Source organism: Kitasatospora sp. GAS1066B (assembly GCF_041262605.1).
GTDB lineage: Bacteria > Actinomycetota > Actinomycetes > Streptomycetales > Streptomycetaceae > Kitasatospora.
In genome coordinates, this window is sequence record NZ_JBGCCO010000039.1 from 1 (window position 1) to 56010 (window position 56010).

52 protein-coding genes, 1 tRNA gene and 1 pseudogene (1 of these 54 only partly in view) are annotated in these 56010 nt (G+C 71.5%); 38 read left to right on the forward strand and 16 right to left on the reverse strand.

What is annotated here, in order from left to right:
• Together ABH937_RS32390 and ABH937_RS32395 are read right to left on the reverse strand one after the other, a co-directional pair.
• Positions 1–283, reverse strand: a 283-nt coding sequence (locus ABH937_RS32390) for a hypothetical protein (protein WP_370220261.1), incomplete at its 3' end; no start/stop codon positions are given.
• A complete protein-coding gene (locus tag ABH937_RS32395; protein WP_370220262.1) occupies positions 280–513 on the reverse strand; it encodes a hypothetical protein in 234 nt (77 codons plus the stop codon). The genes ABH937_RS32395 and ABH937_RS32390, both read right to left, overlap by 4 nt.
• 76 nt (positions 514–589) lie before the next feature.
• Here ABH937_RS32395 and ABH937_RS32400 point away from each other — a divergent pair.
• Positions 590–1684: pseudogene (locus ABH937_RS32400) on the forward strand (integrase core domain-containing protein).
• 135 nt (positions 1685–1819) lie between these two features.
• On the opposite strand, the gene ABH937_RS32405 reads toward ABH937_RS32400, so the two are convergent.
• Positions 1820–1904 (reverse strand) — tRNA-Leu (locus ABH937_RS32405).
• 508 nt (positions 1905–2412) lie between these two features.
• On the opposite strand from ABH937_RS32405, the gene ABH937_RS32410 reads away from it, so the two are divergent.
• A complete protein-coding gene (locus ABH937_RS32410) occupies positions 2413–2892 on the forward strand; it encodes an ATP-binding protein (protein WP_370220297.1) in 480 nt (159 codons plus the stop codon).
• Positions 2893–2919: 27 nt separating this feature from the next.
• Here the strand turns inward: ABH937_RS32410 and idi are convergent, their stop codons facing one another.
• Positions 2920–3570 (reverse strand): isopentenyl-diphosphate Delta-isomerase, encoded by a 651-nt coding sequence (gene idi, locus ABH937_RS32415; RefSeq protein WP_370146571.1) that lies wholly within the window; start codon positions 3568–3570, stop codon positions 2920–2922.
• Between the two features lie 610 nt (positions 3571–4180).
• Here idi and ABH937_RS32420 point away from each other — a divergent pair.
• From ABH937_RS32420 to ABH937_RS32495, 16 genes are all read left to right on the forward strand, one after another.
• Positions 4181–4936, forward strand: a complete 756-nt coding sequence (locus tag ABH937_RS32420) for a phosphocholine cytidylyltransferase family protein (RefSeq protein WP_280691884.1) — start codon at positions 4181–4183, stop codon at positions 4934–4936.
• Positions 4924–5985, forward strand: a complete 1062-nt coding sequence (locus tag ABH937_RS32425) for an iron-containing alcohol dehydrogenase family protein (RefSeq protein WP_280691885.1) — start codon at positions 4924–4926, stop codon at positions 5983–5985. Before ABH937_RS32420 ends, ABH937_RS32425 begins: the two co-directional genes overlap by 13 nt.
• 106 nt (positions 5986–6091) lie before the next feature.
• On the forward strand, positions 6092–6823 hold the full coding sequence (locus ABH937_RS32430; RefSeq protein WP_280691943.1) for a CDP-alcohol phosphatidyltransferase family protein: 732 nt from the start codon (positions 6092–6094) through the stop codon (positions 6821–6823).
• Between the two features lie 104 nt (positions 6824–6927).
• Positions 6928–7773: a glycosyltransferase family 2 protein gene (locus ABH937_RS32435; RefSeq protein ID WP_280691944.1), complete on the forward strand. Its 846-nt coding sequence runs from the start codon at positions 6928–6930 to the stop codon at positions 7771–7773.
• Positions 7774–7918: 145 nt separating this feature from the next.
• A complete protein-coding gene (locus ABH937_RS32440) occupies positions 7919–8857 on the forward strand; it encodes an ABC transporter permease (protein WP_370146573.1) in 939 nt (312 codons plus the stop codon).
• 7 nt (positions 8858–8864) lie between these two features.
• Positions 8865–9677, forward strand: coding sequence for an ABC transporter ATP-binding protein (locus ABH937_RS32445; protein WP_280691945.1), 813 nt, complete (start codon positions 8865–8867; stop codon positions 9675–9677).
• Between the two features lie 398 nt (positions 9678–10075).
• Positions 10076–10975: a squalene synthase HpnC gene (gene hpnC, locus ABH937_RS32450; protein WP_370220298.1), complete on the forward strand. Its 900-nt coding sequence runs from the start codon at positions 10076–10078 to the stop codon at positions 10973–10975.
• 41 nt (positions 10976–11016) lie between these two features.
• Complete coding sequence (gene hpnD, locus ABH937_RS32455; protein ID WP_280691947.1) at positions 11017–11874, forward strand: presqualene diphosphate synthase HpnD; 858 nt, start codon at positions 11017–11019, stop codon at positions 11872–11874.
• A gap of 139 nt (positions 11875–12013) precedes the next feature.
• Positions 12014–13450 (forward strand): hydroxysqualene dehydroxylase HpnE, encoded by a 1437-nt coding sequence (gene hpnE, locus ABH937_RS32460; protein ID WP_370220263.1) that lies wholly within the window; start codon positions 12014–12016, stop codon positions 13448–13450.
• Between the two features lie 98 nt (positions 13451–13548).
• On the forward strand, positions 13549–14652 hold the full coding sequence (locus tag ABH937_RS32465; protein WP_370146574.1) for a polyprenyl synthetase family protein: 1104 nt from the start codon (positions 13549–13551) through the stop codon (positions 14650–14652).
• 130 nt (positions 14653–14782) lie between these two features.
• Positions 14783–16741 (forward strand): squalene--hopene cyclase, encoded by a 1959-nt coding sequence (gene shc / locus ABH937_RS32470; protein ID WP_370220299.1) that lies wholly within the window; start codon positions 14783–14785, stop codon positions 16739–16741.
• Entirely contained in the window at positions 16738–17442 is a 705-nt protein-coding gene (locus ABH937_RS32475; protein ID WP_370220264.1) for a 1-hydroxy-2-methyl-2-butenyl 4-diphosphate reductase, read from the forward strand. Before shc ends, ABH937_RS32475 begins: the two co-directional genes overlap by 4 nt.
• A gap of 2 nt (positions 17443–17444) precedes the next feature.
• The gene (gene hpnH, locus ABH937_RS32480; RefSeq protein WP_370220265.1) at positions 17445–18467 is read left to right on the forward strand and encodes an adenosyl-hopene transferase HpnH; all 1023 of its coding nucleotides are present in this window, start codon (positions 17445–17447) and stop codon (positions 18465–18467) included.
• Positions 18468–18554: 87 nt separating this feature from the next.
• On the forward strand, positions 18555–19715 hold the full coding sequence (gene ispG / locus ABH937_RS32485; RefSeq protein WP_280691890.1) for a flavodoxin-dependent (E)-4-hydroxy-3-methylbut-2-enyl-diphosphate synthase: 1161 nt from the start codon (positions 18555–18557) through the stop codon (positions 19713–19715).
• Between the two features lie 76 nt (positions 19716–19791).
• The gene (gene dxs / locus ABH937_RS32490) at positions 19792–21714 is read left to right on the forward strand and encodes a 1-deoxy-D-xylulose-5-phosphate synthase (protein ID WP_370220266.1); all 1923 of its coding nucleotides are present in this window, start codon (positions 19792–19794) and stop codon (positions 21712–21714) included.
• A complete protein-coding gene (locus ABH937_RS32495; protein WP_370220267.1) occupies positions 21704–23119 on the forward strand; it encodes an aspartate aminotransferase family protein in 1416 nt (471 codons plus the stop codon). Before dxs ends, ABH937_RS32495 begins: the two co-directional genes overlap by 11 nt.
• A 24-nt stretch (positions 23120–23143) precedes the next feature.
• Here ABH937_RS32495 and ABH937_RS32500 read toward each other — a convergent pair whose 3' ends face one another.
• Positions 23144–23419, reverse strand: coding sequence for a DUF6343 family protein (locus tag ABH937_RS32500; RefSeq protein ID WP_370220268.1), 276 nt, complete (start codon positions 23417–23419; stop codon positions 23144–23146).
• A 118-nt stretch (positions 23420–23537) separates the two neighbouring features.
• Between ABH937_RS32500 and ABH937_RS32505 the strand changes: the two genes are divergently transcribed.
• The 3 genes from ABH937_RS32505 (at position 23538) to ABH937_RS32515 (ending at position 24492) form a co-directional block, all read left to right on the forward strand.
• Positions 23538–23786, forward strand: coding sequence for a hypothetical protein (locus ABH937_RS32505; protein ID WP_280691894.1), 249 nt, complete (start codon positions 23538–23540; stop codon positions 23784–23786).
• A 67-nt stretch (positions 23787–23853) separates the two neighbouring features.
• Positions 23854–24072 (forward strand): hypothetical protein, encoded by a 219-nt coding sequence (locus tag ABH937_RS32510; protein WP_280691895.1) that lies wholly within the window; start codon positions 23854–23856, stop codon positions 24070–24072.
• 255 nt (positions 24073–24327) lie between these two features.
• Positions 24328–24492 carry a hypothetical protein gene (locus tag ABH937_RS32515; protein WP_370220270.1) on the forward strand — a complete coding sequence of 55 codons (165 nt, stop codon included), beginning with the start codon at positions 24328–24330 and terminating at the stop codon, positions 24490–24492.
• A gap of 23 nt (positions 24493–24515) precedes the next feature.
• Here the strand turns inward: ABH937_RS32515 and fabG are convergent, their stop codons facing one another.
• Complete coding sequence (gene fabG / locus ABH937_RS32520) at positions 24516–25283, reverse strand: 3-oxoacyl-ACP reductase FabG (protein WP_280691897.1); 768 nt, start codon at positions 25281–25283, stop codon at positions 24516–24518.
• 483 nt (positions 25284–25766) lie between these two features.
• On the opposite strand from fabG, the gene ABH937_RS32525 reads away from it, so the two are divergent.
• Positions 25767–26552 carry a MarR family winged helix-turn-helix transcriptional regulator gene (locus ABH937_RS32525; RefSeq protein WP_280691898.1) on the forward strand — a complete coding sequence of 262 codons (786 nt, stop codon included), beginning with the start codon at positions 25767–25769 and terminating at the stop codon, positions 26550–26552.
• A gap of 110 nt (positions 26553–26662) precedes the next feature.
• Here the strand turns inward: ABH937_RS32525 and ABH937_RS32530 are convergent, their stop codons facing one another.
• A complete protein-coding gene (locus tag ABH937_RS32530; RefSeq protein WP_280691899.1) occupies positions 26663–27517 on the reverse strand; it encodes an aldo/keto reductase in 855 nt (284 codons plus the stop codon).
• Between the two features lie 197 nt (positions 27518–27714).
• Here ABH937_RS32530 and ABH937_RS32535 point away from each other — a divergent pair, with 197 nt between their 5' ends.
• Both ABH937_RS32535 and ABH937_RS32540 read left to right on the forward strand, forming a co-directional pair.
• Positions 27715–27972, forward strand: a complete 258-nt coding sequence (locus ABH937_RS32535; protein ID WP_280691900.1) for a LapA family protein — start codon at positions 27715–27717, stop codon at positions 27970–27972.
• Between the two features lie 104 nt (positions 27973–28076).
• Positions 28077–28982, forward strand: a complete 906-nt coding sequence (locus ABH937_RS32540; protein WP_370220271.1) for a LysR family transcriptional regulator — start codon at positions 28077–28079, stop codon at positions 28980–28982.
• A gap of 40 nt (positions 28983–29022) precedes the next feature.
• On the opposite strand, the gene ABH937_RS32545 is transcribed toward ABH937_RS32540, so the two are convergent.
• Both ABH937_RS32545 and ABH937_RS32550 read right to left on the reverse strand, forming a co-directional pair.
• Positions 29023–30927: a hypothetical protein gene (locus tag ABH937_RS32545; RefSeq protein WP_370220272.1), complete on the reverse strand. Its 1905-nt coding sequence runs from the start codon at positions 30925–30927 to the stop codon at positions 29023–29025.
• 102 nt (positions 30928–31029) lie between these two features.
• Positions 31030–31827, reverse strand: coding sequence for a TetR/AcrR family transcriptional regulator (locus tag ABH937_RS32550; RefSeq protein ID WP_370146576.1), 798 nt, complete (start codon positions 31825–31827; stop codon positions 31030–31032).
• A 167-nt stretch (positions 31828–31994) separates the two neighbouring features.
• Here ABH937_RS32550 and ABH937_RS32555 point away from each other — a divergent pair, with 167 nt between their 5' ends.
• The gene (locus tag ABH937_RS32555; protein WP_280691951.1) at positions 31995–32660 is read left to right on the forward strand and encodes a molybdopterin-dependent oxidoreductase; all 666 of its coding nucleotides are present in this window, start codon (positions 31995–31997) and stop codon (positions 32658–32660) included.
• Positions 32644–33303, forward strand: a complete 660-nt coding sequence (locus ABH937_RS32560; protein WP_370220273.1) for a cytochrome b/b6 domain-containing protein — start codon at positions 32644–32646, stop codon at positions 33301–33303. Before ABH937_RS32555 ends, ABH937_RS32560 begins: the two co-directional genes overlap by 17 nt.
• On the opposite strand, the gene ABH937_RS32565 is transcribed toward ABH937_RS32560, so the two are convergent.
• On the reverse strand, positions 33285–33794 hold the full coding sequence (locus tag ABH937_RS32565) for an NUDIX domain-containing protein (protein WP_280691904.1): 510 nt from the start codon (positions 33792–33794) through the stop codon (positions 33285–33287). The genes ABH937_RS32560 and ABH937_RS32565 overlap by 19 nt on opposite strands.
• 15 nt (positions 33795–33809) lie before the next feature.
• Here ABH937_RS32565 and ABH937_RS32570 point away from each other — a divergent pair, with 15 nt between their 5' ends.
• A complete protein-coding gene (locus ABH937_RS32570) occupies positions 33810–35072 on the forward strand; it encodes a serine hydrolase domain-containing protein (RefSeq protein WP_280691905.1) in 1263 nt (420 codons plus the stop codon).
• Here the strand turns inward: ABH937_RS32570 and ABH937_RS32575 are convergent.
• The 3 genes from ABH937_RS32575 to ABH937_RS32585 form a co-directional block, all read right to left on the reverse strand.
• The gene (locus ABH937_RS32575; RefSeq protein WP_370220274.1) at positions 35038–35466 is read right to left on the reverse strand and encodes a DUF779 domain-containing protein; all 429 of its coding nucleotides are present in this window, start codon (positions 35464–35466) and stop codon (positions 35038–35040) included. The two genes, ABH937_RS32570 and ABH937_RS32575, sit on opposite strands and share 35 nt — an antisense overlap.
• Positions 35466–36971, reverse strand: coding sequence for an aldehyde dehydrogenase family protein (locus ABH937_RS32580; RefSeq protein ID WP_370220275.1), 1506 nt, complete (start codon positions 36969–36971; stop codon positions 35466–35468). The genes ABH937_RS32575 and ABH937_RS32580 overlap by 1 nt, the downstream gene beginning before the upstream one ends.
• 105 nt (positions 36972–37076) lie before the next feature.
• Positions 37077–38027 (reverse strand): hypothetical protein, encoded by a 951-nt coding sequence (locus ABH937_RS32585; RefSeq protein ID WP_370220276.1) that lies wholly within the window; start codon positions 38025–38027, stop codon positions 37077–37079.
• A 247-nt stretch (positions 38028–38274) separates the two neighbouring features.
• Here ABH937_RS32585 and ABH937_RS32590 point away from each other — a divergent pair, with 247 nt between their 5' ends.
• The 6 genes from ABH937_RS32590 to ABH937_RS32615 all read left to right on the forward strand — a co-directional run bounded on the left by ABH937_RS32590 (position 38275) and on the right by ABH937_RS32615 (position 46252).
• Positions 38275–41214 (forward strand): AAA family ATPase, encoded by a 2940-nt coding sequence (locus ABH937_RS32590; RefSeq protein WP_370220277.1) that lies wholly within the window; start codon positions 38275–38277, stop codon positions 41212–41214.
• A 61-nt stretch (positions 41215–41275) separates the two neighbouring features.
• Positions 41276–42382 (forward strand): aldose epimerase family protein, encoded by a 1107-nt coding sequence (locus tag ABH937_RS32595; protein ID WP_370220278.1) that lies wholly within the window; start codon positions 41276–41278, stop codon positions 42380–42382.
• A gap of 37 nt (positions 42383–42419) precedes the next feature.
• Positions 42420–44885, forward strand: coding sequence for a nitrate- and nitrite sensing domain-containing protein (locus ABH937_RS32600; RefSeq protein WP_370220279.1), 2466 nt, complete (start codon positions 42420–42422; stop codon positions 44883–44885).
• Positions 44882–45286, forward strand: coding sequence for a roadblock/LC7 domain-containing protein (locus tag ABH937_RS32605; protein WP_280691911.1), 405 nt, complete (start codon positions 44882–44884; stop codon positions 45284–45286). Before ABH937_RS32600 ends, ABH937_RS32605 begins: the two co-directional genes overlap by 4 nt.
• 53 nt (positions 45287–45339) lie before the next feature.
• The gene (locus ABH937_RS32610; RefSeq protein WP_280691952.1) at positions 45340–45684 is read left to right on the forward strand and encodes a DUF742 domain-containing protein; all 345 of its coding nucleotides are present in this window, start codon (positions 45340–45342) and stop codon (positions 45682–45684) included.
• A 1-nt stretch (position 45685) separates the two neighbouring features.
• Entirely contained in the window at positions 45686–46252 is a 567-nt protein-coding gene (locus tag ABH937_RS32615; RefSeq protein ID WP_280691912.1) for an ATP/GTP-binding protein, read from the forward strand.
• A 66-nt stretch (positions 46253–46318) separates the two neighbouring features.
• Here the strand turns inward: ABH937_RS32615 and ABH937_RS32620 are convergent, their stop codons facing one another.
• The 3 genes from ABH937_RS32620 to ABH937_RS32630 form a co-directional block, all read right to left on the reverse strand.
• Positions 46319–47089: a G1 family glutamic endopeptidase gene (locus ABH937_RS32620; protein WP_370220280.1), complete on the reverse strand. Its 771-nt coding sequence runs from the start codon at positions 47087–47089 to the stop codon at positions 46319–46321.
• Positions 47090–47315: 226 nt separating this feature from the next.
• Complete coding sequence (gene fahA, locus ABH937_RS32625) at positions 47316–48533, reverse strand: fumarylacetoacetase (protein ID WP_370220281.1); 1218 nt, start codon at positions 48531–48533, stop codon at positions 47316–47318.
• Positions 48530–49762, reverse strand: coding sequence for a homogentisate 1,2-dioxygenase (locus ABH937_RS32630; RefSeq protein ID WP_280691915.1), 1233 nt, complete (start codon positions 49760–49762; stop codon positions 48530–48532). Before ABH937_RS32630 ends, fahA begins: the two co-directional genes overlap by 4 nt.
• Before the next feature lie 350 nt (positions 49763–50112).
• On the opposite strand from ABH937_RS32630, the gene ABH937_RS32635 reads away from it, so the two are divergent.
• The 5 genes from ABH937_RS32635 to ABH937_RS32655 all read left to right on the forward strand — a co-directional run.
• The gene (locus tag ABH937_RS32635; RefSeq protein ID WP_280691916.1) at positions 50113–51396 is read left to right on the forward strand and encodes an extracellular solute-binding protein; all 1284 of its coding nucleotides are present in this window, start codon (positions 50113–50115) and stop codon (positions 51394–51396) included.
• Positions 51397–51501: 105 nt separating this feature from the next.
• Positions 51502–52449, forward strand: a complete 948-nt coding sequence (locus tag ABH937_RS32640; protein WP_280691917.1) for a sugar ABC transporter permease — start codon at positions 51502–51504, stop codon at positions 52447–52449.
• A gap of 76 nt (positions 52450–52525) precedes the next feature.
• Complete coding sequence (locus ABH937_RS32645; protein WP_370220282.1) at positions 52526–53443, forward strand: sugar ABC transporter permease; 918 nt, start codon at positions 52526–52528, stop codon at positions 53441–53443.
• A gap of 102 nt (positions 53444–53545) precedes the next feature.
• Complete coding sequence (locus tag ABH937_RS32650; protein ID WP_280691919.1) at positions 53546–55225, forward strand: glycoside hydrolase family 13 protein; 1680 nt, start codon at positions 53546–53548, stop codon at positions 55223–55225.
• A gap of 1 nt (position 55226) precedes the next feature.
• Positions 55227–56010 carry the 5' portion of a LacI family DNA-binding transcriptional regulator gene (locus ABH937_RS32655; RefSeq protein ID WP_280691920.1) on the forward strand. The gene runs 263 nt beyond the window's last position, so 784 of the gene's 1047 nt are visible here — the first part of the coding sequence; the start codon lies at positions 55227–55229; the stop codon falls past the right edge of the window.

Genomic DNA, 56010 nt, shown 5'->3' on the forward strand with positions numbered 1-56010 from the left:
CCAAGTACGACCCAGTACGAGGACGACCCGGGCGCACGCCCAGCCGGGCGCCCAACGCCGCGGACCGATCCGACGCGACTTTGAAGACGCGCCCTAGGACGTCGGCTGCGGTGGCGTAGTGGTGTTCGGCAGGGGTGATCGCGAGGCGGTGGTCGTCGAGGACGGGTAGGACGTCGTTGATCGCGTTCCACAGCGTGCTGCGGCAGACGCCGAGCGGCTCCACCAGCTCCACGGCGGCGCAGCCGGGATCAAACAGACCCAGAAGCGGCTGACCCGGCTTCACGCCGACGGCCTGGCGGAGTTCGTGACCCTGCCGCAGGCCGGCCGGGCCAAGGCATGGCACCTCACCGCCCAGGGCACGGCGGTGGCAGCGACCTTCCCGGAGGCCCCCGCTCGGACGCCCGGGCGCCGGACGCCGAGCAGCTCGCCGTCCGGCACGGGCGCGAGCACCTGCTCGACGTCGGCCGGATTCACGCCGCCTTCGTCGCCGACGCCCGCGCCGTGGCGAGGCATGCGGCTCTGCGCCTGCCGAGGATGTCATCCATGCAGCTCAAGGACTTGGTCGGTGGTTGCGGCGGGATGATCACTCGTGTTGCTTCGCCTGGCATACCTGACTGTCACCAACGCGTTCGCGGCCCTGCGGCTGTTGCCGATGAGCGACCGGGACAAGGATGTGGAGATCCTCACCCTGCGCCATCAGCTGGTCATCCTTGAGCGGCAGCTCGGTGGGGACAAGGCGAGGTTCGCTCCGGAGGACCGCGTCTTCCTCGTTGCGCTCCTCGCCCCGCTACCGCGCGAGGTGCTGCGCCGCCTGCGGCTGTTGGTTCAACCGGACACCGTGCTGCGGTGGCATCGCGCCTGATGAAGCAGCGTCAGGCTCGCACCTGCCGACCGAAGCGACCAGGTCGCCCGCCCACCGTGCGCTCGATCCGCGTGCTGATCCTGCGTCTGGTTCGGAGAACCTGGCCTGGGGGTATCGGCGTGTGCACGGCGAACTCGCCGCCCTGGGCATCAAGGTCGCCGCGTCCACCGTCTGGGAGATACTCAAAGCCGAGGGCCTCGACCCCGCACCCGACCGCAGCGCCACCACCTGGGCCGACTTCCTGCGCTCCCAGGCCGATGCCCTCCTGGCATGCGACTTCATCGAGACCGTCACCCTGACCGGCCAGCGCCAGTACATCCTCGCGGTCATCGAGCACGCCACCCGCCGCGTCCTCACACTGGGCACCACCGCGCATCCCACCGCCCACTGGGTCGTCCAGGCCGCCCGGAACCTGGCCATGGACCTCGAGGACACCGGAGTCACCGTCAACTACCTGATCGCGACCGGGACGCGAAGTTCCCGGCCCTCTTCGACCAGATCCTGGGCGACGCCGGCATCCAGGTCGTGCCCTCCGGCATCCGTGTCCCCCGGATGAACTCCATCACGGAGCGCTGGGTGCAGACCTGCCGCCATGAGCTGCTGGATCGGACCTTGATCTGGAACGAGCGCCACCTGCGGTACGCGCTGCGCGAGTTCGAGCACCACCACAACGGGCACCGGCCCCATCAGGCCATGAACCAGGCGGCGCCCCTACGCGCGGTCCCCGAGCCGATCACCGATCCCAGGCGAATCGCCCGTCTGGACATACGCCGCCACGACCGGCTCGGCGGAGTGATCCACGAGTACCGGCATGCCGCTTGACCTGGGCGGATGAGGTATTCGGCAGGCGCAAAGGCACCGATCTACGAGAGTTTCGGTCTGAACCTGGTCTACGACATGAAAAAGCGGACCGTGACTGTTGAGTCACGACCCGCATCTTCCATGTGCGTAACGAAGTGTCCGAGGGGGGACTTGAACCCCCACGCCCGATAAAGGGCACTAGCACCTCAAGCTAGCGCGTCTGCCATTCCGCCACCCGGACAGGGTGTGTGCCTCGGGGTTCTCTGTGCTGTCCCCGCGGCGACAGAGAGAACACTATCAGGCTTTCGGAGTGGTCCTCACGCCCTTTCACCTGCGCTTCCCCGGCGACGCCGGCCGGCGGTGGGGCCCTCGTGACCGTGTGAGGTGCCCCGGTGGGGTGGGGGTGGTTCGGGGGAAGTGGCGGTGGATGAACGGTCCTGCGCTGGCGCTGTGGGGAAAGGTGGGCAGGGGTGGGCCGATGTGGTCATGGTCGGTCGGAAACGGTCTGGCGGGGGCAAGTTCTTCGACCGGGCACGGGGATTCCGGTGGCTCTCCTAGCCTCGGAAGTGAAGGGGAGCCCTGAACGGAACGCCCCGTTCCCGGATGGTCGGCCGGAGTCGGCCGGCGCCGGCGATGCCTCCCGAGGCCCGGACGAAGGGTGGCAGGACGTGGAGCGGACGAGCGCTACGACGCCGACAGTGCTGCAGAAACCGCAGCAGCCGCAGCAGCCCCAGCGGCAGCGCGCACCGATGGTCGCCGAGAGTGTCGAGAGTGTCGAGAGCGTCGAAGTGGAGCTGGCCGGTGAGGGGTTGTGGCGGATCGTCGCCGGGGCGCGCGAGTGCTCGGTGCCGCGGGTGCGGCATGTGGTGCGTGATCTGCTCCGGGACCGGGGGCTGATGGGGGAGCGGTACGAGGAACTGACCGACGGGCTGCTGCTGATCGTCTCCGAGCTGGTCACCAACGCCGTGACGCACGCGGCGGTGCTCTCGCCACGGGTGACCACCGAGTTGGCGATCGGCGGCGGGCAGGTGCGGGTCTCGGTGGAGGACGGGCATCCGCACCGGCCCAAGGCCGTGGAGAGCGATACGGAGCAGACCGGCGGCCGCGGACTGATGCTGGTCAAGAGCATCGCGCTGGCGGCGGGCGGCTCCTGCGACGTGGAGCAGACCGGGGACGGCGGCAAGGTGATCTGGGCCTCCCTGCCGCTGCCGCCCCCGGTCCAGCTCTAGCACCGCCGCAAGGCGGATCGAGCGGGACTACCAGTCCCGGCCCGCGATCTCCCGGATCCCCGGCAGCGCCGCCTCGAACACCGTGTTGAACCAGACCGAGAACGGCTTCGCCGCCTGGAGCTCCTTCAGCTCGCCGGCTGTCACGAACCGGGTGTCCTCGACCTCGGCCGGGTCGGGCCGCAGGTCGTCCGTCATCAGGCCGACGAAGAGGTGGTTCCACTCCCGCTCGATCAGCCCGGAGGCCTCGTCGGGCAGGTCGTAGCGCACGGTGCCGGCGGCGCAGAGCAGGGCGGGTGCCGTGCCGAGTTCCTCGGCGGTGCGGCGGGCGGCGGCCACGAACGGCGGCTCGCCGGGGTACGGGTGGCCGCAGCAGGTGTTGGACCAGACGCCGGGCGAGTGGTACTTGCCGAGCGCCCGGCGCTGCAGCAGCAGGCGACCCTGCTGGTCGAAGAGGAAGACCGAGAAGGCCCGGTGCAGATGACCCGGCTGCTGGTGCGCCCAGAGCTTCTCGGCTGTGCCGAGGGTCACGCCCGCGTCGTCCACCAGCTCGAGCATGATCTCGGGTGAGTCGGAAGAAACCCCGGAAGCAGGATGGGAAGCACCGGAAGGACCAGCGGCGGGAGTGGCGGGAGCGGCGGCCGACTCTGCGGCAAGGCTGGTCGATCGACTCTCGGACATGGCGCCTCTTTCGGCACGGGGACCGGCGCCGCCACCCGGATGTGCCACCCGGGCAAGCCCCCCCGGTCCAGCGGACGGCAGCACGCCCCCGTCGCGGTTGGTGCCATGGCGCGTACGGAGGGCGTCGGCTGTCCAGTCTGCCGCATGGCCGGGGCGCTGGGACCGATTCGACGCACCAGCCCCGGGAACACCGGTGTGTGCGCACTTGCGAGCGCCTTGGGTGCGCACGGGTGTGCTGAGTAACGGCAAAAATCGAACACATGTTCTGCATGGTCCTGTCACGCCCCGACCACCACTCGCCCTGGCACCTCCGGCGTACCGTGGGGCGGCGTTCGGGCAGGTCGCGCCGGTCGCCTACCATCACATACGACACGGTGCTCCGCCGAGCGGTGGGACCGGGGAGTCGTTCCGCGGGCGGGCATCACGCGGTGTGGGTGCGGGCGCGGACTGCGCGCCGGGGCCAGGCACGGCGAGGGTGCGCGATCCGCGGGCCGGTACAAGGGAATCCCAGGGCAGCACGCGCGCACCCGGCGAGTAGGACGTGTCCGCAGGCAGCACGTGCATGCAGGCAGCACGTGTACTCAATGCAGACGAGCACAGGAGACCCCGCATGATCGGCCTCGTTCTGGCGGCCGGAGCCGGCCGCCGGCTCCGCCCGTACACCGACACGCTCCCCAAGGCGCTGGTGCCGGTGGACGGCGAGAAGACCGTGCTGGACCTCACGCTCGGCAACTTCGCCGAGGTGGGCCTGCGCGAGGCCGCGATCGTCGTGGGGTACCGCAAGGATGCCGTGTACGAGCGCCAGGAGGCGCTGGAGCAGAAGTACGGCGTCAAGCTCACCCTGGTCGAGAACGACAAGGCCGAGGAGTGGAACAACGCCTACTCGCTCTGGTGCGCCCGCGAGCTGTTCAGCGAGGGCCTGCTCCTGGCCAACGGCGACACCGTGCACCCGGCCTCCGTCCAGCGCACCATGCTGGACGGCAACGACCGGCTGATCGCCGAAGGGCGGGCGCCGGGCATCCTGCTCGCGCTGGACACGGTGAAGCAGCTGGCCGACGAGGAGATGAAGGTCGTCGTCGACCCGGTCAAGGGCATGCAAAAGATCACCAAGCTGATGGAGCCGGCCGACGCGACCGGCGAGTACATCGGCGTCACGGTGATCAACCCCTCCGCCGCCGCCGAGCTGGCCGAGGCGCTGCGCACCACCTTCGAGCGCGACCCACAGCTGTACTACGAGGACGGCTACCAGGAGCTGGTCAACGGCGGCTTCCGGATCGACGTGCAGCCGATCGGCGAGGTCCCCTGGGTCGAGGTCGACAACCACGCCGACCTGGCGAAGGCCCGGGAGATCGCGTGCCAGTACTGACCCGGCTGATTCCCTCGCCGCTCTTCGTCGAGATCCGTCCGGGCGCCCTGGACTCGCTGGCGGGCATCCTGGCCGACCAGCGGCTGTCGACCGGCGGCCGGGTCGCGGTGGCGATCAGCAACGGCTCGGGGACCCGGCTGCGCGAGCGGCTGCTGCCGGTGCTGCCGAACGCCGACTGGTTCGACGCGGCCGACGGCACCCTGGACGGCGCGGTGCGGCTGGCGGACGAGGTCCGTGGCGGCCACTACGACGTCCTGGTGGGTCTGGGTGGCGGTAAGATCATCGACGCCGCCAAGTACGCCGCCGCGCGGGTCGGGCTGCCCGTGGTCGCCGTCGCCACCAACCTGGCGCACGACGGCATCTGCTCTCCCGTGTCGACGCTCGACAACGACGCGGGGCGCGGCTCGTACGGGGTGCCGGGGCCGATCGGCGTCGTGGTCGATCTGGACGTGATCCAGCAGGCCCCGCAGCGCTTCGTGGCGGCCGGTGTCGGCGACGTCCTCTCCAACATCTCGGCGTGTGCCGACTGGGAACTCTCCCAGCGGGTGACCGGCGAGAAGGTGGACGGACTCGCGGTGGCGATGGCCCGTTCCGCGGGCGAGAGCCTGCTGCGGCACCCGGGTGCGCTGGAGGATCCGGACCTCCTTACCGCGCTCGCGGAAGCACTGGTACTGTCCGGCATCGCGATGAGCATCGCGGGCAGCACCCGGCCTTCCTCGGGGGCCTGCCACGAGATCTCGCATGCCTTGGACGTGCTGCATCCCAAGCGCTCCGCCCAGCACGGCGAGCAGGTCGGCCTCGGGGCCGCCTTCGCGAGCTTCCTGCGGGGCGAGCAGGAACTGACCAGGCTGATCGTCGACCGCCTGCGGGCCCACGGCCTGCCGGTGACCGCCGATCAGATCGGGTTCACCGAGGCGGAGTTCACCGAGGCGGTGCACTACGCTCCGAATACCCGGCCGGGCCGCTTCACCATTCTTGAGCACCTCGACCTCTCCCCATCTGCGATCAGGGACGCGTACGCCGACTATGTCCAAGCCGTCAACAGTTGAGTCCAGCTCCTCAGCCGCCCGCCCCGAAGCCGCCGAGCGGCCGCCGGTCGACCTCACGGTCCGCCCCTCGATCGAGGAACTGCGCGCCGTCATCCACCCGGAGGGGATGCTCCAGCGCCGCAGCGCCGAGCACTGGGCGGGTCGGCTCTACATGCGCAGGATCTCGCTGCGGATCACCCGGATCCTCTCGACGGTCACGGCGATCACGCCCAACGGCCTGACCTACCTGATGATGTTCACCGGCATCCTGGCCGGCGCGGGGCTGCTCATCCCGGGCATCGGCGGCGCGATCGTCGGTGCGCTGCTGATCCAGCTCTACCTGCTGCTGGACTGCGTGGACGGCGAGGTGGCCCGCTGGCGTCGGCAGACCTCGCTGACCGGCGTCTACCTGGACCGGGTCGGCCACTACATGTCGGAGGCCGCGCTGCTCACCGGCCTCGGCCTGCGCGGCGCGGACCTGTTCCACCACGGCGGCTCGCGCTGGGAGTGGGCCTTCCTGGGCACCCTGGCGGCGCTGGGCGCGATCCTGATCAAGTCGGAGACCGACCTGGTCGACGTGGCCCGGGCCCGCAGCGGGATGACCGCGGTCGAGGACAGCGCCTCGGTGCCGCGCTCCTCCGGGGTGGCCAAGGCCCGCCGGGCGGCCTCCGTCCTCAAGTTCCACCGGCTGGTCGGTGCGGTCGAGGCCTCGCTCTTCATCCTGGCGGCAGGGATCGCCGACCAGGTGCACGGCGGCCTCTTCTTCACCCGGCTCGCGATCGTGCTGCTCGCCGCCATCGCGATGCTCCAGACCGTGCTCCACCTGCTCAGCATCGTCCTCTCCAGCAGGCTGCGATGACCACCACCGACAACCGGGCCACCGAGAGCGCCGCCGGCACCGCCGCCGACAAGGCCACCGGCACTGAGACCGACGCCTTCCGGCTCGGCGCGGTGATCATCACCATGGGCAACCGCCCGGCCGAGCTGAACGCGCTGATCCAGTCCGTGCTCGACCAGCAGGGCCCGGCCGTCCAGCTGGCCGTGGTCGGCAACGGCGCGCCGCTGCCGCCGCTGCCCGCCGGGGTGCGGTCCGTCGAGCTGCCGGAGAACCTGGGCATCCCGGGCGGGCGCAACGTCGGCATCGAGCTGTTCGGCCCGGACGCCCGCGACGTGGACGCCGTGCTCTTCCTGGACGACGACGGCCGGCTGCCGCTGACCGACTCGGCCGAGCTGCTGCGGGCGGCGTTCACCGCCGACCCGGGCCTGGGCATCGTCAGCTTCCGGATCGCCGACCCGCAGACCGGTGAGACCCAGCGCCGCCACGTGCCGCGGCTGCGCGCCGCCGACCCGCTGCGCTCCTCCCGGGTCACCACCTTCCTCGGCGGCGCCAGCGCCGTCCGCTCGACGGTCTTCGAGCGGGCCGGGCAGTTGCCCGCCGACTTCTTCTACGCCCACGAGGAGACCGACCTCGCGTGGCGTGCGCTGGATGCCGGGTGGTCGATCGACTACCGGGCCGACATCGTGCTGCACCACCCCACCACCTCTCCCGCCCGGCACGCCGCGTACTTCCACAACGTGGCGCGCAACCGGGTGTGGCTGGCCCGACGGAACCTTCCGGTGCCGTTGGTGCCTCTCTACCTGTGCACCTGGATCCTGCTCACCCTGGCCCGCCGCCCCCCGCGGGAGGCACGTAAGGCCTGGTGGGGCGGTTTCCGGGAAGGCTGGCGCACACCGTGCGGTGAGCGACGGCCGATGCGATGGCGTACTGTATGGCGCTTGACCAGGTTGGGCAGACCGCCGGTCATCTGATCACCTGGTCGGCGGAACACCACACCGCCGGCCGTCCCCCCTGTGATCCGCTGGAATTCTCCTGGCGGGAGTCGATCCCGTCGGCGAGAGCCCGGCTACTGCCCCCCGGCCAGCAGCCGGACTTCCGATCCCGTGAAGGACGAATGTGTCGACAGTGAGTGAACCGATCAACCTCTCTCTACCCGGGGGTGTTGATACCGGGCTGACCCCCAAGCAGCTCGCCGATAAGTACGGTCTGACGGTCAGTGGCCGTCGGCCAGGGCTCCTCGCCTACACCAAGCAGCTCTGGGGACGCCGACACTTCATCGTCGCGTTCGCCACCGCGCGACTGGTGGCGCAGTACACCACGGCGAAGATGGGCCAGGTCTGGCAGGTCGTCACGCCGTTGCTGAACTGCGCGGTGTTCTACCTGGTGTTCGGCCTCATCCTGAGCGGCAACTCGGTGCCGAAGTACATCCCGTGGCTCTGCGTCGGGGTGTTCATCTTCCAGTTCATCCAGAGCGCCATCCAGTCCGGCACCGGCGCGATCTCGTACAACCTCGGGCTGATCCGTGCGCTGCACTTCCCCCGTGCGTGCATGCCGATCGCCTTCACGGTGATCCAGCTCCAGCAGCTGCTGATCTCGATGGTCGTGCTGGTCGTGATCGTCCTGAGCAACGGCCTGATGCCGGGGCTGACCTGGTTCCAGGTGATCCCGGCGATGTTCCTGCTCTCGCTGTTCAACACCGGCCTGGCCCTGATGATGGCCCGGATCGGTGCCAAGACCAGTGACATCTCCCAGCTGATGCCGTTCGTCCTGCGTACCTGGATGTACCTGTCCGGCGTGATGTACAGCATCGCGGACCGCGTCCACAAGTGGCCGCACTGGGTGCAGCAGGTCGCCACCGCGAACCCGGCCTCCGTGTACATGGAGCTGTTCCGGCACGCGATGATCCCCAGCATCTACAGCAAGAAGCACTACGGGAGCAGTGCCGAGAAGCTGCCGCCCCACGTCTGGGAGATGGCGCTCGGGTGGGCGCTCGTAGCCTTCGTTATCGGTTACGTGTTCTTCTGGAAGGCCGAAGAGGAGTACGGACGTGGCTGAGACCACCATGATCACCGACCGCGAGGAGCGCGACGCCCGGGCGATCTCCGCAGCCAAGGAGACCCGGACGCCGACTGTCGTCGTCGACGACGTGCACATCGTCTACAAGGTGCACGGCGCCTCCGCCGGCAAGGGCAGCGCCACCTCCGCCCTCAGCCGGCTGATCTCCCGCAAGCGCTCGCCCGCCATCACCGAGGTGCACGCGGTGCGCGGCGTCAGCTTCACCGCGTACAAGGGTGAGGCCGTCGGCCTGATCGGCTCCAACGGCTCGGGCAAGTCGACCCTGCTGTCGGCGATCGCCGGCCTGCTGCCCACCGAGAAGGGCGGCATCTACACCAACGGCCAGCCCTCGCTGCTCGGTGTGAACGCGGCGCTGATGGACGACCTGACCGGCGAGCGCAACGTGGTGCTCGGCTGCCTGGCGATGGGCATGAGCCCGGCCCAGGTGAAGGAGCGCTACCAGAACATCGTCGACTTCTCGGGGATCAACGAGAAGGGCGAGTTCATCAACCTGCCGATGCGCACGTACTCCTCCGGCATGGCCGCCCGCCTGCGGTTCTCGATCGCGGCGGCCAAGACCCACGACGTGCTGCTGATCGACGAGGCGCTCTCCACCGGTGACCAGGCCTTCCAGCGCCGCAGCGAGGCCCGCATCCGCGAGCTGCGCAAGGAGGCCGGTACGGTCTTCCTGGTCAGCCACAACAACAACGCGATCCGGGACACCTGCGAGCGGACCATCTGGATCGAGACCGGCGAGCTGATCATGGACGGCCCGACCGACGAGGTCGTCGGCATGTACGAGCGCGGCGAGCGCCCGTAAGACGCCCTCGCCCGAAGCCCGCCGAGCCGGTGTCCGAAAACGCGCGAGCGTTTCGGGCACCGGCTCTGGCATTGTTGCCCTCGGCAACGAGATGAATGAGATGGTCGTCCGGTTCCCTCGGGCCGACCTCGGCGCGTGCCCTGCGTTCGCGCCCCCCCCGCGTGTGCGCCGGGAGGGTGAGCAGCGTCGGCGCGCCGGGGGGTGGTCTTTTCGGCTGGTGACCGGAAGTGAAAGGGTGAGGGTCCGGGAGCGGCCCAGCCTGCGGGGGAAGCGTGTCCGAATCGGGTCCATGGTCCACACCGGTGTAGAACGGGGGAGTGACGGCAGTGACGACTTCGGCGCAGTTCTCGGCCCGGCCGGGTGGTGGTGCGGCGGACGGTCCCGGCCAGGACGACACGCTGGCCAAGGCGGCCCGGGAGAACTTCCCGGTCGCCCCGGGCTTCCTGCCCGCGGCCTGGCGCGACGACCTGATGGCCGTCTACGGCTACGCCCGCCTGGTGGACGACGCCGGTGACGGCGACCTCGCCGACCCGGCGGCCACCGCCGCGCTGCTCGGCGCGCCCGCGCACGGCGGTGACGAGACCGCGTTCCGGCTCGGCCTGCTCGACGCGCTGGAGCGCGATCTCGACCGGGCGTTCGAGGCCGCGCTGCCCCGCACCCTCGGCAGTGCCGCCGGCGAGCCCCCGCACCACCCCCTGCTCGCCGCCCTGGTCCCGCTGATCGGGCGGCACGCCGTCACCCCCGAGCCGTTCCGCCGGCTGATCGAAGCCAACCGGGTGGACCAGACCACCACCCGCTACCCGACCTTCGAGAGTCTGGTCGGCTACTGCACGTTGTCCGCCGACCCGGTCGGCCGGCTGGTGCTCGCGCTCGCCGACGTCGCGACGCCGGAACGGATCGAGCTTTCGGACGCCATCTGCACCGCCCTGCAAGTCATCGAGCACCTCCAGGACGTGGCCGAGGACTTCGCCCGAGGTCGCGTGTACCTGCCAACCGAGGATCTGGCCAGGTTCGGCGTCACCGAGGCCGACCTGGCCGCCCCGACCGCCGGGGCGTCGGTGCGCGAACTGGTCGCGTTCGAGGCGGCCCGGGCCCGGACCCTGCTCGATCACGGCGCGCCGCTGGTCGGTACGGTTCGGGGAAGGCTTCGACTGCTCCTGGCGGGATTCACCGCGGGCGGGTACGCGGCCCTGGCGGCCATCGAAGCCGCCGGGTACGACGTGCTGGCCCAGCAGGCCAAGCCCGACAAGCGCCGCCTGGCGATGAAGGCGGCGGCCATCTTCGCGAAGGGAAGGTGAGCGCCCGAGTGGCGGCATCACCACTGGCGTCGGCACCGGTCATGGCGGCGTACCGGTACTGCGAGGCGGTCACCGCCCTGCAGGCCCGCAACTTCAGCTACGGGATCAGGTTGCTCCCGGAGTCCAAGCGGCTGGCCATGTCCGCGCTCTACGCGCTGGCCCGCCGGGTCGACGACATCGGCGACGGCGAGCTGTCGGCCGACCGCAAGCAGGAGCAACTGCTCGCCACCCGCGCGCTGCTCGACGAGATCCGGGCGGGCGCGGTCACCGAGGAGGACACCGACCCGATCAAGGTGGCGCTGGCGGACGCCGCCCGGCGCTTCCCGGTCCCGCTCGACGCCTTCGACGAGCTGATCGACGGCGTCGAGATGGACCTGCGCGGCGAGGAGTACCGGACCTTCGAGGACCTCAAGGTCTACTGCCGCTGCGTGGCCGGCTCGATCGGCCGGCTCTCGCTGGGTGTCTACGGTTGCGCCGACCCCAAGCGCGGCGCCGAGTACGCGGACACCCTGGGGCTGGCCCTGCAGCTCACCAACATCCTGCGCGACCTGCGCGAGGACGCGGTCAACGGCCGTACCTACCTGCCCGCCGAGGATCTGGCCAGGTTCGGCTGCGAGCAGGGCTTCGCCTCGCCCACGCCGCCGGCCGGCGCCGACTTCGCCGGCCTGGTGGCCTTCGAGGCCCGGCGTGCCCAGGGCTACTTCGAGGAGGGCCTGCGGCTGCTGCCGATGCTGGACCGCCGCAGCCGCGCCTGCACCGCCGCGATGGCCGGCATCTACCACCGGTTGCTCGGGCGGATCGCCGCCGAGCCCGAGTCGGTGCTGCGCGGCAGGGTATCGCTGCCGGGCTGGGAGAAGGCCTACGTCGCGCTCTCCGGCCTGGCCGGAGGACGTTCTTGAACCCTTGCGACCCTCCGTCATCGTTCGACGACGGGGAATCATCAGAGGGATCTGCGGTGTTGTGGCGGGTGTTGTGCGGGAGACGGGTGTGCACTGAGGGGGACACCCGAGGGCACGGAGCGAACGGCGGGGAGGTGCGATGAGCAGGCAGGCCGAAGAAACGAACCAGCGCACCGCCGTGGTGGTCGGCGGCGGCCTGGCCGGCCTCACCGCCGCGCTGCGCCTGGCCGAGGCCGACCACCGGGTCACCCTGCTGGAGGCCCGCCCGAGGCTGGGCGGGCTGGCCTTCTCGTTCCGCCGTGGCGAGCTGACCGTGGACAACGGCCAGCACGTCTTCCTGCGCTGCTGCACCGCCTACCGCGGCCTGGTCGAGCGCCTGGGCGCCACCGAGCAGGTCGAGATCCAGCCCCGTCTCGATGTCCCGGTGCTCGCGGTGCGCGGCGACCGGCACCGGCTCGGCCGGCTGCGCCGGGCCGCGCTGCCGGTGCCGCTGCACCTGGCCGCGAGCCTGGCGAGCTATCCGCACCTGGCGCCGCTGGACCGGCTGCGGGTGGTGCGCGGCGCGCTCGCGCTGCAGCGCCTCGACCTCGCCGACCCGGCGCTCGACCAGCTCTCCTTCGGCAGCTGGCTGCGCGCGCACGGCCAGAACGAGCGCACCATCGCCGCCCTCTGGGACCTGGTCGGGGTGGCCACCCTGAACGCCCGGGCCGACGAGGTCTCGCTGGCGCTGGCCGCGATGGTCTTCAAGACCGGCCTGCTGATGGACCCCGGCGCCAGCGACATCGGCACCGCTGCCGTCCCGCTCGGCGTCGTGCACCACGACGCGGCGCTCGCCCAGCTGGAGCGTGCCGACGTCACCGTGCGGCTGCGCACCAAGGCGGTCGAGATCAAGACCGTCTCCGCCACCGTGGGCCCGCCGCACGCGGTGCGACTGGAGAACGGCGAGCTGCTCAGCGCCGATGTCGTGGTGCTGGCCGGCGCCCAGGAGAGCGCCGCCGCCCTGCTGCCGCCGGAGGCGATCGACGGACAGCACCGGCTGGCCGAGCTGGGCACCGCGCCGATCCTCAACGTGCACGTGGTCTACGACCGCAAGGTGCTGCGCCGGCCGTTCTTCGCGGCGCTGGACTCCCCGGTGCAGTGGGTCTTCGACCGGACCCCGCACTCGGGCCTGGCGGGCTCGACGGTGGCGCGCACCCACCCCGGCGCCCAGTACCTGGCGCTCTCCCAGTCCGCGGTGCGCGACGAGATCGACCTGCCGGTCTCCGAGCTGCGGGCCCGTTACCTGCCGGAGCTGATGCGGCTGCTGCCGGCGGCCCGCGGGGCCGAGGTGCTCGACTTCTTCGTCACCCGTGAGCGCACCGCCACCTTCGACCCGGCGCCGGGCACCGCGGCGCTGCGCCCGGTGGCCGCCACCCGGATCCCCGGCCTGCTGCTGGCCGGCTCGTGGACCGCCACCGGCTGGCCCGCGACCATGGAGAGCGCCGTGCGCAGCGGCCACGCCGCCGCCGATGCCGCGCTGCGCGCCACCGGCTCCCGGGTCCCGGTGGACCGCGGCGACGGGCGGTGGCCCCGATGAGTGCGCCACCGGACACCCCGGGCGCCCCAGCCGGCCGGCTCCCGGCCCACCCCACCAGCACCGACCCCAGCACACCGGCCCACGGAGAGGGAACACACGTGGAGGCACGCCCCAGCACGGCCGCGGGAGCGACGGCCCAAGCCGAGCCCGTCTCGGTACCCGAGCTGCTGGCCAGAGGCCGCACGCTCTGCACTCCGCCGCTGCGCGCGGCGATCGCGCGCCTCGCGCCGCCGATGGACGCGGTCGCGGCCTACCACTTCGGCTGGACCGACCGGGCCGGCAACCCGGTGGCGGGCGACGGCGGCAAGGCGATCCGCCCGGCCCTGGCGTTGCTCTCGGCCGAGGCGGCCGGCGCCGACGCACTTGCCGGAGTCCCTGGTGGGGTCGCCGTTGAGCTGGTGCACAACTTCTCCCTCCTGCATGATGATCTGATGGACGGTGACGAGACTCGCAGGCACCGGGCCACCGCGTGGACGGTCTTCGGACCGGCCCAGGCGATCCTGGTCGGCGACGCGCTGGCCACCCTCGGCACCGAGGTCCTGCTGGACTCCGCCCATCCCTCCGGGGACCGGCCGGCGCCCGCGACCCACACCGACGCGGCCCGGGCCGTGCGCCTGCTCACCGTCGCCACCCGCAAGCTGATCGACGGTCAGGCCCAGGACCTCTCCTTCGAGCACCGCGACGTGGTCACGGTCGAGGAGTGCCTGGCGATGGAGGGCAACAAGACCGGCGCCCTGCTGGCCGCCGCCTCCGCCGTCGGCGCCGTGCTGGCCGGGGCCGACGACCGCACCGCCGACGCGCTGGAGCGCTACGGCCACCACCTGGGCCTGGCCTTCCAGGCCGTCGACGACCTGCTCGGCATCTGGGGCGCCACCGAGATCACCGGCAAGCCGCACTGGGGCGACCTGCGTCAGCGCAAGAAGTCGCTGCCGGTCGCCGCCGCCCTCGCCGAGGGCGGCGCGGCCTCCCGCCGGCTGGCCGAGCTGCTCGCCGACCCGAAGGGGCGCGGCGAGGAGTCCGAGGAGGTGCTGGCCGGGCGCGCCGCGCTGATCGAGCAGGCCGGTGGCCGCGCCTGGACCCAGGAGGAGGCCCGCCGCCAGCACACGACCGCCCTCGCCGCGCTGGACGAGGTGCCGATGGCCGACGAGGTGCGCGAGCGTTTCGTGGCTCTCGCCGAATTCGTGGTGGTACGAGAGAGGTGACATCAAGTTGACAGCAACCGCGGACGGCCGGCTCGACCCTGAGTACGATTCCGAGCCGGTCGCGGTGGATGAGCGGCCGCCCGACCCGGCGGTCGCCCCGTGGCAGGTGGCGGGGGAGGTCGTCGAGGTCATCGGCGAGCCGCCCGCACACGCACCCGTGGAACGCGCGGAGATCGAGGACAGCCTGCGCCGGGCCACCGCACACCTGCTGTCCCTACAGGACGCCGAGGGCTGGTGGAAGGGGGACCTGGAGACCAACGTCACCATGGACGCGGAGGACTTGTTACTCCGTCAGTTCCTGGGTATCAGAACCGCGGAGCACACCGCCGCGACCGCCGAGTGGATCCGCTCGCAGCAGCGCGCGGACGGCACCTGGGGGACCTTCCACGGCGGCCCCCCGGAGATCTCCACCACCGTCGAGGCCTATGTCGCGCTGCGCCTGGCCGGCGACGAACCCGACGCCCCGCACATGCGGTCCGCCGCCGAGTACGTCCGCGCCCACGGCGGGATGGCGGCGACCCGAGTCTTCACCCGGATCTGGCTCGCGCTCTTCGGCTGGTGGCCGTGGGAGCGTTTGCCGGAGATGCCTCCGGAGATCATGTTCCTGCCCAAGTGGCTGCCGCTGAACATCTACGCCTTCGGCTGCTGGGCCCGCCAGACCATCGTCCCGCTCACCGTGGTCTCGGCCCATCGCCCGGTCAGACCGGCGCCGTTCGACCTGACCGAGTTGCACACCGATCCGGCCAACCCCTTCCCGCTGCGCCCGCTCGCGCCGCCCGCCAGCTGGGACGGCCTCTTCGAACGCCTGGACCTGGTCCTGCACGCCTACCACAAGCGCGCGGTGCGTCCGCTGCGCCGCCTGGCGCTCACCCAGGCGGGCCGCTGGATCGTCGAACGGCAGGAGGCGGACGGCTGTTGGGGCGGGATCCAGCCGCCCGCCGTCTACTCGCTGATCGCCCTGCACCTGCTCGGCTACGAGCTGGACCACCCCGTCATGACGGCGGGTCTGGCCGCCTTCGAACGCTTCACCGTGCACACCGAGGACGGCAAGCGCTGGCTGGAGGCCTGCCAGTCCCCGGTCTGGGACACCTGCCTGGCCACCATCGCGCTGGTCGACGCCGGTCTGCCGGGCGACCATCCGGCGCTGGTCAAGGCCACCGACTGGATGCTCGGCGAGGAGATCACCACCAAGGGCGACTGGTCCGTCCAGCGTCCCCAGCTCGCGCCCGGCGGTTGGGCGTTCGAGTTCCACAACGACACCTACCCCGATATCGACGACACCGCGGAGGTGGTGCTGGCGCTGCGCCGGGTGCGCCACCCCGAGCCCGAGCTGGTGGGCGGCGCGGTCCACCGGGGTGTCGAGTGGAACCTCGGCATGCAGTCCAAGAACGGTGCCTGGGGCGCCTTCGACGTCGACAACACCAGCACGCTGCCGAACAAGCTGCCGTTCTGCGACTTCGGCGAGGTGGTCGACCCGCCCTCGGCCGACGTGACCGCCCATGTGGTGGAGATGCTCGCCGAGGTCGGCAAGGCGGACGACCCGCGCACCCGGCGCGGCGTCGACTGGCTGCTGCGCAACCAGGAGGCCGAGGGCTCCTGGTTCGGCCGCTGGGGCACCAACTACATCTACGGCACCGGCTCGGTGGTGCCGGCCCTGGTGGCCGCCGGGGTGCCCGAGTCCGACCCGTCGATCCGCCGCGCGGTGCGCTGGCTGGAGGAGCGGCAGAACCCGGACGGCGGTTGGGGCGAGGACATGCGCTCCTACGAGGACCCGGAGCACTGGTCCGGGCGTGGGGAGTCCACCGCCTCGCAGACCGCCTGGGCGCTGATGGCGCTGCTGTCGGCCGGCGAGGGCCCCGGCGGGCGGTTCGCCCCCGGGGCGGAGCGGGGCAGCGCGGCCGTCGAACGCGGCGTGCGCTGGCTGGCGGCCACTCAGCAGCCGGACGGCAACTGGGACGAGCCGCAGTTCACCGGGACCGGGTTCCCGTGGGACTTCTCGATCAACTACCACCTCTACCGGCTGGTCTTCCCGGTCACCGCACTGGGCCGCTACCTGCACGGCAACCCCGCGCTGGGGAGGCTGACATGAGTGCTCCACTCCTGGTCCTGTGCGCGCTGGCCCCGGAGGAGTGGGCGCTGCGCGGCGGCGACTGGGCGAACGCGCTCGGCGGTCCACCGGTGCTCGCCCGCACCGGTATGGGCCCGGCGCGGGCCGGGCGGACCCTCAGCACCCTGCTGGCGGCCGCCCCCCAGGGGTACAGCGCGGTGCTGATGACCGGATTCTGCGCTGCCGCCGCGCCGGGAACAAGACCCGGTGAGGTGATTGTTGCCGACAGGGTGCACTCCGCTTCGGGATGTTCAACTGCGACCCAGTTGCCCGATGTCCTGACCCAGGCCGTGACCGGCCTGGGTCTGCCCGTGCGCACCGGCCCGCTGTACTCCGCCGACCACGTGGTGCGCGGCCACGAGCGCCGCGTGCTGCACCGCCGCGGCACGATCGCCGTGGACATGGAGTCCGCGGCCGCGTTCGACGCGCTGCCCGCCGGCCTGCCGGTGGCGGCGGTCCGGGTGGTGGTGGACACGCCCGAGCGCGAGCTGCTGCGTCCCGGCACCCTGCCCGGCGGACTGCGCGCCTACCGCACCCTGCGGGCCCTGGTGCCCGCCCTGCTCGGCTGGCACCGGAGCGTGGTCGGTGCCGGCGCCCAGCGCCCGTGTCCGATACCGGAGCCGTCAGATTTCTCTCTCGCGACCCACTCTTCCCTGCCGACGCTCCCTCAGGAGGCGAGCTAGCCATGGCAATGCCGCTGCGCCAGACCGTGCGGGTCAGTACCTACCTCATGCAGCAGAAGCTGCTCAAGCGCCGTGACAAGTTCCCGCTGATCGTCGAGCTGGAACCGCTCTTCGCGTGCAACCTCGCCTGTGAGGGCTGCGGCAAGATCCAGCACCCGGCCGGGGTGCTCAAGCAGCGGATGCCGGTCGCCCAGGCGGTCGGTGCCGTGCTGGAGTCCGGCGCTCCGATGGTCTCCATCGCCGGCGGTGAGCCGCTGATGCACCCGCAGATCGACGAGATCGTCCGTCAGCTGGTCGAACGGCGGAAGTACGTCTTCCTCTGCACGAATGCGCTGCTGTTGCGCAAGAAGTTGGACAAGTTCACTCCTTCGCCGTATTTCACCTTCACGGTGCACATCGACGGCCTGCGCGAGCGCCACGATGAGTCGGTGGCCAAGGAGGGGACGTTCGACGAGGCGGTCGCCGCGATCAAGGAGGCCAAGCGGCGCGGCTTCCGGGTCACCACCAACAGCACCTTCTTCAACACGGACACCCCGCAGACCATCATCGAGGTGCTCGACTTCCTCAATGATGAGTTGCAGGTCGAGGAGATGATGATCTCCCCGGCCTACGCCTATGAGAAGGCGCCCGACCAGGAGCACTTCCTGGGCGTGGAGCAGACCCGGGAGCTCTTCCGCAAGGCCTTCTCCGGTGGCAACCGTCGCCGGTGGCGCCTGAACCACAGCCCGCTCTTCCTGGACTTCCTGGAGGGCAAGGTCGACTTCGAGTGCACGGCGTGGGGCATCCCGAACTACTCGCTCTTCGGTTGGCAGCGTCCCTGCTACCTGATGGCCGACGGGTACGTGCCCACCTACCGGGAGCTGATCGAGAAGACCGACTGGTCCAAGTACGGCCGTGGCAAGGACCCGCGCTGCGAGAACTGCATGGCGCACTGCGGGTACGAGCCGACGGCGGTGCTGGCCACCATGGGCTCGCTCAAGGAGTCGCTGCGAGCCATGCGGGAGACCGTCAGCGGCAATCGCTGAATGGTCGGGGCCCGGCGCGCGTGCGGGAGCGCGCGTCGGGTCCGACCATGACACCAGGACCAACACAGCAAGGATGTGCGAACAGTCATGACCGCGATCTCGCTCGGTATCCCATCGCTGCCGCTGAAGCCGCTCGCGACCCGTCGTCACTCGCGTCAGATCATGGTCGGCAACGTGCCGGTGGGTGGTGACGCGCCGGTCTCGGTGCAGTCGATGACCACCACGCTGACCTCGGATGTGAACGCGACGCTGCAGCAGATCGCGCAGCTGACCGCTTCGGGTTGTCAGATCGTGCGGGTGGCGGTGCCCTCGCAGGACGATGCGGACGCGTTGCCGATCATTGCGAAGAAGTCGCAGATCCCGGTGATCGCGGACATCCACTTCCAGCCGAAGTACGTGTTCGCGGCGATCGACGCGGGGTGCGCGGCGGTGCGGGTGAATCCGGGCAACATCAAGGCGTTCGACGACAAGGTCGGCGAGATCGCGAAGGCGGCGAAGGAGACCGGTACGCCGATCCGGATCGGCGTGAACGCCGGCTCGCTGGACAAGCGGCTGCTGGAGAAGTACGGGAAGGCGACGCCCGAGGCGTTGGTGGAGTCGGCGCTGTGGGAGTGCTCGCTCTTCGAGGAGCACGATTTCCGGGACATCAAGATCTCGGTGAAGCACAACGACCCGGTCGTGATGATCAACGCCTACCGGCAGCTCGCGGCGGCGTGCGACTACCCGTTGCACCTGGGTGTGACGGAGGCGGGCCCGGCGTTCCAGGGCACGATCAAGTCGGCCGTCGCGTTCGGTGCGCTGCTGGCGGAGGGGATCGGGGACACGATCCGGGTCTCGCTCTCCGCGCCGCCGGTGGAGGAGATCAAGGTCGGGATCCAGATCCTGGAGTCGCTGAACCTGCGTCAGCGCGGCCTGGAGATCGTCTCCTGCCCGTCCTGCGGTCGGGCCCAGGTGGACGTCTACAAGCTCGCGGAGGAGGTCACGGCGGGCCTGGAGGGCATGGAGGTGCCGCTGCGGGTCGCGGTGATGGGTTGTGTGGTGAACGGTCCGGGTGAGGCGCGGGAGGCGGACCTGGGGGTGGCCTCGGGCAACGGCAAGGGCCAGATCTTCGTCAAGGGCGAGGTGATCAAGACGGTGCCCGAGTCGAAGATCGTCGAGACCCTGATCGAGGAGGCCCTCAAGCTCGCCGAGCAGATGCAGGCCGACGGCGCCCCAGCGGGCGTGCCGGCCGTGATCGCGGCAGGCTGAACCCAGACGTCCCGTCAGTCCCGCCCGATCAGCCCAATCAGTCAAGTCCTTCATCACCGAGCGTAGAGGTGGAGCCATGTCACTCCTGTCCTCAATCCAGGGACCAGCCGATCTGAAGCGCCTGCCGGGCAACCGGATGCCGCAGCTGGCCCAGGAGATCCGGGACTTCCTGATCGAGGCTGTCTCCCGCACCGGCGGCCACCTCGGACCCAACCTCGGCGTGGTCGAGCTCTCCATCGCCCTGCACCGGGTCTTCGACTCGCCGCGCGACCGGATCCTCTTCGACACCGGGCACCAGGCGTACGTCCACAAGCTGCTGACCGGGCGCCAGGACTTCAGCCGGCTGCGGGCCAAGGGCGGGCTCTCCGGCTATCCGTCCAGGGCCGAGTCCGAGCACGACGTGATCGAGAACTCGCACGCCTCCACCGTGCTCGGCTACGCCGACGGCATCGCCAAGGCGCACCAGTTGCAGGGGCGCGCGGACCGGCAGACCGTCGCGGTGATCGGTGACGGCGCGCTGACCGGCGGGCTGGCCTGGGAGGCGCTCAACAACATCGCCGAGGCCGACGACCGGCCGCTGGTCATCGTGGTCAACGACAACGAGCGGTCCTACGCCAAGACCATCGGGGGCCTGGCCAACCACCTGGCCACGCTGCGCACCACCCAGGGCTACGAGCGCTTCCTGGCCTGGGGCAAGGAGGCGCTGCAGCGCACCCCGGTGGTGGGCCAGCCGATCTTCGAGGCGCTGCACGGCGCCAAGAAGGGCTTCAAGGACTCCTTCGCACCGCAGGGCATGTTCGAGGACCTGGGGCTGAAGTACATCGGCCCGATCGACGGCCACGACATCGCCGCGGTGGAGTCCGCGCTGCGCAAGGCGCGTGGCTTCGGCGGCCCGGTGATCGTGCACTGCCTGACCGTCAAGGGCCGCGGCTACCGCCCCGCCGAGCTGGACGAGGCGGACCGCTTCCACGCGGTGGGCGCGATGGACCCCTACACCTGCCTGCCGATCTCGCCGGCCGGTGGCACCTCGTGGACCTCGGTGTTCGGCGAGGAGATGCTGGCCGTCGGGGCGCAGCGCCCGGACGTGGTGGCGATCACCGCCGCGATGCTCCAGCCGGTGGGCCTGGCGCCGTTCGCCAAGGCCTTCCCGAAGCGCACCTTCGACGTCGGCATCGCCGAGCAGCACGCCGTCGCCAGCGCCGCCGGGCTCGCCACCGCGGGGCTGCACCCGGTGGTCGCGGTCTACGCGACCTTCCTGAACCGGGCGTTCGACCAGGTGCTGATGGACGTCGCGCTGCACAGGCTCGGCGTCACCTTCGTGCTGGACCGGGCCGGCGTCACCGGCAATGACGGCGCCTCGCACAACGGCATGTGGGACATGTCGATCCTCCAGGTGGTCCCCGGGCTGCGGCTGGCCGCGCCGCGCGACGCCGAGCAGCTCAAGGCCCAGCTGCGCGAGGCACTGGAGGTCACCGACGCGCCGACCGTGGTCCGCTTCCCCAAGGGCGAGGTCACCCCGGTCCGTCCGGCCGTCGAGCAGGTGGGCGGCGTCGACGTGCTGCAGCGCACCCAGGTGCCCGGGCGCAGCGGGCAGGACGTGCTGCTGGTCTCGGTCGGCGCGATGGCCTTCGCCTGCCTGGACGCCGCCGCGCTGCTCACCGCCGACGGGCTGGCCACCACCGTGGTCGATCCGCGCTGGGTCAAGCCGGTCGATCCGGCGCTGGTCCAACTCGCCGCCCAGCACAGGCTGGTGGTCACCGTCGAGGACAACGGTCGGGTCGGTGGGGTGGGCGCGGCGATCGCCCAGGCCATGCGCGACGCCGATGTCGACACCCCGCTGCGTGACCTGGGAATTCCGCAGGAGTTCCTGCAGCACGCCGGGCGCGGCGAGATCATGGAGGAGGCCGGCCTGACCGGTACCGGGATCGCCGCCCAGACCGCCGCCTTCGCCAAGCACCTGCTACCGAACCGAGGAGTGAACGAACCCCGTGCCAGCTGACGACGTGCCTGCCGACCGATCCGAAGGCGCCCTCGACCTCGCCGCCCTGCTCGCCGAGCGCGGCGGCGAGCGGTACGAGCTGCACGGCCGCTACCTCAACCCGCAACTGCCGAGGATGCTGCACACCATCGGCTTCGACAAGACCTACGAGCGCGCCGCCGGCCCGTACTTCTACGACGCCGAGGGCAACGAGTACCTGGACATGCTGGCCGGCTTCGGCATCTTCGCGCTCGGCCGCCACCACCCGGTGGTGCGCGACGCGATCCAGCAGGTGATGGACCTCGACCTGCCCGACCTGACCCGGTTCGACTGCCCGCCGCTGCCCGGCCTGCTGGCCGAGCAACTGCTGGCCCTGGCGCCGGGCCTGGACCGGGTCTTCTTCGGCAACAGCGGCACCGAGGCGGTGGAGACCGCGATCAAGTTCGCCCGCTACGCCACCGGGCGCGGGCGGATCCTCTACTGCGACCACGCCTTCCACGGGCTGACCACCGGATCGCTCTCGATCAACGGCGAGGGCGGTTTCCGCAAGGGCTTCGGGCCGCTGCTGCCGGACACCGCGATCCCGCTGGGCGACCTCGCCGCGCTCCAGCGCGAGCTGCGCAAGGGCGACGTGGCCGCGCTGATCGTCGAGCCGATCCAGGGCAAGGGCGTGCACGCCGCACCGCCCGGCTGGCTGCGTGCCGCCCAGGAGCTGCTGCACGAGAACAAGGCGCTGCTGATCTGCGACGAGGTGCAGACCGGCATCGGGCGCACCGGTGCCTTCTTCGCCTACCAGGACGAGGAGGCGGTCCAGCCCGACCTGGTCTGCGCGGCCAAGGCGCTCTCGGGCGGCTACGTGCCGATCGGCGCCACCCTGGGCAAGGGCTGGATCTTCGAGAAGGTCTACTCCTCGATGGACCGGGTGCTGGTGCACTCGGCCAGCTTCGGCTCCAACGCCCAGGCGATGGCCGCTGGGCTCGCGACCCTGCAGGTGATGCGGGACGAGCGGGTGGTGGAGAACGCCCGCCGGGTCGGAGACCTGTTCCGCGACCGGCTGGCCGCGCTGACCGAGAAGTACGAGCTGCTCGCCGAGGTGCGTGGCCGCGGTCTGATGATCGGCATCGAGTTCGGCCGGCCCCGCTCGCTCAAGCTGCGCACCGGCTGGACCGCGCTGCAGGCCGCGCGCAAGGGGCTCTTCGCGCAGATGGTGGTGGTGCCGCTGCTGCAGCGGCACCGGATCCTGACCCAGGTCTCCGGCGATCACCTGGAGGTGATCAAGCTGATCCCGCCGCTGATCATCACCGAGCGTGAGGTGGACCGGTTCGTGGACGCGTTCAGCGAGGTGATGGACGACGCGCACCGGGGCAGCGGCCTGATGTGGGACTTCGGCAGGACGCTGGTGAAGCAGGCCGTGGGCAGCCGGTGACCCGGCGCTACAGCTCGACCGGCGCTACAGCTCGACCCGGCGCCGCCGGATGACCACGTAGAGGTCGATCGTGGCGAAGACGGTGAGCGCGAAGCAGACCGCCGCGAAGCCGATCAGGCTGCCCTGCGAGGGCGCGCTGGTCGGCTTCGCCAGTGCGGCGAAGACCGCGAAGGCGGCGGTCATCAGCGCGAAGATCGGTGTGAAGATCACCGAGAGCAGGAAGCGCAGCTTGAGGTCGCTGCGGGCGTAGCGAGGTTCGGTCCCGCTGCGCCAGCGGCGCGGGGTGGTGGCATAGCGCATGGCGGCTCACCTCCGTCCGGATCGGGCTACCCGGACGGTTCCAGGATATTCCGGCGGTAGGCTCGGCGAACGAGGCATTCGGCCCCCTGGCGGGAGCACGAGGAACGGAGGGACCGGCGTGAGCATCGCGGTGTGCACCATCTGCACCGGCACCGGGCGACTGGCCGGCCTGCAGTGCCGGACCTGCAAGGGCACCGGCACCACCGAGCGGGACGGTGGTGGCAACTGCTTCCTGTGCAGCGGAACCGGCACCTACACCCGGTACCGGGTTTCGGCCGACGGCAGCAAGCAGGCCTATCGCGAGGAACCCTGCCGGACCTGCGACGGTACCGGGTCGATCGCGGGGAGCCGTCCCGCCGAGGTCTGATCGAGCATCAGTTCGCTCTTTCTGCCGCTGAAGCAAGCGGCTACCGTGTACCTACCCTTCGTAACCGATGCGAGAGGTCGTCATGGTCGCCACCGTCACCTACTCCCGGTACTGCGCGCACTGCGGGACCCCGGTCTCCGAGGGGCCGGAGGGCGGCTACGTCTGCGGGGCCTGTTTCCACGTGGTCGAGCCGGTCGGCGCGGACCAGGCCCGCAAGGCGCGCCGGGCGGAGCGGGCCGCCATGGTCGCGGAGGCAGCCCGGCTGCGGGCGCTGCGGCAGTACTAGCGACCCCCGTTCCAGCCCCGTCAGCCGGTCGGCGCGTCAACTGCGGCTCATGAGTCCGGCGGTGGCCCGATCGGTACTACGACGGCCGGCTGCCGTACCCGCTGCGGGCCGGCGACTACGCGCCCGGCCTCGGCGTCCGGCCGAGGCGGTGAACCCCGCGCTCTTCGTCACCGTCCTGCGCACCGACGCCGCCGAAGGCGGTCGGGCCGTCCGGTCGAGACCGTCCAGCTGCCGATCGCCGACACCGAGGAGCGGGTGACGGCCGCCCTGCGGACCCAACTGGCCGTGGGCGCCCGCGAACTGCTGGTCCGGCCGGTCGGCCTGACCATCGAGGATCTGCGGGTTCAGCTGACGGGCACCGCGCGGTTGACGCCCTCGCTGAGAAGCGTAGCGAGCCTGGTCACCGCACGGACGTGGTGACCAGGCTCGCTACGCAGGAATGACTAGTCGAGCGGTCCGCCGGCTACGTAAATCACCTGGCCACTGACGAAGCCCGCGCCCGCACTGGCGAGGAACGAGATGGTGTGCGCGATGTCCTCGGGGACGCCCACCCGCTGGACCGGGATCTGGGTGGCCGCGGCCTGCTTGAAGGCCTCGAACTCCATGCCGACCCGGGCGGCGGTGGCGGCGGTCATGTCGGTGGCGATGAACCCGGGGGCCACCGCGTTGGCGGTGATGCCGAACTTGCCGAGCTCGATCGCCAGGGTCTTGGTGAAGCCCTGCAGGCCCGCTTTGGCGGCCGAGTAGTTGGCCTGGCCGCGGTTGCCCTGGGCCGAGGAGGAGGAGAGGTTGACGATCCGCCCGAAACCGGCGTCCACCATGTGCTTCTGCACCGCGCGGGTCATCAGGAAGGCGCCCCGCAGGTGCACGTTCATGACGGTGTCCCAGTCGGCCGCCGACATCTTGAAGAGCAGGTTGTCGCGGAGCACCCCGGCGTTGTTGACCAGCACCACGGGGGTGCCTAGCTCGGCGGCGATCCGGTCCACGGCGGCCTGGACCTGGGCCTCGTCGGAGACGTCGGCGCCCACCGCGAGCGCCCGGCCGCCGGCCGCGGTGATCTTCTCGACGGTCTCCTTGCCGGCCGACTCCTCCAGGTCGACCACGGCGACGGCATAGCCGTCGGCCGCCAGCCGCTGCGCCGTGGCGGCGCCGATGCCCCGCGCGGCGCCGGTGACGATCGCGACCCTGGTCGTGCTGCTCTGCTCGGTCATACCTCTTACTCGTCTCTCTCGGTTCAACGAAAAATGGTGCTGAGAGCGCTGCGCGAATACCCTACCGGCGAGTAGTTGAGGGGGCCAGGGTGCCGTCCGGGCAGCCGCTCAACTCGGCGGCGCGGGACGAAATACCACAACTGCGATGAACTCCGTCTACTATCTGCCCCTGCCTGCCGCAACACGGGCTCCGTTTGTATAGTGTGCGCCAGCAGCCGTCGGCTGCACGGCGGAGCTCCCCTCGATTCGGGTCGAAATCACTGCGGTTGGTTCTCGATTCGGGCCGGGGGAGGCCAGCACGCCGCTACTGCCCCGCCCGGGCGTCCCACAGCGCGCCGGGTGTGACATCAGGACGGATTCATGGTGCTGGGGGAGATCCCGACGACCCGCGTGCCCGGACGACTTCAGCAGTCGCCCGGTCACCTCATCCGCGTGGCCCAGCAGGTGCACACCCGGCTGTGGTCCGAACACGTAGGGGCCGAATTGACGGCCCCTCAGTTCGCCGTGCTGCTCGCACTCGCTCTCGAACCAGGCGCTGACCAGCGCACGGTGGGCGAACGAGCCTCACTGGACAAGGCGACGATGGCCGAGATGGTCGCTCGGCTGGTACGGCGTGGCCTGGTGCTGCGCCGACGCGATCCGGCGGACGGCCGGCGCAAACTGCTCGCGCTCTCGCAGAACGGAGCCCAGGCGGTCCGTGAGGCCACCGGCGGTGTGGTGCGCGTCCAGCGCACCCTGTTCGAGCCGCTGACCGGCGACGAGCAACTCGAACTGATCCGAGTCCTCGCCAAGATAGCCAAGTTGGAGCCGGCCGCGGTGGCCGCGCTGAGCGACAGTCGCCCGCTGCTGGATGCCCAGCGAGCGGTCGGCTACCTGATCAGGGTCGGTCAGCAGGTCCATACCAAGCTCTGGGCCGAGCACGTCGGCACGGAGTTGACGGCTCCTCAGTTCGCCGTGCTCGACGCCTTGGAGAGCGAGCCGGGGGCCGATCAGCGGACCGTCGGTGAGCTGGCCTCGCTGGACAAGGCGACGATGGCCGAGATGGTTTCGCGGCTGGTCAGGCGGGGTCTGGTGCTGCGTCGCCGGGACCCGTCGGACGGGCGGCGCAACCTGCTCTCGCTCTCACCCACCGGCCAGGAGCTGCTGCACAGCGCCGCCGCCGGTGTGGGCAGGGTGGAGGAGTTGCTGCTCGAACCGTTGGAGCCGGCCGAGCACCAGCAGGCGCTGATCCTGCTGGCGAAGGCGGCTCGACTCGCACCGGTGGCGTAACGATTCGCCACGAAATTCCTGGCAATTCGCTGGGAATTCCCACGTGTCCGACATAACTGTCGGCTCCCGCCACCCGGCGGGAGCCGACAGTTGGTCGGTCACGAATTGACTCAGCTCCAGTCGAAGTGGGCCGGGTCGGGGCCGAGCCGCTGCCCGGTCTCGATAGTGGCGATCGCGGCGAGATCCTCGGCATCCAGTTCGAAGCCGGTCACCGCGAAGTTCTCCGCGATCCGGGACGGGGTGACCGACTTCGGGATCGCGACGATGCCGCTCTGCAGGTGCCAGCGGAGCACCACCTGGGCGACGGTGCGCCCGTGCTTGGCCGCGACCTTGGCCAGCACCGGATCGCCGAGCAGCTCCTTGCCCTGGCCCAGCGGGCTCCACGCCTCGGTGGCGATGCCGTGCTCGGCGTGGAAGGCGCGCAGCTCCCGCTGCGGGAAGTGCGGGTGCAGCTCGACCTGGTTGAGCGCCGGGACCAGCGAGCTGGTCTCGAAGAGGTGAGTCAGCTCCGCCTGGCCGAAGTTGGAAACACCCACCGCCTTGACCCGGCCGGAGTCGAGCAGCTCCGTCATGGCCTGCCAGACGTTGGCGTAGCTGCCGTGCATCGGGCGCGGCCAGTGGATCAGGTAGAGGTCGAGGTACTCCAGGCCGAGCTTCTCCAGCGAGGCCTCGAACTCGATCAGCACGGCGTCCCGGCCAGCCTGGCCCGACCAGTCGCGCGTGCCGCTGTTCCACAGCTTGGTGGTGATGAACAGTTCGTCACGCGGCACGCCGGCCTGCCGGATGCCGAGGCCGGTACCGGCCTCGTTCTCGTAGATGGCGGCGGTGTCGATGCTGCGGTAGCCGGTCTCGATGGCGGTGCGGACGGCGGCGGCCGCCTCGGCCTCCGGCACCTGCCAGACGCCGAAGCCGAGCTGCGGGATCGCGACGCCGTTGTTCAGAGTGATCGTGGGGATGGTGCTCACGAGCTGTGGTGTGCCCTTCGATTTGTCCTGTTCTGCCGGTGGGTCAACCAACGGTGGGTCACCGGTGTTCCCGTGATCCAGGATCCCTTGCCGATTTCCTGTTCGGCCACCCACCCGGCGGACAGCGCGTACTCCGTCCGGGGCAGTCGACGGCGGATCGCGGCGTTCGATGGCGGATCAGCGCGCAGACTGCCGGTGTGACCAGGAACTCGGAGCGCCCGTTCGCCGGCCAGAAGGCGAAGCAGAGCGAGATCGCCGGCATCCCCACCCGGCTGATCGTCGGTGTGGTGGTGGCCGCGCTCGCGCTCTGGTTCCTGCTGGCGAACCTCAACAACGTCAAGATCCAGTTCTGGGTCTTCACCGTGGAGGCGCCGCTGTGGATCGCGCTCGCCGCCACGCTGCTGATCGGCGCCGTGCTGGGCTACCTCCTCAAGGGCCGGCGCGAGAGCCGGTAGCGCGACCGCGGCGGGCTTGCTCGGTCCGCAGGGGGAGTGGCGGGAAGTGATCACCCCAGCTACGGGTAGGACGGCCTTCCACAAATCCTGCTTATGATTCTCGGATGCTGGATTCCCGACACATCCGGACCTTTCACGAGGTGGTCAGCACCGGCTCGTTCACCGCGGCCGCACGCTCCCTCGGCTACACCCAGCCGGCCGTCACCCAGCAGATCCGTGCCCTTGAGCGCGAGACCGGCGTCCCGCTCTTCACCCGGGACGGACGCCGGATGCGGCTCACCGAAGCGGGCGAGACGCTGGCTCGGCACGCCGGAGTGATCCTCGGCAACCTCGGTGCCGCCCAGCAGCAACTCCAGGCGCTGGCCCGGCTGCGGGCGGGCCGGGTGCGGGTCTGCGCCTTCCCCAGCGCCAACGCCACGCTGATCCCCGAGGCGATGGCCGCGCTGCTGGCCGAGCACCCCGGCGTGCGGGTCGAGCTGCTGGAGGCCGAGCCGCCCGAGTCGGTGCAGAAGCTGCTGGCCGGCGAGTGCGACATCGCGCTCTCCTTCAGCTACCCGGGGATGCGCGCCGAACTGCCCGCCGAACTGGTGGAGATCCGGCTGATGGAGGATCTGCTGACGGTGCTGCTGCCGGTCGGCCACCCGCTGGCCCGCCGGCACGCGGTGCGGCTGGCCGAGCTGGCCCAGGCCCGCTGGATCGCCGGCTGCGCGCGCTGCCGGGCCAACTTCCTGCAGATCTGCGCGGAGGAGGGCTTCGACCCGGACATCGTCTTCACCACCGACGACAACCTCGCGCTGCAGAGCCTGGTGGCCGCCGGGGTCGGCATCGCGGTGGCCCCCTCGCTGGTGCTCTCCTTCCTCAACCACCGCAAGGTGACCGGGCGGGCCCTGGAGCCGCACGTCCGCCGTCAGGTCTGCGCCTACGTGCTGCGCGAGCACCTGCCGCTGCCCGCCACCGAGCTGGTGCTGGACGGGTTGCGCTCGGCGGCGGCCGACCGGGTCGGGTGCTGACCGCCCAGCAGATCAGGCGAGGCGGATCAGCAGCCGCGGATCAGGAGAACGGATCGGGCTTGGCGGGCGCGGCGGGCGCGCTCGGCGCGCTGGCGGGGGGCGCTGCCGGGACGGCGTTGGCCGGGGCGAACGGGTCGAAGTCCGGGGGCGGGACGTTGACCGGGGTGCCCTTGCCGCCTGCGGGTGCCGCTTCCTCGGCCGCCGCTTCGGCGGCGGGGGCCGGGGCCGGGTCCGCCTGCGGGGCGAAGGGGTTGAAGTCCGCGGGAGGCACGTTGACGGGGGTGCCCTTGCCCTTCGGCGCGGTGGCGGGCGCGCTGGGCGCGGCCGGCGGGGTCGCCGGGGGCGGCGGCGCGGTGTCGGCCATGGTGGCGCGGGTGACGGTGCCGAAGGGGTCGAGGGGCTGATTCTTCATCACCGTGCCGAACGGGTCGAGCACCTGTGCGGGGGCGGCGGCCGGTTCGGGTTCGGGAGCGGCGACGGGGGTCGGGGATGGGGCCGAGGTGGCGGCCGGGGCCGGGGTCGGCTCCGTCTGCGGGGCGAAGGGGTTGAAGTCCGGCGGTGGCACGTTGACCGGGGTGCCCTTGCCCTTCGCGGGCTCAGCCGTAGGCGCGGGCGCGGGGACAGCGGCGGGCGCGGGTGCCTGGACCGGTGCGGGTGCCTGGACCGGCGCGGGCGGGGTGACCGGGGGAGTGGGCGGCATCGGCGGCGGGGGCGGCACCGGGAGCGGCGCGGCCACCGGGGGTGCGGGCAGTGCCACCGGCGGGGCAGCTGGTGCCACCGGCGGGGCAGCCGGGGCCACTTGAGCCACCGGGGCCACCGGGGCCACCAAGGGTGCGGGGGGCGCGGGCACGACGGACGTCATCGTCGGTGCGGCGCCCACCGGTGCGACCACGCCGTCCCAGCCCAACTCCACGCTCCGCAGCAGCTCCGCGAAGACCGTCGCGTACAGCTCCCAGTCCTCGCCGTGCGCCGTGCCCAGCTGCACGCTCAGCAGCGAGGCGCCGTCCGGCAACGGCAGGAAGGCCTGCACCACCGAGGAGATCACCCAGCGTCGGGTGCCGTCCTCGGCGAGCGTGGCCGGGACCGCGCCGGTGCGGCCCTGGACCAGTACCACGGCCGGGCCGGACGGCAGGATCACCGTCCACACCTCGGCCTGCGGGCGCGAGGTGGCCAGCTCGGCGGCGAGTTCGGCGATCGGCGTGCGGTCCTGGTGCACCGCGACGACCAGCGAGGCGTTGCTCGGCCGTCCGTCGAGCTCCACCGCCGCCACGGCGGCGAACCGGACGCCGGCCGCCGTGCTGTCGTCCAGCAGGGCGGCGTTCAGCACCGCCCAGTCCCGGCGGTCCTGCGCGCCGGCGGCGGCGAACAGCTCCTCCGCCACCTCGCCGAGTTGCTCGGCCGACGCCTCGTCAGCACCGCGCACGGTCAGCGCGTGGAAGGCCGGCGGCACGGTGAACCGGACCTCCACCCCGCTGCCGGTGGGCAGTTCGGCGGGCGCCAGGGTCTGCCGCCCGGCGGCGAGTTCGGCCAGCGGTGCGGCGAAGGCGGGGCGCAGCCGGGCGGCCGAGGGCTCGGCACTGACCGGGAGCTGGAAGGCGGCCGCGTGTTGGGCGTAGGGCACGCCACGGACGGCCGCCCGGCCGTAACGGGCCATCAGCTGCTCGATGGTTCCGGCACTGGCGGCGGCCGGTGCCGGCGGGGTGCAGGAGACCAGCGTGCCGTGACCCGGGCGGGCCAGCCGGCCGGGCCCGGTGCGGGTCAACCAGATGTCGAAGAGCGCGGGGCCGCCGGGCACCGGCGGGCCGCTGAACAGCGCGTCGGGCGAGTGCCGGGTGACGGCGGAGCCGAGCAGCGCTTCGGCGAGCGAGTCGAGTGAAGCGGAGATCCGCTCGGCGGCCGCCGCCACCGCCGCCCCGGTGAGGCCCCCCTGGCCGTCCTGCGTCATGCTCCGCAGCCCCCGTTCGATCGTTCCATGATGTGCCGATGCGGCTGCGCCGATGCGGCCGCGTTGATGCCGCTGTGCTGATATGTCCGCTCCGCTGTTGTATCAGACCGGCTCCACCCCCGTGACCAGGGCGCCCAGTGCCTCGGCCAGGCCGGGGACGGCGAGCAGGCCGGCGAGGGAGTGGACCAGGGTGCCGGTCGGGGTGTCCGGGCGCTCGTCGGCGAGATACTCCGGCAGCACCGCGGCCAGCTCCGGCTCGCGAGCGGCGGTCACCACCAGCGCTGCCACGAAGTCCTGGACCAGGCGCAGCTGGACCTGCTCGCGCGGCGGCTGCTGCCGATCGGCGAGCCAGGCCAGCGAGCTGATCTCGGCGTTGGCGATCCAGGCCCGAACCGTCAGCCGCAGGGCCGGGCTCGGGTCGGGCAGTGCCAGGTGGGAGAGGATCTGGTCGTGCGCGGCCCGCCGCACCTCGTCGATCACCGCGGTGGTCCCCGGGCTGGCCGCCACCGAGCCGCCGCGCAGCAGGGCGGCGAAGCCGGGGCCGTGCTCGGCCACGAAGTCGAGGTAGCGCGCCATCACCCGGGCCAGCCGCTCGGAGAGCGGGCCGACGGCGGGCTCCTCGAAGCGCCCGGCCAGCTCCTGGCCGGCCCGGCGCAGCGACTCCTCGTAGATCGCCTGCTTGCCCGGGAAGTAGTGGTAGACCAGCGGCCGCGAGGCGCCGGCCGCCGCCGCGATGTCGTCGATCGACACGTCCTCCGGCGGCCGCGCGCTGAACAGCTCCAGCGCGACGGCGATCAACTGTTCGCGCCGCTCGTCGACGCTCAGCCGCCGCCGTGGCCGGCCCTTGGCCGTGCTGGGCGTGCCGGGCGCGGCGGCGGACTTCGCGGAGGACGGGGACATGGGCGTCACCCTATCCAGCCGGCCGCGGGCCGGGCTCCCGAGATGACGAAAGTCTGACGTCGGGGCCGGACCCCTGTCGGCGAACCGGTGGCGGCGAGGACACTGGTCCCGTGAACGACAACGCTCCGCCCCGCGGCACACCGGTCGGTCGACGCGTGCTGCTCGGGATGCTCGGTCTGGGCGCCGCCGGCGTCGCCGCCGGGCCCGTGCTCTCGCAGGCGGTCAACTCCGTGCTCTCCGGCATCGCGGCGAAGGACCCGACCGGGCTGACCGCCCTGCTCCCCGACAGCGGCGGTTTCGAGTACTACTCGGTGACCGGCCCGGTGTCGGCCAAGTCGGCGGCCGACTACCGGCTGACCGTCGACGGCCTGGTCGACCGCCCGGCCAGCTACACGCTGGCGGACCTGCAGGCGATGCCGCAGGTCCGGATCGTGCACGACGTGCAGTGCGTGACCGGCTGGCGGGTGCCCAAGACGCCGTTCGAGGGCGTCCGGCTCGCCGACCTGCTGGAGGCGGCCGGGGTGCGGCAGGGCGGCAGCGCTGTGCACTTCACCTGCTTCGACGGCAGCTACACCGAGAGCCTCACGCTCGACCAGGCGCGCCGTGACGACGTGCTGGTGGCGCTGAAGATGCAGGACAAGCCGGTGACCCACGACCACGGCGGCCCGGTGCGGCTCTACGTGGCGCCGATGTACTTCTACAAGTCCGCCAAGTGGCTCTCCGGGATCAGCGTGACGCCCGCCGTCGAGTCCGGTTACTGGGAGAACTACGGCTATGACGTCGACGCCTGGGTCGGCAAGTCCAACGGGCGCGACGATGCCCCGACCAGCTGACGCGGCCGCGGCCGGCACCCGGCTGCTGCGGTTCACCCGCGCCGAGCGCTGGGTGCACCGCTGCACCGCGACGCTGATGATGGTCTGCATCGTCACCGCCGCCTGCCTCTACCTGCCGCAGCTGGCCGAACTGGTGGGCCGCCGCCGGTTGCTGGTGGTGGTGCACGAGTGGTCGGGCCTGCTGCTGCCGGTGCCGCTGCTGCTCGGCCTCGCCTCGCGGGCGCTGCGCCGGGACCTGGGCCGGCTGAACCGCTTCCTGCCCTACGACCGGGCCTGGCTGAAGGCGGCGCTGCGGCGCTCGTTCCGCCGCCGGGCGGGCAAGTTCAACGCCGGGCAGAAACTCTTCGCGGGCTGGATCGCGGGCGCCGTCCTGGTGATGCTCGGCACCGGGCTGCTGATGTGGTTCACCCACCTCGCGCCGCTGGTCTGGCGCACCGGGGCGACCTTCGTGCACGACTGGCTGGCGCTCGCCATCGGCATCGTGATCGCCGGCCACCTCTACATGGCGCTGGGCGACCCCGAGGCCCGGCGCGGCATGCGCACCGGGTGGGTGGACCGGCTCTGGGCCGTGCGCGAGCACCCGGAGTGGGAGGCCACCGAGGAGGAGGGCGAGCAGCCGCAGGTTCAGGGCAGCAACAGGTAGCGCCGGTAGGCCTCGCGGCCGTCCGGCACGAACGGCCAGCGGTCGTCGGCCAGTCGGTCGGCGATCTCGGCCTCGGTGAGCCAGCCGTGCCAGTCGATCTCGGCCGCCTGCGGCTGCACCGGGCCGGTCCAGCGGGCCTGGTGCACGTCGCAGAACCAGGAGTAGTCCGTCTCCTCGAAGAGGAAGCGGAACAGCGGCTCGGTGCTGATGCCGCTGACCCCGAGCTCCTCCTCGGCCTCCCGGACGGCGGCCTCGGCGTAGCTCTCGCCGGTGCCGACCACGCCGCCGACGAAGACGTCGTAGGCGCCGGGGGCGAAGAGCTTCTCGGGCGAGCGGCGGTGGGTGAAGATCCGCCCTTCGGCGTCGCGGACCAGGATCATCACGCAGCGGTGGGTCAGCCGGTCCCGGTAGACCTCACCGCGCGGGGCGACCCGGATCACCCGGTCCTGCGTGTCGACCACGTCAAGCAGTTCCTCGCTCGGGTTGCTCATGATGATCAGACTAAGGTGCGGGGGGAGAACAGCGGCGAGAACGGCGAGGCAGGCGGCACCGTGGTGGAGATCTGGGGCGAGACGGCCGAGGGGTACGAGCCGGTCCGGGAGGCGTTCGCGCGGAACTTCCGCGACTACGGCGAGCTGGGCGCGGCCTGCACGATCTACCTGCGCGGCCGCAAGGTGGTGGACCTGTGGGGCGGCGACGCCCGGCCCGAGGTCGGCGGGCGTCCGGCGCCGGCGGTCTCCTGGACGGCGGACACCGCGCAGGTGCTGCGCTCGGTGACCAAGGGCTGCACGGCCGCCGCGGCGCTGCTGCTCGCCCAGCGCGGGCAGCTCGACCTGGACGCGCCGGTGGCCGAGTACTGGCCGGAGTTCAAGGCGGCGGGCAAGGAGCGGATACCGGTGCGCTGGCTGCTCTCGCACCGCGCCGGGCTGCCGGCCCTGGACGTGCCGCTGCGGGTGGCGGACGTGCTGGCCTGGGAGCCGGCGGTGGCCGCGGTCGCCGCCCAGGTGCCGGCCTGGGAGCCGGGCAGCGCGCACGGCTACCACCCGTACACCTTCGGCTGGCTGGTCGGCGAGGTGGTCCGCCGGGTGAGCGGGCGCACGGTGGGCCGCTACTTCGCCGAGGAGGTCGCCCAGCCGCTCGGCCTCGACCTGTGGATCGGGCTGCCGGCCGCGGCCGGGCCCCGGGTGGGCCGGCTGGTCGACCTGCCGGCTCCGGTCGTGGCCGCGCAGGGCGGCGGGCTGCGGCTGCGGCCCAAGCGCTCGGTGACCGACGCCTACCAGGACCCGACCTCGCTGACCGCGCGCGCCTTCGGGGTGGTGCGCCCCGCGCTGGACCTGAACGACCCGGCCGCGCAGGCCGCCGAGATCCCGGGGGCCAACGGGATCGGCACGGCCCGCTCGGTGGCCCGCTTCTACGCGGCGCTGATCGGCGCGGCCGACCGGCCCGACGGCTCCGGGCAGCCGCTGCCGGCCCTGTTCACACCCCAGACGCTGGCCGAGGCGGGCAGTTCCGCCTCGGACGGCCCGGACCGGGTGCTGATCGTCAACTCCCGGTTCGGGCACGGCTTCTTCCGGCACAGCTCGACCTCGCCGATGTCCTCACCGGCGGCCTTCGGGCACCCCGGGCGCGGTGGCTCGCTGGGCTTCGCCGATCCGGAGCTGGGGATCGGCTTCGGCTACGTCACCTGCGGCATGCAGCCGGGAGTGACCGGCGACATCCGCTCCCGGGGGCTGATCACGGCGCTCCGGGCCTGCCTGGACGCCGACTAGGGCCTCTCTTACCAGGCCCCTCGTCCGGCTCCCCTTCGGCCACCTCCGCGTCGGTGAGCAGCCGTGACCGGGTCAGGAACCGCTGCCCGGTGGGGGATTCCAGTGAGAAGCCGCTGCCCCGACCGGGCACCACGTCGATGGTCAGGTGGGTGTGCGACCAGTAGGCGAACTGGTCGCGCGCCATCCAGACCGCGACCGGCTCGGCGAGTCCCTCGACCGCCAGCTCGCCGAGCCGGACATCGCTCGCCGAGGTGCGGAACTCGCCGGCCGGGTAGCACATCGGCGCCGAGCCGTCGCAGCAGCCGCCCGACTGATGGAACATCAGCGGGCCGTGCTCGGCGGCCAGTTCGCGCAGCAGCTCGGCCGCCGCCTCGGTCACCGCGACCCTGGGCATCAGAAGAAGCCCAGCGCCTGCGGCGAGTAGCTGACCAGCAGGTTCTTGGTCTGCTGGTAGTGCTCCAGCATCATCTGGTGGTTCTCCCGGCCGATGCCGGAGTTCTTGTAGCCGCCGAACGCGGCATGGGCGGGGTAGAGGTGGTAGGCGTTGGTCCAGACCCGCCCCGCCTGGATCGCCCGTCCGGCCCGGTAGGCGGTCGAGCCGTCCCGGCTCCAGACGCCCGCGCCGAGCCCGTAGAGGGTGTCGTTGGCGATCTCGACGGCGTCCTCGAAACCGTCGAACCGGGTCACCGCGACCACCGGGCCGAAGATCTCCTCCTGGAAGATCCGCATCCCGTTGTCGCCCTCGAAGACGGTCGGCGCCATGTAGTAGCCGCCGGCCAACTCGCCGCCCAGGTCGACCCGTTCGCCGCCGGCCAGCACCTTGGCGCCCTCGGCCTGGCCGATCTCGACGTACGAGAGGATCTTCTCCAGCTGGTCGTTGCTGGCCTGCGCGCCGACCATGGTCTCGGTGTCCAGCGGGTTGCCCTGCTTGATCGCCCGCACCCGCTCCAGGCCGTCGCCCAGGAAGCGGTCGTAGATCGAGGACTGGATCAGCGCCCGGCTGGGACAGGTGCAGACCTCACCCTGGTTCAGCGCGAACATGGTGAAGCCTTCGAGTGCCTTGTCGTAGAAGGCGTCCCGCTCGGCCGCCACGTCCGCGAAGAACAGGTTGGGGCTCTTGCCGCCGAGCTCCAGGCTGACCGGGATCAGGTTGGCGCTGGCGTACTGCATGATCAGCCGGCCGGTGGTGGTCTCGCCGGTGAAGGCGATCTTGCGGATCCGGGGGCTGGCGGCGAGCGGCTTGCCGGCCTCGACGCCGAAGCCGTTGACCACGTTGACCACGCCGGCCGGCAGCAGGTCGGCGATCAGCTCGATCAGCACCAGGATCGAGGCCGGGGTCTGCTCGGCCGGCTTGAGCACCACGGCGTTGCCGGCCGCCAGGGCCGGGGCGAGCTTCCAGATCGCCATCAGGATCGGGAAGTTCCACGGGATGATCTGGCCGACCACGCCGAGTGGTTCGTGGAAGTGGTAGGCGACGGTGTCCTCGTCGATCTGCGACAGGCCGCCCTCCTGGGCCCGGATCGCGCCGGCGAAGTACCGCAGGTGATCGATGGCCAGCGGGATGTCCGCGGCCAGCGCCTCGCGGACCGGCTTGCCGTTCTCCCAACTCTCGGCTATCGCCAGGAGTTCGAGGTTGGCCGCCATCCGGTCGGCGATCGCGTTCAGCAGCTGGGCGCGTTCGGCCGGGGAGGTGCGGCCGAAGGCGGGAGCGGCGGCGTGTGCCGCGTCCAGCGCCAACTCGATGTCGGCGGCGGTGGAGCGGGCCACCTCGCAGAAGACCTGGCCGGTGACCGGCGTTGGGTTCGCGAAGTACTGCCCGCGCACCGGGGGCACCCAGGCGCCTCCGATCCAGTTCTCGTAGCGGGACTTGAAGCTGGTCGGAGGCTGGTAGATCGTCAAGTCCGGTTTCTCCTCGGCAGAGTGGGTGGCCGGCAGCGAGAGATGACGTGCTCTGCGCACCCTAGCCGTGCTCCAGCCGCTCGGCTACGGTGTGTCCCGAACCGGTCACTCCAGCTGGTAGCGGCCGGTGCCGCTCTCCCAGCTCAGGTAGCCGGAGAGCCAGGCGGTCAGGCCGTCCGCGTAGCGCTGCGCGGTCCGGCTCTGGTCCGGTCCGAGTTCCAGCTCCCGGTAGGTGCGCGGCAGTTCGTCCACCAGTCGGGCGTAGCGGTCGACCATCAGCTGGGCCTCGGCGAGCACCACCGAGCCGGCCTCCTCCAGGGAGCAGTCGCGCTCCCGCTGCACGATCATCACCAGGTTGTTCACGTCACCGCGGGGTGCCTCCTGCGGATAGGAGCGGATGTCGTTGCTCAGCGAGGGGATGTCGGCGGCCAGTTGGCGAAGCTGCTTGAGCAGCGGGCTGTGGAAGGCGGCGGGGGCCACCTCGAACCGGCCGAGCCGCTCCACCATGTCCAGCACCGACTCCATCGCGGCGGTGCCCCGACGCAGGATCAGATAGGTCTCCCGGTCCGGCGGTTCGCCGCTGCGTCGGCCGGCCGCCTCGGCGGGATGGCTGGCGAAGTAGCTCTCCCAGTTGTAGGTGGCCCGGGCCCGCCAGCGTGGTGACATGCCGCGGCTGATCCGCTGCCAGAGGTCCTCGAAGGCCATGGCGCACGGGGTGTCGGCGGGGGCGGGCGTGCCGTGCAGCACGCCGGTGAGGCGGTCGCACAACAGCGCGACGTCGCCTGGTCGGCGGCCGAGCGGGCCGTCGAATTGGTCGTCGAAGAGGAAGTAGAAGCCCATCAGGTCGGTGGCCAGCGCCAACTCCTCCGCGGTGCAGTCCGGGTAGCTCAGCGCGGCGAGCGCGGGAACGTCCCAGCGGGCGTAGGAGTCGGGGGTCAGGGCACTGCCGAGCATCCGGTGCTCGAGCAGCCAGCGCCGGTGTTGGGTCTCGGCGTTGGCGATATGCGGGTTTCGGCGGTGGGGGTAGGGGACGTCAAGGGTCGTCGCGTCGGACATCGGACTCCCGGGAGGTGAGGGCCGGTCGTACGGGTGGTGCCACGGGTTAGCATGATCCCTGGTTTCTGCGGCCCGCAGGGTATCTGATCACACCATCAGGTGGCGTGACTGTCGCAGCAATTGCCCACGGCACCTGCCCTTGAACCATGGCCAGTAGCGCTACCTGCGCGAAGCGTCGGCGCGCGGGCCGTCCCGGCGATAGCCTCACCCTGAGGATCACGCAGCGGCGACGTGGAGGGGACCGACGGTGACCGAACGGGAGAGCGAGCGCGGACCGGGCGAGGCGTCGTCGGTGCCGCGACTCTACGAGCGCGAGATCGCGCTGAGCGCGGCCAGGGCGGCGATCGACACGCTGCGCCGGGACTTCGCGGCCGGCGGTGTCAATCTGGGCTCGCTGCTGCTCTACAGCGGCAAGGCCGGGCTCGGCAAGACCACCATGCTCCAGCAGGTCAGGGCGCTGGCCAGGAACCAGGGCCTGGCCGTGCTCAGCGGCCGGGCCGGTGAGCAGCGGGTCAACGAACCCTTCTACCTGCTGCGCCAGTTGCTGCTGCCCGAGCTGCTGCGGCTGCGCCCGGAGGAGCAGCAGGAGGTGCTCGGGCCGTGGCGCGAGATCGCCGGCCCGGCGCTCGCCCTGCTGTTGCCCGGCGGCGAGGCGGCCGACCCGCAGAGCGTGCGCACGGGTATCGACTACGTGGTGACCCAACTGGCCATCCGCCGGGCACCGCTGGTGATGCTGGTGGACGACCTGCAGTGGGCCGACCACGAGTCGCTCAGCTGGCTGGAGGCCTTCGCCCAGCGCTGCCCCGAACTGCCGGTGCTGCTGGCCATCGCCTGGCGCTCCAGCGAGATGCCCGAACAGGCCCAGTCCTTCCGCGCCCTGGTGGCCGGCAACGCGCACCGGCACCTGGAGTTCCAGGGCCTGCAACCGGAGCCGGTCAAGAAGCTGGTCCACGAGGCATTCCCGGACACCGCGGAGGACTCCTTCTGCCGTCAGGTCTGGGCGGTCACCGACGGCAACCCGTTCCTGGTCAACGCGCTGCTGGCGAAGATCCGCGAGAGCGGCATCGAGCCGGTGCACGAGAACGTGCCGCTGTTGCACGACCTGGCCGCCGAGGCCCAGGGCATGGACCGCGACTACTGGCTGACCAAACTCAGCGTCAACACCTTCAACTTCGCCCAGGCCGCCGCGATGCTCGGCACCCAGATCGCGATCCCGGTGGCGACCAGGATCGCCGGCATGGCCCCGTCGGGCGCCGCCGACGCGATCGCCGAGCTGCGCCGCCACCAGGTGCTCAACGGTCCGGCCGACGGCCCGCTGGAGTTCGTCCACCCGCTGCTCGCCACCTCGCTCTACAAGTCGATCCGGCTGGGCATGCGCACCGCGATGCACGGCAAGGCCGCCCAGGAGCTGGAGAACGCCGGGCGCCCGCTGGTGGAGTCATCCCGGCATCTGCTGGAGACCCACCCGGAGGGCGATCCCGAGGTGGTGGTCAAGTTGCGCCAGGCCTCCCGCGAGCACCTGGCGGTCGGCGCCCCGGACGCGGCCGTGCGCTGCCTGGACCGCGCGCTGGCCGAGCCGCCGGAGGACGAGGACCGGCCCGAGGTGATCTACGAGCTGGGCTGCGCGACGCTGCTCACCGACCCGGTCAGCACGGTCAACCAGCTCCGCCTCGCGCTCGACACCACCCCGCCGCTCCGCAGCGACCTGCGGGTGGACGCGACCTTCCGGCTCTCCGAGGTGCTCGCGCACAGCGGCCGGCTGGTGGAGGCCGCCGAGGTCACCCTGGCCGAGGCCGAGCGGACCGCGCCGGGCTCGGGGCGGACCAGGCTGCAGGTGGCCCACTTCATCTGGGCGGCCTTCCAGCGCGAGGAGGTCGACGGCCCCGAGCGGTCGGCCCGCCTCGCCGCGCTCTGTGCGGAGCTGCCCGGCGACGACCTCTCGGCGCGGGCCGCCCGGGCGTTGCGCGCCTGGGACCTGACGCTGCAGGGCGGCGACTGTGCCGAGGTGCTGGCGCTGGTGGACTCCGCGCTGCTGCCGGACGGCCGGCTGCCCGCCGGGCTGGAGTGGACCGGCACCATGTGGGGCCTGGAGCTGCCCGGGATCATCGGCCTCACCTACGTCTACACCGACCGGCTGGACCGCGCCGAGAAGCTCTTCGAGGAGGCGATCAGGACCTTCGAGGTGGCGGGCTGGGGCGGCGGCCATCTCGGCTTCGCCTACTTCCTGATGGGCCTGGTCCGGTTCCGCCGCGGCGCGCTGGCGGAGGCCGAGAACTTCCTGCGCCAGGCGCTGCGGATCGCCCGCCAGTTGGGCCCCGGCCTGCCGCTGCAGTGGGACGCGGTCGGCGTGCTGGCCGACACCCTGCTGGCGCGCGGCCGGACCGACGACGCCTGGAAGCTGGCCGCCGAGTTCTCCTTCGCCCCGCCGTACCACCCCACCGCGATGGTGCTGCCGGACGCCGCCACCCTCTACGGCAAGCTGCTGCTGGCCCAGCAGGAGCGGCCGGCGGCCGCCGAGGTGTTCACCGAGGTCGGCGAGCGGCTGGTCGAACGCGGCTGGCACAACACCATCTGGGCGCCCTGGCTCGGCAACCTGGCGCTCGCGGTGCTGCCCGAGGACCCGGAGCGGGCCCGTCGGTTGGCCGACGAGGGGCTGGCCAGGGCCCGCTCCTCCGGCGTCGCCTCGGCGATCGGGACCGCCCTGCGGATGAAGGCCGCGGTGGCCGAGGGCCAGAACGCCGTCGACCTGCTCGCCGAGGCGGTGCGCGAACTCGGCCGCTCCCCGGTCGGCTACGAGCAGGCCTGCGCGCTGGTCGAGTTGGGCGCCGCGCTGCGCAAGTCGGGCCGGCTCGCCGAGGCCACTGAGCAGCTGCACCAGGGCATGGAGTTGGCGGTGGAGTGCAACGCGGACGGCCTGATGGCCCGGGCCCGCGAGGAGCTCAGGGCCTCGGGCCTGCGCCCGAGCCGACTGCGCAGCACCGGTCGGGACGCGCTGAGCCAGGTCGAGTGGCGGGTCGCCCAGCTCACCGTGGAGGGCCTGTCGCCGGCGGAGATCGCCGAGCGCCTGAAGATGCCGCCGGGTCTGGTCGACCGCCGGTTGGCCGCGGTGCACCGCAAGACCGGCAGCACCCAGGCGGGCCTGGCCGCCGCGCTCGGCCTGACGAACAAGAGCCCTGACACCCCCTAGGCTGACGCTGAGTAAGCCCCGTAAGCCCGTCGTCGGCACGGCGAATTCAAAGGAGCAGCAGATGGCGCCCAACTCCGAGCACCCGGTGACGGTCTCGCACGCCCCGTTGGAGCACAGTGGGGCCGGGGTCGCGATCGAGCGCTGGACCCTGCGGGCCGGGCCGGTGGAGGTGGCGGTGCTCACCCTGGGCGCCACCCTGCACGGCGTGCGGATCCCGGACCGCACCGGCGCCGTGGGCCAGGTGCTGCTCGGCAGCGAGGAGTTGAGCCAGATCCTCGGCCCGGCCCGGCACTTCGGTGCCACCGTCGGGCGGTACGCGAACCGGATCGCGGACAGCCGGATCACCCTGGACGGGCAGGAGTTCCGGTTGGCCCCCACCGGTGGCGGGGTCACCCTGCACGGTGGTCCGGACGGCTTCGCCGACCGGGTCTGGGCCGCCGAGCCGGTCACCGAGGACGACCGGGCCGGCGTTCGGCTGCACCTGCACAGCCCCGACGGGGACCAGGGCTTCCCCGGCGCGCTGGACGTCTGGGTGAGCTACCTGCTCTCCGCCACCGGCGAACTGGCCATCGAGTACCGGGCCGTCACCACCCGCCCCACCGTCCTCAACCTGACCAACCACTTCTACGTCAACCTCGCCGGCGAGGGCAGCGGCGACGTGCTCGACCAACTGCTCACGCTGGACGCCGACGAGTACACCCCGGTCGACGAGCGGCAGATCCCGTACGGCCCGTTCGAGCCGGTGGCCGACACCCCGTTCGACTTCCGCACCGCGCGCCCGATCGGCAAGGCGATCCACGAGAAGCACCCGCAGCTGGTCGGCCCGGGCGGTTACGACCACAACTGGGTGCTGCGCCCGCGCCCGCAGGACGGGCCGCCGGTGCGGGCGGCGCTGCTGGAGGACCCGGTCTCCGGGCGCAGCCTGGAAGTGCTGACCACCCAGCCGGGCATCCAGGTGTTCACGGCGAACACCTTCCACGGCGCGGTCAGCGGGCCCACTGGGGCCGCCTACGGGCCCTACGCCGGGGTCGCGTTGGAGACCCAGCACCACCCGGACTCGCCGCACCACCCCGGGTACCCGTCCACCGAGCTGCGCCCTGGTCAGGAGTTTCGTTCGGCGACGGTACTCCGTTTCGCCTGGGGTTTCCCCGACAGTCACACTGTATGACTAGTATCACCCCGTCAAAGGTCGTACCAAAGACGGCGTGTCGCCACAGAGCACCGCCCCTCTCGAGGAGACTGCCCTGCGCGCGCGTAGAGCCGACAGGCTGCGAAAGACGTCAAGAACCAGGCGCTCGCGTCTCACCCTGCGGACCGCGCTGCTGGTCCTGGCGATCGTCCCCAGCGTCGCGCTCGCCGCGCTCTGGGCCGTCACCACCGGACAGACCCTGTCCGACTTCCAGCGGCAGGCCGCCCAGGGGCGACTGTCCCAGCGCGCGGGCCAGCCCTCCAACATCGTGTACTACAACCTGCAGGAGGAGCGCCGGCTCTCCGCCGAGCAACTGGCCCAGCCGGGCAGCGTCACCGACCAGTTGACCACCCAGCGGCTGGCCACCGACGACGCGGTGCGCACCTTCCAGAAGCTCTCCAGGGTCTCCCAGTCGCACGCCTCCACCGAGGTGAAGGACGCCATCAACACCGCCCGCACCGCGCTGGACCAGCTGCCGCAACGGCGGGCCGCGGTGGACCAGGGCAGCGTCGACCAGCAGAGCGTTTTCGTCTACTACACCAACCTGATCACCGTCGACCTCAAGCTGTTCAGCGCGCTCAGCCACGTGGACAACGGCGAGGTCGGCTACCTCTCACGGACCCTGGTCGACGAGTTCTGGGCCAAGGAGATGGTCTCGCGCGAGGACGCGATCCTGGCCCGCGGCTGGCCCAGCGGCAAGCTGTCGACGCCGGACTTCCAGGCGGTGCAGCAGTCGATCGGCGCCCAGTCGTTCCTCTACACCGTCAAGATCCTGCCGTACCTGCCCAGCCAGGAGGCGGCCGCGGCCCAGCGGTTGACCACCGGCTCGCCCTGGCAGACCAAGCTCGACATCGAGCAGCAACTGCTGAAGCCCACCCCGGTCGGCGCCGACGCCGCCGTCCCGCTGCCGCCGGTGCAGGACCAGTGGCGCCAGGCCATCGAACTCACCACCCCGCAGCTGGTATCGCTGCTGCAGACCCGCACCGACGCGGTGGTCGCCGCCGGCAACAGCGCCGTCCGGACGCTGCTGCTGCGACTGGTGCTGACCAGCGTCATCGGCCTCTTCGCGGTGATCGCCGTGATCATCACCTCCTGGCGGCTGGCCCGCTCGCTGCGCCGGCGGATCGTCGACCTCCAGGGCCAGGCCGGCGAGCTCGAACGGACCCTGCCCGAGCTGGTCGAACGGCTCGGCCGCGGCGAGGCGGCGACAGCGGCGCAGGAGGGCGTGGCGATCAGCGCCGACCCGGCTCGCGGCGACGAGCTCAGCCGGCTCGGCCAGGCGCTCAACCTGGCCCGGCACAGCGCCGTCACCGCAGCCGTCGCCCAGGCCGAGCAGCACCGCGGCTTCGAACGCCTGCTGCAGCGCATCGCCCGCCGCACCCAGCTGCTGATCGGCCTTCAGCTGAAGACGCTGAACGAGATGGAGCGCAAGCACGAGGACCCCGAGGTGCTGGAGGGCCTCTTCGACCTCGACCACCTCACCGCGCGCCTGCGCCGCTACGAGGAGAACCTGGTCATCCTGGCCGGCGGCCAGCCGCAGCGCCGCTGGCGCAAGCCGGTCTCGCTGCTCGACGTGCTGCGCGCCGCCCAGGGCGAGGTGCAGGACTACCGGCGGATCCTGATCGACATCGAGGGCGCCCCGTGGCTCTCCGAGCGCGCGGTCGGTCCGGTGGTGCACGTGCTGGCGGAGCTGATGGAGAACGCCGCGGCCTTCTCCAAGCCGCCCACGCCGGTCGAGGTGCGCGCCGCGATGGTCGGGCGGGGCCTGGCGGTGGAGGTCGAGGACCGCGGGCTGGGCATGGAGCCCGAGCAGTTGGACGCCGCCAACGACCTGATGCGCCGCCCGCCGCGGATGGACGTGCTGGCGCAGGCCGACGACATCCGGCTCGGCCTCTACGTGGTCGCCCGGCTGGCCGACACCCTGGGGTTGCGGGTGGAGTTCCGCGCCTCGGCCTTCGGCGGCACCCGTGCGGTGGTGCTGATCCCGGGCGAGCTGGTCACCGACGGCGCCGTGCTGGAGCCGGTGCCGGTGGAGGTCCCGCCGCTGCCCGCCAGGGTGCGCGGGCGCACCCTGCCCGCCGAACTGCCGGCGCCGGTCGAGCCGGTGCCAGTCGAGCCGGTGCCGCCGGCCGCGACCCCGGCCATCGAGCCGGCCCCCGTCCCCGTCCCCGTCCCCGTCCTCGTCCCCGTCGCCCGCCCGTCCTGGGCGGTACCCGCCGGCGACCACGAACGGACCGCCGAGAACGTGCAGTCCCCGCTCCCGCAGCGGGTCCGCCAGGCCAGCCTGGCCGCCGAACTGCGCACCCCGGCCACCTCGCCGGAGCGCGGCCACACCCCGGGTGACCCCACAGAAGCACCAGCACCCGCCCCGGCCCGCTCCAGTGCCGCGATCGGCGCCTTCCAGCGCCGCTCCCGGGCCGCCCGCCTCGGTGACGAGACCACCGAGTCGACCCCCATCCCTCCCGGTAAGGACCCGTCATGACGCGCACCATCGCCACCCATCAGGACCTGGACTGGCTGTTGGACGGGTTGGTGGACTCGGTGGCCGGGACCAGACACGCCGTGCTGCTCTCCGACGACGGCCTGGTGGTCAGCAAGTCGCGTGGCATCGAGCGGGCGGACGCCGAGCGGCTGGCGGCGGTGGCGACCGGCCAGCAGAGCCTGGCCCGTGGTGTCGGCACGCTCTTCGACGGTGGTGCGGTGCACCAGGTGATCGTCGAACTGGCCGAGTTGTGGCTCTTCATCACCGCCGCCGGCCAGGGCACCCACCTGGCCGTGATCGCCTCCCAGGAGGTGGACGCCGAGGTGATGTCGCTGGCCATGCACACGCTGGTCCAGCAGGTCGGGCAGAAGCTCAGCACGCCGATCCGGAGCGTCGGTTGAGCCCGAACTGGGAGGAGCTGGAGGAGACGGTCGGGGACGACGGCGCGCAGTCGATGGTCCGCCCGTACACCATCACCCGCGGCCGCACCGCGCCCGAGCGCGACGACCTGACCCTGATCACCGTGCTGACGCTGGTGTCGGGGGCCGCCGAGCAGCCGGGCCGCCGGCTGCAGCCCGAGCACCGGGTGATCCTGGCCCGGTGCGCCCGGCAGCCCGCGGCGGTCGCGGAGCTGGCGGCCGACCTGGACCTGCCGGTCTCGGTCACCAAGATCCTGCTCGGCGACCTGATCGCTCTGGGCCTGCTGGCCGCCCGGGCCCCGATCGCGGTGGCCAGGGCCGGTGGCGGCGTCGACCTCGGCCTGCTGAACGCCGTACGCGAGGGACTGCGGAGACTCTGAGATGACAGACAGTCAGGCGGCCCCGGCCGCTGTCAAGATCCTGATCGCGGGCGGCTTCGGGGTGGGCAAGACCACCCTGGTCGGCTCGGTCAGCGAGGTCACCCCGCTGCGCACCGAGGAGTACCTGACCCGGGCCAGCGTCGGCGTCGACTCCCTGGACGGGGTGGACACGAAGGACACCACCACCGTCGCGCTCGACTTCGGCCGGATCACCATCGGCCCCGAGCTGGTGGTCTACCTCTTCGGCACCCCGGGCCAGGAGCGCTTCTGGTTCATGTGGAACGACCTGGTGAACGGCGCGCTGGGCGGGGTGGTGATCGCCGACACCCGGCGGCTGGAGAGCAGCTTCGCGTCGATCGACTTCTTCGAGAGCCGGCGGATCCCCTTCGTGGTGGCGATCAACTGCTTCGACGGCGTCAACACCCGTACGGCCGCCGAGATCCGCGTCGCGCTCGACCTGGACCCGCAGGTGCCGCTGCTGGTCGGCGACGTGCGGACGCGTGCGTTCGGGCGGGACGTGCTGCTCGCCCTGGTCGAGCACCTGATCAACCAGCCGGCCCTGGTCTGAGGACCGGGACGCCGGAGTCGACATGCCTAGGGCCGCCGGTCACGACCGGCGGCCCTAGGCGTGCGGTCAGCTGTGGTGCCAGTTCACCGAGAAGGCGTTGCCGTCGGTCAGCGGCGAGGTGCTGGCCAGCACCGTCCCGTCGTGGGCGGCCATGGTGACGTTCTCCGGGGAGAAGCCGCCGATCGGCCTGCCGTTGGCGGTGGCCCCGGTGAAGTCGACCTGCTGGAAGTCGGTCAGCGGCAGCGGCCCGTTGGCGTCCGAGGGGGCCTCGGCGATGATCTCGGCCGAAGCCAGTGCGGCGCCCGGCAGGGTCCGCTTGATGCTGTGGCTCCAGCCCTGGGTGGTGTCGGCGAGCTTCAGGGTGAAGGAGCCGGCGCCGGTCTCGGTCACGGAGGCGGCGAAGTGGTCGCCGGGCCGCACCTCGTTGGTGAACATGACCGGGTAGGCCGGGTACATCTCGTACCAGGAGTAGTACTGCGGCGAGCCGCCGGAGCAGTCGACCTCGCTGCCGGTCTGCTCGACCGAGTCGCTGCCGTCGCCGTCCAGGCCGACCCAGAAGCTGGACCAGGTGTCGTCGTTGGTGCACAGGCCGGTCGGCTCGACCCAACTGGCGCTGACGCTGGTGAACTTGGCGCCGGTGGCGGCGTAACCGGCCCAGTTGGTGCTGGTGCCCTGGGTGATGGGGGTGCCGTGCGGTCCGACCAGGTGCGGGGAGGTGGCCACGATCGGCGCGTGCAGCAGCGCGGGGGCGGTGGCGGCGAGAGCGGGGACGGTGTTGCCGAGGACCGCCGCGAGGGCGGCGCAGACGGCCAGGGCGCGACGACGGGGGGCGGGCATGGCTACTCCACCGGATCGATAGTGTGCTGACGGGGTGTGTACTGACGGCTGGGTGCCGACAGACCTATGCCCGTCCGACCGTCCGGTGATGTGACGCATCCTCAGATTGACCTCACGCTTCACCTGTTCGGGTGAGCCGCCTCATCCTGTGCGGACCTTCGATGAGGACAGAGCGGAGCGGTCGGCCCCCCTGATCGGGGTGGCCGGCCGCTCCGCTGTCGGTCCGTCAGCCCGTGATCGTGCCGGTCACCTCGCCGAACCCGATCCGCACGCCGTCCGCGCCGGGCGCCGAGGCGGTCATCGTCACGGTGTCGCCGTCCTGGAGGAAGGTCCTGGTGGAGCCGTCCGGCAGGGTGATCGGGTCGCGCCCGTTCCAGGTCAGCTCGATCAGCGAGCCGCGCTGGTCGGCCGCCGCGCCGGAGATCGTCCCCGAGCCGTACAGGTCACCGGTGCGCAGCGAGGCGCCGTTGACCGTGGTGTGCGCGAGCATCTGGGCCGGCGACCAGTACATCCCGGCGTACGGCGGGCGCGAGATGACGGCGCCGTTCAGCCGCACCTCCAGCTCGAGGTCCAGCCCCCAGGGCTCCTTCTCCACCAGGTAGGGCAGCGGCTGCGGCTGCTGAACCGGGGTGGCCACCCGGGCCGCTTCCAGCGCGGCGAGCGGGACCACCCAGGGGGAGATCGAAGTGGCGAAGGACTTGCCGAGGAACGGGCCGAGCGGCACGTACTCCCAGGCCTGGATGTCGCGGGCACTCCAGTCGTTGAGCAGCACCGCGCCGAAGACGTGCTGCGCGAAGTCGTCGACGCCCACCGGCTCGCCCAGCGTCGAGCCGGCGCCGACCACGAAGCCCAGCTCGGCCTCGATGTCCAGCTTCACCGAGGAGCCGAAGACCGGTGCCGGGTCGTTCGGTCCCTTGCGCTGCCCGCTCGGGCGGCGGATCTCGGTGCCGGAGGCCACCACGGTGCCCGCGCGCCCGTGGTAACCGACCGGCAGGTGCTTCCAGTTCGGCAGCAGCGCCTCGCCGCCGGGCCGGAAGATGTGGCCCAGGTTGGTGGCGTGCTGCTCCGAAGCGTAGAAGTCCACGTAGTCCGCCACCTCCACCGGAAGGTGGAGCTTGACCTCGTCGATCCGGTGGAGGTTGGCCTCCACCAGTCGTCGCTCGCCGTCGTCCGTCAGCAGGTTGGTGACCCGCTCGCGCACGTACGCCCACTCGGCGGGGCCGCGGCGCAGGAAGCGGTTGAGCGAGCCGGTGGCCAGGTCACCGCCGAGCGGTGTGCCCGCCCAGACCGCCGAGAGGTCCAGCACGAACTCGCCGATCGCCACGCCCACCCGGGGCTGGGCGGAGCCGCGCGGGGTGAACACGCCATAGGGCAGGTTCTGCACCGGGAAGGGGGAGCCCTCCGGCACCGGGATCCAGCTCTGAAGGGCCTGCTGAGCCGTCACTGCTGCTTGCCACCGTCCTGCGGGCCGCGCCCGCTCCAGCTCCACGCGTACTTGCCGTCATCGCTCGCCCGGCCGCCCTCGGCGACCTCCAGCGGGCGGAAGGTGTCCACCATCACCGCGAGTTCGTCGAAGAACTCGGCTCCGATCGAGCGCTCGTAGGCGCCCGGCTGCGGGCCGTGGGTGTGCCCGCCCGGGTGCAGCGAGATCGACCCCTGGCCGATGCCCGAGCCCTTGCGGGCCTCGTAGTTCCCGCCGCAGTAGAACATGACCTCGTCGCTGTCCACGTTGGAGTGGTAGTACGGCACCGGGATCGACAGCGGGTGGTAGTCCACCTTGCGCGGTACGAAGTTGCAGATCACGAAGTTGTTGCCCTCGAAGACCTGGTGGGCCGGCGGCGGCTGGTGGATCCGGCCGGTGATCGGCTCGTAGTCGCTGATGTTGAAGGCGTACGGGTAGAGGCAGCCGTCCCAGCCCACCACGTCGAAGGGGTGGCTGGGGGTGACGAAGACGGTGCCGGCGACGCCGCTGGAGCCGTTGCCGCGGTGCTTGACGTAGATCTCGGTGTCCTCGGCGCGCTCGTCCTCGCCGACCACCAGCGGCCCGACCGGCCCGCGCAGGTCGCGCTCGCAGAACGGCGCGTGCTCCAGCAACTGGCCGTACTTGGAGAGGTAGCGCTTGGCCGGGGTGATGTGGCTGTTCGCCTCGATCGCGTAGAGGCGCAGCGGCTGCTCGCCGCTCGGCAGCCAGCGGTGGGTGGTGGCGCGGGGGAGGATCACGTAGTCGCCCTGGCCCACCTCCAGGCTGCCGAAGACCGTCTCCACCGTGCCGCTGCCGGACTCCACGTAGACGCACTCGTCGCCTATGGCATTGCGGTAGAGGGGCGAGGGCTGACCGCAGGCGACGTAGGCGATCCGCACGTCGGCGTTGGCCAGCACGAGCCGGCGGCCGCGTACCGCGTCCGTCTGGCGCCACTCCTCGCCCGGGAACAGGTCGTGCAGCTTGAAGTGGAAGGGCTTCAAGGGGTGGTTCGGCTCCGGCTTGCCGTCCGGCAGGGCCCAGATCCGACTGTCCACCAGGGCGGAGGGGATGGCGCGGTGGTAGAGCAGCGAGGAGTCGGAGAAGAAGCCCTCCTCGCCCATCAGCTCCTCGTAGTAGAGGCCGCCGGCCTCGTCGCGGTGCTGGGTGTGCCTCTTGGGCGGCACCGTGCCAACGGTGCGGTAATACGCCATCTGCGCCTCCTGAGCGACTGACACCCTGGACTGCACCGGCCAGGGCGGAACCGCCCGTGGGGTGGGGGCGGCCCGGACCAATCCCATGGCAGGGGCGCTGCGCTGTCAAGAACCAGCCGGGCTGGTCAAGACGCGTGGAGGCAACTCTCTGGACACGCGAATGTAACGATCGCCCGCCTCTTGCAGAAACTTGCTGCAAGAACTTTCAAACGGCCTTGCAGCGCTGTTACGTTCCTGCTCACAAGCCCGGCGCCGGCAGCCAGTGCGGTTGGTGCCAGGGGGCAAGTATGCGCTCCCGTCCCCGCGCCCGGGCCACCCACCCCCACCACCCTTCCCCCCAAGGAGTTCTCATGCGGCGTGGCATCGCGGCCTCCGCCCTCGTTGCAGCCCTCGCGGTCTCTCTCGCGGCCTGCGGCAGCAGCGGCTCCGGCTCCTCCAGCACGGCTTCCGGCCCGGTGACCATCACCTACTGGGACACCTCCAACGCCACCAACGAGGCGCCGAACTACCAGGCCGTGGTGCAGAAGTTCGAGGCCGCCAACCCGGCCATCAAGGTCAACTTCGTCAACGTGCCGTTCGACCAGGCCCAGAACAAGCTGCAGACGGCGATGAGCAGCAAGGGCGCCCCGGACGTCTTCCGCTCCGACGTCGGCTGGACCGCCGCCTTCGCCAAGGGGGGCTACCTGACTCCGCTGGACGGCACCCCCGCGCTGCCCGACGCCTCGGTCTTCCAGCCCAGCCTGATCAAGCAGGCGCAGTACCAGGGCAAGACCTACGGCGTCCCGCTGGTCACCGACACCCTGGGCCTGCTCTACAACAAGGCGCTCTTCACCCAGGCGGGCATCACCACCGCGCCGACCAGCTGGGACGACTTGAAGGCTGACGCGGCCACGATCAAGGCCAAGACCGGCGTCGACGGCTTCGAGATGCGCGCCGGCGACGGCTACTACGCGATGCCGCTGCTCTTCGGCGAGGGCACCGACATGGTGGACGCCGCCAACAAGAAGATCACCGTCAACTCGCCCGAGGCCGTCAAGGCGATCAACACCTACCAGTCGCTGTTCACCGCGCCCGGCACGGTCAAGGCCGACATCACCTCCGACGGCTACGCCCACATGATGGACGCCTTCAACAGCGGCAAGGTCGCGGCGATCATCAATGGCCCCTGGGAGATCACCAACATCTACAAGGGCTCGGCCTTCACCGACCACACCAACCTGGGCATCGCCGCCGTCCCGGCCGGTTCGGCCGGCAAGGCGGGCGCCCCCACCGGCGGCCACAACATCGCGGTCTACGCCGGCTCGGACGCCGCCCACCAGGCCGCCGCCGAGAAGTTCGCCGCCTTCATGACCTCGGCCGACAGCGAGTCGTTCATCGCGGAGAAGAACTCCACCCTGCCGACCCGCTCCGACGCCTTCACCGCCGGGGTGAAGTCCGACCCGGGCATCGCCGGCTTCCAGCAGATCCTCAACGTGGCCCAGCCGCGCCCGGCGCTGCCCGAGTACGCCTCGCTCTTCACCTCGCTGGGCACCAACCTCGCCCAGGTCGCCACCGGCCAGAAGGGTGTGCAGGCCGGCCTGGACGCCACCGCCCAGGACTACGCGAAGATCCTGCCGGACTTCGCCAAGCAGTAGTCCGCACGCCGCTCGGCCCGCCCCGGGGGCGGGCCGAGCGGCCGGTGCCATGTCCGACCGCCCCGCCCTCCGGCACGTCGTCCCTCCCAAGAAGGTGTCACCCCCATGGCAGCCCTGGCGCAGCGCCTGAAGCTCTCGTACAGCAAGTACTGGTACGCCTACGTGATGGTGGCACCGGTGGTCATCGTGCTGGGCGTCCTGGTGGCCTATCCGCTGGGCCGGGGCGTCTACCTGACCCTCACCGACGCCAACAGCCTCAACGTCGGCCACACGGTCGGGGTCAACCACATCCCCGACAGCTTCAACTTCGTCGGGCTGCGCAACTACTCCGACATCCTCTTCGGCCCCGGCTCCTACGACCGCTTCTGGTCGCACTTCGTGTGGACCATCGAGTGGACCGTGCTCTGCGTGACGCTGACCGTCGGCACCGGCCTCGGCCTGGCGCTGCTGCTCAACCAGAAGCTGCGCGGCCGCACCGCGTACCGGATGCTGCTGGTCGTGCCGTGGGCGGTGCCCACCTTCGTCACCGTCTTCTCCTGGCGGCTGATGCTCGCCGACGGCGGCCTGGTCAACGCGGCTCTCGGCTCGCTGCACCTGCCGCAGCCCAGTTGGCTGGAGGACCCGCTGGCGCAGAAGACCGCCGCCATCCTGGTCAACACCTGGTGCGGCGTGCCGTTCATGATGCTCTCGCTGCTCGGCGGCCTGCAGTCGATCCCCAGCGAGCTCTACGAGGCCGCCGAGATGGACGGGGCCAGCGCCTGGCAGCAGTTCCGCCACGTCACCCTGCCCGGGCTGCGCTCGGTCTCCAGCACCGTGGTGCTGCTCGGCGTGATCTGGACCTTCAACCAGTTCGCCATCATCTACCTGCTGTTCGGCATGAACGCCCCCGACGTGCAGATCCTGGTGACCTGGGCCTATCAGCTGGGCTTCGGCCAGCAGCCGCGCGACTACGCCCAGTCGGCCAGCTACGGGATCATCCTGCTCTCCATCCTGATCGTCTTCACGGGCTTCTACCAGCGCTGGCTCAAGCGCAACGACCAGACCGCGATCTGACGGCCGGTCAGCAACTCCGCCACGAGACCACGCGACCACGCAGCCCGCGCAGGACCGCAGGAACGGAAGGACCCAGATGACCAGCACCACCGACCTCGCCACCGCCGCACCGGCCGCCCGCCCGGAGCCCGCCCGGACGACCGGCACCACCCGGGTCCGCCGGCGCGGCGAGCGCAGCCGCACCGCCTCCGTGCTCACCCACGGCGTGCTGGTGCTGGCCGCCTTCGTCGCCGTCTTCCCGGTGCTCTGGCTGGCGTACATCGCGCTCGGCCCGGACGAGACCGACTACCTCAAGCCCGGCGGCATCCTGCACAAGGCGAGCTTCGCCAACTTCTCCGAGGTCCTGAACCACACCGACTTCCTCACCTGGTTCGGCAACTCGCTGCTGGTGGCCGGTGGCACCTGCGTGCTGGGCGTGATGATCGCCGCCAGCACCGGCTACGCGGTCTCCCGGATGCGCTTCCCCGGGCTGCGCCCCCTGATGTGGTCGCTGCTGGTGACCCAGATGTTCCCGATCGCCGTGCTGATCGTGCCGATGTACTACATCCTGGCCGGCCTCAACCTGCTGGACAGCTACGGCGGCCTGATCCTGGTCTACGCCGGCACCGTCGTGCCGTACTGCGCCTGGCTGCTGAAGGGCTACTTCGACACCATCCCGGTGGAGATCGACGAGGCCGGGCGGGTGGACGGGCTCAGCCCGTTCGGCACCTTCTGGCGGCTGATCCTGCCGCTGGCCCGCCCGGGCCTGGCGGTGGCCGCCTTCTACACCTTCCTGACCTGCTGGGCCGAGGTGCCGTTCGCCTCCACCTTCATGCTCAGCTCCGACAAGTACACCCTGGCGGTCGGCCTGACCACCTTCGTCAGCCAGCACGACAGCCAGTGGAACCTGATGGCCGCCACCGCGGTGCTGATCGCGATCCCCGCCTCGGCCTTCTTCTACCTGGTCCAGCGGCACCTGGTCGCCGGCCTGACCGCAGGTGCCGCGAAGTCCTGACGGACACTCAACTCATATCAGTATTCTGCCTGTTACGCGTGCACTGAGCGCCCCTTCGCGCGAGTTGTCGGCACGCCACCTAGTCCTCGAGGGATCCGCCTGATGACCCAGAACCTGGCCGACACCACCCGGCTGACCGCCTCCGCCGCCACCCCTGCCGGCGAGCCCAGAGGCTGGTGGCGGGACGCGGTCATCTACCAGGTGTATCCGCGCAGTTTCGCGGACGCCAACGGCGACGGCATGGGTGACCTGCCCGGCGTCCGCAGCCGGCTGCCCTACCTGCGCGAGCTGGGCGTGGACGCGGTCTGGCTCTCCCCGTTCTACGCCTCCCCGCAGGCCGACGCCGGCTACGACGTGGCCGACTACCGCGCGGTGGACCCGATGTTCGGCAGCCTGCTGGACGCCGACGGCCTGATCCGCGACGCCCACGCGCTGGGCCTGCGGATCATCGTGGACCTGGTCCCCAACCACTCCTCCGACCAGCACGAGTGGTTCCAGCGCGCGCTGCGCGAGGGCCCCGGCTCCGCGCTGCGCGAGCGCTACCACTTCCGCCCCGGAAAGGGCGAGACCGGCGAACTGCCGCCCAACGACTGGGAGTCCATCTTCGGCGGCCCGGCCTGGACCCGCACCGCCGACCCCGACGGCACCCCGGGCGACTGGTACCTGCACCTGTTCGCCCCCGAGCAGCCCGACTTCAACTGGGACAGCCCCGCCGTCGCCGACGAGTTCCGCTCGATCCTGCGCTTCTGGCTGGACATGGGCGTCGACGGCTTCCGGGTCGACGTCGCGCACGGCCTGGTGAAGGCCCCCGGCCTGCCCGACCTCGGCACCCACGACCAGCTCAAGCTGCTCGGCAACGACGTGATGCCGTTCTTCGACCAGGACGGCGTGCACGAGATCTACCGCGCCTGGCGCAAGATCCTCGACGAGTACCCCGGCGAGCGGATCGCGGTCGCCGAGGCCTGGACCCCCACCGTCGAGCGCACCGCCAACTACGTGCGACCCGACGAGCTGCACCAGGCCTTCAACTTCCAGTACCTGGGCACCGCCTGGGACGCCGCCGAGCTGCGCGCCGTGATCGACTCCTCGCTCGCCGCGATGCGCCCGGTCGACGCCCCCGCCACCTGGGTGCTCTCCAACCACGACGTCACCCGGCACGCCACCCGCTTCGCCAACCCGCCCGGCGGCACCCAGCTGCGCGAGCGCGGCGACCGCGAACTCGGCCTGCGCCGGGCCCGCGCCGCCACCCTGCTGATGCTCGCGCTGCCCGGCTCCGCCTACCTGTACCAGGGCGAGGAGCTCGGCCTGCCGGACGTCACCGACCTGCCCGACGAGGTCCGCCAGGACCCCTCGTTCTTCCGCGCCGACGGCCAGGACGGCTTCCGCGACGGCTGCCGGGTCCCGCTCCCGTGGTCCGGCAGCACCGCCCCCTACGGTTTCGGCCCGACCACCGGCGGCCCCAGCTGGCTGCCGCAGCCCGCCGAGTGGGCCGAGTTGAGCGTCGAGGCGCAGACCGGCGACCCGACCTCCACCCTGGAGCTCTACCGCAGCGCGCTGGCCGTGCGCCGCGAGCGCCCCGAACTCGGCGCCGGCCGCGAGGTGGAGTGGCTGCCGTCCGCCCCGGGCGTGCTCGCCTTCCGCCGCGGCTCGTTCGTCTGCCTGGCCAACACCACCCGGCAGCCGGTGGCGTACCCGACCGCCGGCCGACTGCTGCTCAGCTCCGGCGAGGGCGTCGAGCCGGGACTGCTGGCGCCGGACAGCACCAGCTGGTGGGCGGTCTGACATGGTTGCAATAGGCTCTGGGATCGTGACTACGGCGCGACTCTCGGACATCGCGGCGCAGGCGGGGGTCAGCGAGGCCACCGTCAGCCGCGTCCTCAACGGCAAGGCGGGCGTCTCCGCCGCCACCCGGCAGACCGTGCTGGCCGCGCTCGACGTGCTCGGCTACGAGCGGCCCACCCGGCTGCGCCAGCGCAGCGCCGGGCTGATCGGGCTGATCACGCCGGAGCTCGGCAACCCGATCTTCCCCGCGCTGGCCCAGGTGATCGAGCAGGTGCTGAGCCGGCACGGCTACACGCCGGTGCTCTGCACCCAGACCCCGGGCGGGTCCACCGAGGACGAACTGGTCGAGCTGCTGGTCGAGCGGGGCGTGGCGGGCATCGTCTTCGTCTCCGGCCTGCACGCCGACTCCACCGCCGACCACGACCGGTACGCCAAGCTGACCGGCCGCCAGGTGCCGTTCGTGCTGATCAACGGCTACAGCGAGAAGATCACCGCGCCGTTCATCTCGCCCGACGACCGGGCCGCGATGGCGATGGCCGTCCAGCACCTGACCGAACTCGGCCACCAGCGGATCGGCCTGGCGGTCGGTCAGCGCCGGTACGTGCCGGTGCTCCGCAAGATCGAGGGCTTCACCGCCGCGCTGCGCTCGGTCCTCGGCTACACCGCCGAGCAGGCCGACGAACTGGTGCACCACACCCTGTTCACCGTCGAGGGCGGCCACGCGGCCGCCGGCGCGCTGCTGGACCGGGGCTGCACCGCGATCGTCTGCGGCAGCGACCTGATGG

What these genes read in the sequence shown, in the direction of transcription:
- ABH937_RS32395 (WP_370220262.1), bottom strand. Translation starts at nt 513, where the DNA reads ATGCCTCGCCACGGCGCGGGCGTCGGCGACGAAGGCGGCGTGAATCCG.
- ABH937_RS32410 (WP_370220297.1), top strand. Translation starts at nt 2,413, where the DNA reads ATGGTCGCCGAGAGTGTCGAGAGTGTCGAGAGCGTCGAAGTGGAGCTG.
- idi (WP_370146571.1), bottom strand. Translation starts at nt 3,570, where the DNA reads ATGTCCGAGAGTCGATCGACCAGCCTTGCCGCAGAGTCGGCCGCCGCT.
- ABH937_RS32420 (WP_280691884.1), top strand. Translation starts at nt 4,181, where the DNA reads ATGATCGGCCTCGTTCTGGCGGCCGGAGCCGGCCGCCGGCTCCGCCCG.
- ABH937_RS32430 (WP_280691943.1), top strand. Translation starts at nt 6,092, where the DNA reads ATGCTCCAGCGCCGCAGCGCCGAGCACTGGGCGGGTCGGCTCTACATG.
- ABH937_RS32435 (WP_280691944.1), top strand. Translation starts at nt 6,928, where the DNA reads ATGGGCAACCGCCCGGCCGAGCTGAACGCGCTGATCCAGTCCGTGCTC.
- ABH937_RS32445 (WP_280691945.1), top strand. Translation starts at nt 8,865, where the DNA reads ATGATCACCGACCGCGAGGAGCGCGACGCCCGGGCGATCTCCGCAGCC.
- hpnD (WP_280691947.1), top strand. Translation starts at nt 11,017, where the DNA reads ATGGCGGCGTACCGGTACTGCGAGGCGGTCACCGCCCTGCAGGCCCGC.
- hpnE (WP_370220263.1), top strand. Translation starts at nt 12,014, where the DNA reads ATGAGCAGGCAGGCCGAAGAAACGAACCAGCGCACCGCCGTGGTGGTC.
- ABH937_RS32475 (WP_370220264.1), top strand. Translation starts at nt 16,738, where the DNA reads ATGAGTGCTCCACTCCTGGTCCTGTGCGCGCTGGCCCCGGAGGAGTGG.
- hpnH (WP_370220265.1), top strand. Translation starts at nt 17,445, where the DNA reads ATGGCAATGCCGCTGCGCCAGACCGTGCGGGTCAGTACCTACCTCATG.
- ispG (WP_280691890.1), top strand. Translation starts at nt 18,555, where the DNA reads ATGACCGCGATCTCGCTCGGTATCCCATCGCTGCCGCTGAAGCCGCTC.
- dxs (WP_370220266.1), top strand. Translation starts at nt 19,792, where the DNA reads ATGTCACTCCTGTCCTCAATCCAGGGACCAGCCGATCTGAAGCGCCTG.
- ABH937_RS32500 (WP_370220268.1), bottom strand. Translation starts at nt 23,419, where the DNA reads ATGCGCTATGCCACCACCCCGCGCCGCTGGCGCAGCGGGACCGAACCT.
- ABH937_RS32510 (WP_280691895.1), top strand. Translation starts at nt 23,854, where the DNA reads ATGCGAGAGGTCGTCATGGTCGCCACCGTCACCTACTCCCGGTACTGC.
- fabG (WP_280691897.1), bottom strand. Translation starts at nt 25,283, where the DNA reads ATGACCGAGCAGAGCAGCACGACCAGGGTCGCGATCGTCACCGGCGCC.
- ABH937_RS32540 (WP_370220271.1), top strand. Translation starts at nt 28,077, where the DNA reads ATGCTGGATTCCCGACACATCCGGACCTTTCACGAGGTGGTCAGCACC.
- ABH937_RS32545 (WP_370220272.1), bottom strand. Translation starts at nt 30,927, where the DNA reads ATGACGCAGGACGGCCAGGGGGGCCTCACCGGGGCGGCGGTGGCGGCG.
- ABH937_RS32550 (WP_370146576.1), bottom strand. Translation starts at nt 31,827, where the DNA reads ATGTCCCCGTCCTCCGCGAAGTCCGCCGCCGCGCCCGGCACGCCCAGC.
- ABH937_RS32555 (WP_280691951.1), top strand. Translation starts at nt 31,995, where the DNA reads ATGCTCGGTCTGGGCGCCGCCGGCGTCGCCGCCGGGCCCGTGCTCTCG.
- ABH937_RS32560 (WP_370220273.1), top strand. Translation starts at nt 32,644, where the DNA reads ATGCCCCGACCAGCTGACGCGGCCGCGGCCGGCACCCGGCTGCTGCGG.
- ABH937_RS32565 (WP_280691904.1), bottom strand. Translation starts at nt 33,794, where the DNA reads ATGAGCAACCCGAGCGAGGAACTGCTTGACGTGGTCGACACGCAGGAC.
- ABH937_RS32575 (WP_370220274.1), bottom strand. Translation starts at nt 35,466, where the DNA reads ATGCCCAGGGTCGCGGTGACCGAGGCGGCGGCCGAGCTGCTGCGCGAA.
- ABH937_RS32585 (WP_370220276.1), bottom strand. Translation starts at nt 38,027, where the DNA reads ATGTCCGACGCGACGACCCTTGACGTCCCCTACCCCCACCGCCGAAAC.
- ABH937_RS32595 (WP_370220278.1), top strand. Translation starts at nt 41,276, where the DNA reads ATGGCGCCCAACTCCGAGCACCCGGTGACGGTCTCGCACGCCCCGTTG.
- ABH937_RS32605 (WP_280691911.1), top strand. Translation starts at nt 44,882, where the DNA reads ATGACGCGCACCATCGCCACCCATCAGGACCTGGACTGGCTGTTGGAC.
- ABH937_RS32610 (WP_280691952.1), top strand. Translation starts at nt 45,340, where the DNA reads ATGGTCCGCCCGTACACCATCACCCGCGGCCGCACCGCGCCCGAGCGC.
- ABH937_RS32615 (WP_280691912.1), top strand. Translation starts at nt 45,686, where the DNA reads ATGACAGACAGTCAGGCGGCCCCGGCCGCTGTCAAGATCCTGATCGCG.
- ABH937_RS32620 (WP_370220280.1), bottom strand. Translation starts at nt 47,089, where the DNA reads ATGCCCGCCCCCCGTCGTCGCGCCCTGGCCGTCTGCGCCGCCCTCGCG.
- ABH937_RS32630 (WP_280691915.1), bottom strand. Translation starts at nt 49,762, where the DNA reads ATGGCGTATTACCGCACCGTTGGCACGGTGCCGCCCAAGAGGCACACC.
- ABH937_RS32635 (WP_280691916.1), top strand. Translation starts at nt 50,113, where the DNA reads ATGCGGCGTGGCATCGCGGCCTCCGCCCTCGTTGCAGCCCTCGCGGTC.
- ABH937_RS32640 (WP_280691917.1), top strand. Translation starts at nt 51,502, where the DNA reads ATGGCAGCCCTGGCGCAGCGCCTGAAGCTCTCGTACAGCAAGTACTGG.
- ABH937_RS32645 (WP_370220282.1), top strand. Translation starts at nt 52,526, where the DNA reads ATGACCAGCACCACCGACCTCGCCACCGCCGCACCGGCCGCCCGCCCG.
- ABH937_RS32650 (WP_280691919.1), top strand. Translation starts at nt 53,546, where the DNA reads ATGACCCAGAACCTGGCCGACACCACCCGGCTGACCGCCTCCGCCGCC.